We start from the raw sequence: 43,692 nt of genomic DNA on the forward strand, positions 1-43,692 counted from the left end.
CAACCCCAAGCGGCGCCACGGCACCGCAGGCGACACTTCGCCGGTCGAGTTCGAACGACGCCATTCCCAACGGCTCACGGGTGTCTAGGAAATCCGGGGCGATTCAGGTGGACATGAGCGTCGCGTCCTCACGGATCTCATATTCGCGCTGGGTTACGGGTTCATTGATACGCACAGATTGCTCCGGTTCAGGGTCTGATGGATCCGTCCGAGATTCAGGGCAGTATGAATCGCCCCGGGTTCTGCGGAGGCCAGTTGGTTTAAGTCAGACGGTCGCGGCCTGACCAGCGCGTTGACGATGGTAATTGGCTTCGAACTCCGCAGGCGGGACGTGCCCCAGCGGCCCCATCAGCCGGTGATGGTTGAACCAGGCGACCCCTCCAGCGTTGCCAGTTCCACCGCCTGCTTGGTCTTCCACGGCCCGCGCCGGTGAATGACCTCGGCCTTGTACAGCCCGTTGATGGTCTCGGCCAGGGCGTTGTCGTAGCTGTCGCCCTTCGAGCCCACTGAGGGCTCGATGCCGGCCTCGGCCAGCCGCTCGCTGTAGCGAATCGACAGGTATTGCGAGCCGCGGTCTGAGTGATGCACCAGCCCATCGTCTTCGCTCGGCTTGCGGTCGTAGAGCGCCTGCTCCAGCGCGTCGAGCACGAACTCGGTGTGCATCGAGCTGCTCTGGCGCCAGCCCACGATGCGCCGGCTGAACACGTCGATGACGAACGCCACATAGACCCAGCCTTGCCAGGTCGAAACATAGGTGAAATCCGAGACCCAGAGCTGGTTCGGCCGCTCGGCACGGAACTGCCGATTGACGCGGTCCAGCGGGCATGGCGCCTTGGGATCGGGAATGGTGGTCCGCACAGCCTTGCCGCGTCGCACGCCCTGCAGCCCGAGTTGACGCATCAGACGCTCGACGGTGCAGCGCGCAACGGCCACGCCTTCGCGGTTGAGCTGGCGCCAGACCTTCTCGGCGCCATAGACCTGGTGGTTGGCCTGCCAGACGCGATGCACCTGCGGCAGCAACTGCGCATCGCGCTGAGCCCGCAAAGAGCGTAAGACAGGGCTGCGCTGACACGCGGCGTGGCGCCAGTACGCCGATGGGGCAATCTGCAAGACGCGGCAGATCGACTCGACCCCAAGCTGCTGGCGGTGCTGGTCGATGAACGCCTTCAGGACTTGATGCGGCGGTCGAGCTCCGCCTGGGCGAAAAACGCGCTGGCCAGCTTCAGAATCTCGTTGGCCTTGCGCAGCTCGCGCACCTCTCGCTCCAGTTCCTTGACGCGCTGAGCCTCCACAGTCGAGACGCCGTCTCGCTGGCCGGAATCGACCTCGTGCTGCTTGACCCAGGTGTGCAAGGTCTGCGGCACGCAGCCGATCTTGTCGGCGATGGATTCGATGGCCGCCCACTGCGACGGATGCTCTGCCCGGTGCTCCAGCACCATGCGCACGGCACGCTCACGCACCTCAGGCGAAAACTTCGGGGACTTCTTCATGGCTCCATTCTCCAGAGTTGGAGCCTCCTCGAAACCCGGGGCGATTCAGCCCTGTCCGTGCGTTCAAGCTTCAGGTCAGACAGGAACTCTCGCAGATGGTGGTCTGGGATCGTCTCTGCGAAGATGACGTGTGCATTGAGGCGCTTGGTCGTCGGGGCGGAGAGTCGCAGCTCGATACCCGGAAATACGATCTTCTTCAGCGCGGGTGCGCCAGGTTCAGCCAGTCGGCGCTTGAGCGCGAACCATCCGTCAAACGTCCAGTAGTCCATGATCGCGAAGACGGCCGGCTCAGCGGCATTCATCGCTTCGATCATTTCGTCGATCAGCGTGCGGTTCTCAGGAGAGGATATGTCTCCGTCGAACTTCTTGCCTGTCCAGTGGAAGGACGCCGGTGTGTGCACGTGCAGATCCCACTGGCGCCAGACTGAACCTCTGGCGATCTCCCTTTTTGACATTAGATTAGCTCCCATTGAATGCAGAAAAGGGGCTGCTCTTTGACTTGTTGTTTGAGCTGGCCTTCTAACTGACTGATGATGTCGTTGCGCTGGGCCTCGATTTCATCTTGTTTGTTGAAGAGTTCGCGACGCAGCTTCGTGCGCGTACTCTCAAGCTCACGTTGTTTCTTTTGCCACGACAACTTCTCGTCCAGCGTCGGCGCACTGGCTGCCGTACGCCGGACTTCTTTGATCTGCCGGTCGATCTCCTTGATCTCTTGCTCGATGCCCAGCTTGAGGTCGTCGGCCCAGTCGTCCAACTTTTGGACCTCTTGCTCGAAGTAGCCCAGATTGCGCTGGTTGATCTCACGCAGGATGTCCATCCTGCGGCCCAAACTGTCCTCGGCTAGTTCGGACACCGGCTCATTGCCATCGCACGGCCCTTCCAGCTTCACGGGTAGGCGCAGGAGTTTCGACGGGTCGTCTTCGGCCAGCGGTGACCCGTCAACGGTGACGGCGGCCACGACAAGCCGCTCTTCCAAGTTGCCCAGCGCTTCCACGGCGACCAGGCTCACGGACAGCCAACCAGACTTGCCGCGATAGTTCTTCAAAGTGCTGATCTGCGTGCCGTAGGCGCCGTAGTCAAACAGCAGTTTGGCCATCGGCAGCTTTCGGGACTTCGCCTGGGCTGTTACCCACTCGGCGAGTGGATGCCCGATCCGATACAGATGCGATTCGCCTGATCGCCGGGGCAATTCGTACCGCCCCAGCTCGACGCCAGCAAGTGCGGAGCTTGGGAGTCGCTGTAGGACGAATCCTTCTTCATCGAATGTTGCGTGCCCCGCGAGCTCTGCTCGCGTCAAGTCCAGCAGCATGCGCTCGTACTTGCTTCGTGCGGCGCTACTGGCCTCAGCTCGTACACGCAGCTTGTCCTGAACCTCTTCATCGAAGTTCTCAAGCAGGATCTGCCGCGTTTTCACCATGGCTTCGTTGATCTCGCCGGACAGGTCGCGCTGCAATTGCTCGAAGCTAGCCTTGATGGCATCTGGGTCACGGCAGTTCTGATAGATGTCCGCGATACGCCGCTCGAAGTCCACGCCGGAGCCGATGGCGCCCAGTACCTCGTCGCTGGCACCAAACACGCCTTCGAAGAGTTGGAATTTTTGGTCCAGCAACTCGTAGACGCGGGCGTCGGCTTCGTTGCTGCGGTCAACGAAGTTCACCACCACAACGTCAAACTTCTGTCCGTAACGATGGCAGCGACCGATGCGCTGCTCGATCCGTTGCGGGTTCCATGGCAGGTCAAAGTTGATCACCAGCGAGCAGAACTGGAGGTTGATGCCTTCAGCGCCTGCCTCGGTGGCAATCATCACGGTGCCGCGCTCTTTGAAGTGCTCCACCAGGGCCGCGCGCGTGTCTGCCGTGCGCGAGCCGGTGATCTTGTCGGTGCCCTGGTGGCGCTTGATCCAGTCCGCGTAGACAGCTTGGGCGCGGGCGTCGCTGTTCGTGCCGTTGAATAGCACGATGCCTTCACCGTACGGTGTCTTCTCTAGCAGCGAGAGCAGGTACTCCTGAGTGCGCTTGGACTCTGTGAAGATGATGGCCTTCTTGGCGGCTCCCAGCCGCTCAAGCTCGGCGAATGCCTTGTCTAGGGCGGTCAGCAGCGCGGTGCCTTTGGCGTTCTCGCGGATGTTGGTTGCCAGGGTCTTGAAGTGCCGCAGCTCGGCAATCTCCTGTGCAACAGCGTCGCGCTGGGCCGCTGGCGATGCGTCTGTGGTCTCAGCGCTGCCATCCCACTCGTCTGCGGTTTCGTCGAGTGACTCGTAGTCGTCGTCGAGTACCTCCGCCAGATCAGGGACATCTGGGGATGCTTCGAGTTCGCCTTCGAGGCGCTTGGCCATTGTCTCCAGCGCGCCTGCGATAGCGTGCGTGGACGAGGCCAGCAGTTTCCACAGCACGAGTGAGATCAGCTGCCTCTGGCCCTCGGGCAGGGCTTTGAGGTTTGGGCGGCGAAGGTAGTCGGCCACCAAGTTTGAGAGTTCGCGCTCTTCGGTCGAGGGGGTGAACTCCTCCACCATGGCACGCCGTGCCGTGTATGGCACGTACTGCTGGACTTGCCTGCGTAGCGTTCGCTTGCACACGGTCGCAAGCCTGGAGCGCAGCGCTGCAAAAGCCTGCTCACGGGGCTGCGCGGTGAACTGCGTGCGGAAGCTGTCGATGTCACCGAACACGCGGTCGTCGATCATGCTGACAAGGCCGTACAGCTCCAGCAGCGAGTTCTGCAGCGGCGTAGCTGTAAGCAGCACCTTCGAGTGGACATGCGCCAGTGCCTCTTTCAGCGTCTTGGCGATGACGTTGCTGGCCTTGTAGACATTGCGCAGGCGGTGGGCTTCGTCCAGAACCACCAGATCCCATTCGACAGCCTTGATGTCACCGGCCTTGGCCTTGGCGAACTGGTACGAGCAGATGACGGGGCCTGTTGCGCCTTGGAAGGGATTGCGGCGGTCTTGCTTGCGAAGGGTGTTGTAGCTCTTGGCTTCCAGCAGAACACTCTGCAGGTTGAACTTGTCTTGCAATTCCTGGTGCCATTGCTTGCGCAGGTTGGCGGGCACGATGATCAGGATGCGACGGCGGCGCTCAGCCCAGCGCTGGGAGATCACCAGCCCCGCCTCGATGGTTTTGCCGAGCCCTACTTCGTCGGCCAGGATGACGCCGCGCGATAGTGGATTCGCACAGGCGAACAGGGCTGCCTCGACTTGATGGGGGTTGAGGTCAACTTGCGAGTCCACCAAGGTGGAGGCGAGCGACTCAACAGAGTCGCCCGCCGCGCGTCGGGTCAACAGCCAGGCGTAGTACAGGCTTTGATATGGCGTCAGCGTCTGTTGCATCAGACTTTCCCCTCCGCCTTGACTTGCGACCATTTCGCGCCGCGTCCCTTTCCTGTTGGGGCAATCACCCCCTCGGCCTTCATAGCGCGCAGGATCACGCGCACCATGTCGCGGCTGATGCCGGGGCAGGCCTCTTCGATCTCCGAGATGGAGAAGGGCAGTTGGCGTTTGAGAATTTCAGAGCGAACGCGGTCGCCCTTAGCGCCACGGCCTCGCTCGATGGTGCCCACGCGCTCTTCAAATTCCTTGTAGGCCCGCAGCAGGGCGCCCCAGAAGTAATCGAGCCACGGGGCGATGTCGTGTGCGGCCTCGTGCCAGCCCTGGGAGCTGGCCTCCAGCGTTTCGTAGTAGCTCTCCTTCGACTCTTCGAAGATGCGCTCCAGGCTGATGAAGCGGCCCACCGCATAGTCGAAGTGATAGAGCAGCTGCAGGGTGAGCAGACGTGCCATGCGGCCGTTGCCATCCGGGAACGGGTGGATGCACAGGAAGTCGAGGATGGCCAGCGGCACCAGAACCAGGGGGTCTGCCAAGTGCTGATCCAAGGCCAAGCGGTAGCGCGCGATCAGGTCCGCCATCGCGATGGGTGTGAGGTGCGCGGCAACCGGACGAAAGCGGATGCGTGAGCTGCCATCGGGGTGGCGCTCGACGATGTCGTTGTTGGTGGCCTTCCATTGCCCGCCTGGTTGGGGCATGTAGCGGTACAGCATGCCGTGCAGCTGCAGGACCGTGCCTTCGGAAAACGGCATCTGCTCACCGCTCTCATGGATCAGACCGAGGGCATCGCGGTAGCCTGCCACCTCTTGCTCGGAACGGCTTTGCGGCGTGGCATTCTTGAGCACCAGGGACTTCAGCCGGTGCGCGGCGACGACCACGCCTTCCAGGCGGTTCGACGACTCGGTGGACTCGACCACTGCCACTTGCCGCAGATCGCTCAAGACCTCCGGCGACTGCGCCACGAAGAGCTGCTGCTTGCCCCTGTACTCACCCAGGGCGCGCAACGTCGCCAGCTGCTGCGCGTCGAAGCGCAGCTTGGCGAGGTAGTCTTGCGAGAGTGATTGCATGCGGCAGCATCCGGACGAGAAAGAATGGGGTAATACTACTGCAAATTGGGGTATGTTTGATCTTCATTGCCCCAATAACTCGTTGTTTACCCCAATTGGCCCTGTCGGATCAGCTAGCGGACTCCGGTTCGTCGGGATCGGTAGGCGCCACTTCAGGCGCCGTGCCCTTGACCGGCCTCTCTGCTTCGATACGCAGTGGCTTCAGACGATGTGCCGGTTTGCCTTGTGATGCGGTGCCGTAGACCCTCTGAGTCTTTCGGGATAGGTGGCCCAGCCCCCGGCTGACCGCGTCTGCGTCGCCGTTCCGCTTGGCATCTGCCCCCCATTGGTGCCTTAGGCAATACGCCGTCACGGTGTGCGGGTGCGAAGGCCACAAGCAGCCAGCTAAGCGCTGTACCTCTGCAGAGAAGTTCATGGCGCTCGCGACCTGAACGACGACTGGGGTCTCGGCCGTGCCGGGCAACAGCGCCTTGATCATCGACAACAACGGATGCGTGTCTCCCGCCGCGTACGTCAGGCGGCGATGCGGCTGCCCTTGTTCCCGTTTGACCTTCGCACCAGCGACCTCAAAGTGGATCTCGATCTCCTGCGTCGCTGCATCCTGCGTTTGCCAAACCTTGATGCCTCTCTCCAGTTCGCTGGGGCGGCATCCCGTCAGCGCTGCGACCAGCAAGGCAGCACCGTACCGTCCCGCACGGCCGCGATTGCAGAGTTGGACGCGCCAGTCAGGGGGAAGCCCACTGAGGGCTCGCCGTTTGCTGTTGCGTAGGGCTCGCAGACCGCCCAGGCCTCTTCGCCGAAGTTCGAGCAGGGCCTGCACGCGCGCGATTTGTTCGTCGAACGCAGCGATGTGTCTTTGTGCCTGCTCATCCGAAACGGGTTCGATGATGCTGCCCAGCAATTCCAACTGCCTTTGCTGCAGGGTGAACCGCAGGGCGGACATGCGCTTCTGGAACGTGGAGGGGCGTAGGGTGTCAGACACCACGCCGATCAAGCCGTCCTGCGCCACCTTGGCTCGTCTGAGCAACGATTGCCCGAGTCGCAGGTAGTCGTGCTCCGTGTCGGGCGAGCGACCGGCATTGCGCGAGCGGTCGGACGCAAGCTGCTGTAGAAGCTTGGTGCTTTGAAGCATCTTGGCTTTTAGACTTTGTATGAGCTTGCTCATGCACCGCTCCTCTCGCATCGCGGACGGCGGGGCGGACTCACCGCAAAGACTCGTGGTTGCACGGGCGGAGGCGAGGCGTGCAGCTCCAGCCCGCCTGGGTATCGGGTGACTTTCGCTTGCGGGTATTCCGCCAGCACTTTGGGTAGGGCAAGCAAGAAGCTCGTGCGGAAATCGTCCTCGGCACGAACGCCACAGTACTCTTGCCCGAATTGCAGGCGCAGCGCCGCCCACGGGACGGTCACGGGTGGCCCCTTGATGAGGTGAAGCCGGTAGGCCAGCCATGTGTAGATGTCGATGCACAGGGCGGACCCGGTCAAAGCGTGAAGCGCACGACGATCCAGTGGAACGCCGTGTGCGCGCAACTCTTTGTAGAAGTCGTCGGTGAGAACAAGAACATTGGGCCACTTGTTGAGTTCACCGGCAGAACGCGGCAGCCAAGCTTCGTACTGCTTCACGGCCATGCTGTTGAAGGTATGGTCGGCGAAGCCCATCTGAAGCCGACAGGCAGCCATGGCGTTGAGCTGGCAGCGCAGAGTCTTGTAGCGACCCCCTTGCGTGTCAGCGAGGCCAATCAAGCGCATGAAGTCAGCGGGCGTGCGACCAATTTCGATGGCCGGCGAACTGCTTCGCAGGGCCAACGTGGCGATACATGCCAAAGCAAGGCGCGGGGTAGCGCCGTACGGGATGGGCTGAGGAACCGGCACGCCGGCAATGCTGAGGATGCCTGCCTGCACGTGCAGCCATGCCGAACCGACACGACGCTGGAACTCCCGCTCCTTCACTTTCCGACGCGGCAGGCCGGTCTGACAAAGGATGGAGTGATGGAAGATCAACTCATTCCAATCTGGTGGGTCTTGCGCGATGGCGACCCCTGCTTCAAGCAGCTTGGCGTCACGAGCGCTGAGCGCCTTTGGCTGAGCGTCAGGTAGCGGAAGGGCGTCTGCTCGCAGCGAGGGCTTTGCCGCCTGGGTCGTGCGCGGCAAGTACTGCGTTCTCGCTGCAAGTGCATGGGCATCTTCTCCGGAAATGCCTCGTGCGATCAACGCGGCGGCATACTCGGCGCGGAGGGCTGCGTCGCCGTCGATGGGGAAGTCGTCAAGGGATCTCATTGCTCACCTCCCTTGGCCGACGCTTGTGCTGCGGTGTTTTGAGCCCATCGAGCCCGCGACAGCTGCTCGGCTTTCGTTGGGCGGCCACGGGGGCGGCGCGGCGGTGGTGGCTCGGCGGGGCGGGTGGACTCGATCCACTGAAGGACATCGCACTCGTACCAGCAAAGACGGCGGCTGTGCGGGAGCTTGAAGGGCCGAGGGATCAGGTGCGCATACTTGGTGTTGGTCGCGCACGTTCTGATCGTTGTTTCGGTCTTGCCAATGAGCTGGGCAAGTTGTTCGATGAACAGAATCCGAGGCAGATCGGCAGGCGGGGCCACAGGTGGCAACGTAGGAGCGAGGCAGACGGGGACGAAGCCCTCTGCCACAGCTTGCGCAACCGGCTTGGGTGCGCTTTTTGACCGTGCGGGGCGTGATGAGTCGCCAGTACGGGCGACCGGAGATGATCTCGGCATAGGAGTCTCACAAGCAAACGCGCTTGCGAGAGCCGATGCTGTTGGTTGCGGCGGGCAGAGCTACCGGTGGTCGAAGCTCGTGCGCTGGTCACCGCACCTCACGGTGCCGTAGTCACTTGGGGTTACGAAAGGACCGCGTGCGCTTACGGCCCAGACTGCGCCCCTGGCTGCTCAAAGCAGCCGAGCGTTGCGTGCTCTATTGATCAAGCTATCTCTCATTTCACTTGATCTCACCTGCCACTTGCGCCTTGGGCTACACAGCGTTCTTGTAGGGCGCTAGGCAGGAGCGCTGTTACGTCCACCCATGCATGACAGTATGGGGAAATTCACAGCACCGTCAAGCCGTAAGCCTGGTCTGTGCCGACCTAGGGCATGTGCCCTACGCCCCCCGAGTCAAAACCACATCGACTTGCTGGGCCATTCTTGGGCCATCGAGGGCCGAGATTTACTCCGAATCGTCATTCATGGCGATCAAAAGCAAAAAAGCCCAAGTGCTTGATTCACTTGGGCTTTTTGGTCTTTTTGTCTGGTCGGGGTGAGAGGATTCGAACCTCCGGCCTCTACGTCCCGAACGTAGCGCTCTACCAGGCTAAGCTACACCCCGTTTTGGTGTTCATTCGATCGAGAGTTTCAAGAACTTCTCTCCACCGACTGAGCCGCAAATTCTAGCAGACTTTCTTTCCACTTGGAAAGGGGCAGCTCGGACAGATATTGGTGGGCCTGTGCGACCTCCGCGCGCGCGGCTTCGCGCGTCGCCTCCAGGGCGCCGGTGCGCTGGACGATGGTGACGATGTCCTTCAGGCGCTCGACCTCGCCATGCTCGATCGCATGACGGATCAGCGCCCGTTCATCGTCGGTGCCGCGCTCCATCGCGATCAGCAGCGGCAGCGTGGGCTTGCCTTCGCGCAGGTCGTCGCCGACGTTCTTGCCGAGCGACTCGCTGGTGCCTTCGTAGTCGAGCGCGTCGTCGATCAACTGGAAGGCCGTGCCCAGCGCGCGACCGTAGCCGGCGCAGGCGTCTTCCAGTGCCGGCGGCGCGTCGGCCAGCACGGCGCCCAGGCGCGCGCTGGCTTCGAACAGCTTGGCGGTCTTGTAGCGGATGACGCGCAGGTAGCTGTCCACCGCGACATCGGGGTCGTGCATGTTCATCAACTGCAGGACCTCGCCCTCGGCGATGACATTGGTGGCGTCGGCCAGCACTTCCAGGACGCGCATCCGGTCCACCGAGACCATCATCTGGAAAGCGCGCGAATAGAGGAAGTCACCGACCAGCACGCTCGCGGCGTTGCCGAACAGCGCGTTGGCGGTCTGCTTGCCGCGGCGCAGCGCGGACTCGTCGACGACGTCGTCATGCAGCAGCGTGGCGGTGTGGATGAACTCGACCACCGCCGCGAGCTCGCGACTGGCGGGGGAGTCGGCACCCAGCGCATTCGCGAACATCAACACCAGCTTGGGACGCATCCGCTTGCCGCCAGCGTGAATGATGTACGCGGAGATCTGATTGATCAGGGCCACGTCGGAACGAAGGCGTTGCGCGATGACGGCATCGACTTCATCCATCTGCGCATTCAGCGCCGCGAGGACCTCGGCAACTTGGGTAGAGGCAATAGGCTGCACTCTCGACTCACAGTGAGGGGAAGCGCGGATTATAGGAAGGCCCGCGCGCATGCCGACCCGCGTCGGCCGCGGTCTCGCACAACGCCATGTCGAAGGGGTTCCGGCGATGCGTCCGCGAGCCGCTCCGAAGGAGGGGCGTCCCTGCGCCGGTGACCCGCGAGGCCGATGACCACGGGTCCTGAGAGGACTGGCCGTTTGCATCAGGGTTAGCACCTGTGCTACATTCGCGGGCTCCGCATCTTTGTGCGGTGTTTTTTCTTGGGCGGTCGAACCTGCTGATTCCCGGCTTGGGGCGGCTGTCCGTATGTGAAAGGGCTGATATGTACGCGGTCATAAAAACCGGTGGCAAGCAATACAAGGTTGCTGCTGGCGAAAAGATCAAGGTAGAACAGATTGCTGCGGAAGTTGGCCAAGAGATCGTGATCGACCAGGTTCTGGCAGTCGGAGACGGCGCTGAACTGAAGGTTGGCACTCCCTTGGTTGCTGGCGCCAGCGTCAAGGCCACTGTCGTGGCCCATGGCAAGCACGACAAGGTGCGCATCTTCAAGCTGCGCCGTCGCAAGCACTACAAGAAGAGCCAAGGCCATCGCCAGACCTTCACCGAGCTGGAAATCAGCGCGGTGAACGGCTGAGCAATCGGTCCACTCTTTAGCAATCTGATCAAGGAGTAATCCATGGCACAGAAAAAAGGCGGCGGCTCGACACGAAACGGCCGCGACTCCAAGCCCAAGATGCTGGGCGTGAAGGTGTATGGCGGCCAGACCATCTCGGCGGGCTCCATCATCGTGCGTCAGCGTGGCACCAAGTTCCACGCCGGTACCAACGTGGGCATGGGCAAGGACCACACGCTGTTCGCATTGGTCGACGGCACGGTGTCCTTCACCGTCAAGGGCGAAAACAGCCGCTCCACCGTCGTCGTCACGGCGGTTTGAGTCTGTTGATGTCCTGAAGCGCCGTGCCGGGCTCGTCCCGGCGCGGCGCGGACCCCCAAGCCCCGGCTTCGTCCGGGGCTTTGTTCTTTCAGGCCCTGAAGTCGCGCGGGCCTCCGTGTTTCGCGAGTCCCGACTCGCATCGATCCAAAGCATGACCCGGCGCGGGAGCGCGGGGCGTGAATTACGATAGCCCCGCTCCGGGACTGAAGGCCATCCATGAAGTTCGTTGACGAAGCCACCATCGATATCGCCGCCGGCAATGGCGGAGCGGGCTGCGCGAGTTTCCGCCGCGAGAAGTTCATCCCCTTCGGCGGTCCCGATGGCGGCGACGGCGGGCGCGGCGGCAGCATCTACGCAGTCGCGGATCGCAACCTGAACACGCTGATCGACTACCGCTACGCGCGCCGCCACGAGGCCCGCAACGGCGAGGCCGGCCGGGGCTCGGACCAGTTCGGCGCCGCGTCCGAGGACATCATCCTGCGCATGCCCGTCGGCACCATCGTCCGCGACCTGGAGACCGAGGAAGTCATCGCCGAGCTGATCGAGCCCGACATGCCGGTGCTGCTGGCCAAGGGGGGCGACGGTGGTTTCGGCAACCTGCATTTCAAGACCAGCACCAACCGCGCCCCGCGTCAGAAGACGCCCGGCTGGCCCGGCGAGGTCAAGAAGGTCAAGCTGGAGCTGCGGGTGCTGGCCGACGTCGGCCTGCTGGGGCAGCCCAACGCCGGCAAGTCGACGCTGATCGCGGCCGTGTCCAACGCGCGCCCGAAGATCGCCGACTACCCGTTCACGACGCTGTATCCGAACCTGGGCGTCGTGCGCGTCGCTCCGGAGAAGAGCTTCGTGATCGCCGACATTCCCGGCCTGATCGAAGGCGCCGCCGAGGGCGCGGGTCTGGGCCACCAGTTCCTGCGCCACCTGCAGCGCACGCGCGTGCTGCTGCACGTGGTGGACCTGGCGCCGTTCAATCCCGAGGTCGACCCGGTCGCCGAGGCCAAGGCCATCGTCAAGGAACTGAAGAAGTACGACGAGGCCCTGCATCAGAAGCCGCGCTGGCTGGTGCTGAACAAGCTCGACATGGTGCCCGCCGAAGAGCGCGAGGCGCGCGTCAAGGACTTCGTCAAGCGCTACAAATGGAAGGGTCCGGTGTTCCAGATCTCGGCGCTGACGCGCGAGGGCTGCGAGTCCCTGATCCGCGCCATCTACGAGCACGTCGCCGCGATCCAGGCGCCGCCGATCGAAGATCCGGACGTCCGTTTCGACGAGCCGGTGGTCGAAGCGCCCAAGGCCTTCCAGGAAACGCGCGCGACCCGCGCCACGAAGGCGAAGGCGATCAAGGCCGCGAAGGAAGAGAAGGCGGCTGCCCAGGCGGCCGAATTCTCGGATGACTCCGAGGCGGCCCCGCAGGACGCGCCGGTGGCGAAGCCGGCGGCCAGGTCCGCGACGAAGGCCGCCGCCGGGAAACCCGCCGCCAAGAAGGCCGGCAAGGCGGACAAGGCCGAGAAGCCGCCGGAGCGCGATCCCCGCTTCGATCCCCTGCCCTGAGTTTTCGATCGTCTCGCTGACGCACCCCGACCATGAGCAACGATGAATTGAAGAGTGTCCTGAAGGATGCGCGACGCATCGTCGTCAAGGTCGGCTCCAGTCTGGTGACGAACGAGGGCCGCGGCGTCGATGCCGAGGCCATCGGCAACTGGTGCCGTCAGCTCGCCGAGCTGGCGCGCGAGGGCCGCGAGCTGGTGATGGTCTCCAGCGGCGCGATCGCCGAAGGCATGAAGCGCCTGGGCTGGGTCAGCCGGCCGAAGGAGCTGCACGAGCTGCAGGCCGCCGCGGCCGTCGGCCAGATGGGGCTGGCGCAGATGTACGAGACCAAGCTGCGCGAGCAGGGCCTCACCAGCGCGCAGGTGCTGCTGACCCACGCGGACCTGGCCGATCGCGAGCGCTACCTCAACGCGCGCTCGACGCTGCTGGCGTTGCTGCAGCATCGCGTGCTGCCGGTCATCAACGAGAACGACACCGTCGTCAACGACGAGATCAAGTTCGGCGACAACGACACGCTCGGCGCGCTCGTCGCCAATCTGGTCGAGGCCGACGCGCTGGTGATCCTCACCGATCAGAAGGGCTTGTACTCGGCCGATCCGCGCAGGGACCCGACCGCGCGCTTCATCGACGAGGCCGTCGCCGGCCGGCCGGAGCTCGAGGAGATGGCGGGCGGCGCCGGCTCCAGCATCGGCCGCGGCGGCATGATCACCAAGATCCTGGCGGCCAAGCGCGCGGCGAGCAGTGGCGCCAACACCGTCATCGCCTGGGGACGCGAGCCCGATGTGCTGCTGCGCCTGGCGAGCGGCGAACGCATCGGCACCGCGCTGCTGGCGTCGACCGCGAAGCTCGCGGCGCGCAAGCAGTGGATGGTGGACCATCTGCAGCTGCGCGGATCGGTGCGCGTCGACGCGGGCGCGGCGATCAAGCTACGGGAAGAGGGCAAGAGCCTGCTGCCCATCGGCGTGCAGGACGTGACCGGTGAATTCCATCGCGGCGACGTGATCGCCATCCTCGACCTGGCCGGCAAGGAGCTGGCGCGGGGGCTGACCAACTACGGCAGCGCCGAAGCGCGACTGATCGCGCGCAAGCCGTCGTTCGACATCGAGCGGGTGCTGGGCTACTCGGCGGAGCCGGAACTCATACATCGCGACAACCTCGTGATGCGCTGAGCCGGCGCGGCGCCGAGTCGCGTCACTCAACGCATGACCCAGCGCGCCACGTAGCGCGCAGCGGAGCGCGAGAAAGAAAAAGGCGCTGGTGAAGACCAGCGCCTTTGTCGTTGCGCGGCGGGGGTCAGTCCTTCGACGGCTCCGTCGGCCCGCCGTGTCCGCCGCCTTGCGGCGCGGCGTCGTGCGGCGCATGCGCATCGTGCGTCGCCGTCGTGGCGGTCACTTCGTGCGCCTCATGGCCGTGTTCATGCGGGTGATCGTCGTGGTCGTGGCGATGATGGTCGCCGTCCCCATGGCCATGGCCGCCGTGGCGGTCGCCGCGAGGTGGCGGACGCATGCCGGCGCGCAGATAGCGGTTGTGGTGATTCAGGCGGGGCAGGAAGCGCGCAAGCTCCGTCAGCGCCATCTGGTAGACGCCGCGCTTGAACTCGATGACCGCCTCGAGCGGGACCCAGTACTCGTTCCAGCGCCAGGCGTCGAACTCGGGATGGTCGGTGGCGCGCAGGTTCATGTCGCTGTCGCGACCGGTCATCTGCAGCAGGAACCAGATCTGTTTCTGGCCGCGGTAGTGGCCGCGGGCATCGCGCCGGATGAAGTGATCCGGAACCTCGTAGCGGAGCCAATCGCGCGTGCGCGCGATGATGCGCACGTGGTCTGCAGTGAGGCCCACTTCCTCATGCAGCTCTCTGAACATCGCCTGCTCGGGCGTTTCGCCATGCTTGATGCCCCCTTGGGGGAACTGCCAAGAATGCGTGCGTATGCGCTTGCCCCAGAACACCTCGTTCTTGTGGTTGAGCAGGATGATGCCGACGTTGGGCCGGAAGCCTTCACGGTCGAGCATAATCAACCTCGAATCATTCGTTGGATCGATTATTGCACCCGGCTCACGGCCCGGAGCGATCATCGCTAACCCTCGGTAGCAATCGGCGATCCGGGCCCGTGGCGGGCCCTGGCGATGCCTCCCGGGCAGGCGCGCCGAAGGCGGGTCCCACGATGATGCCGGCCCGGATCCACGCACGTGCCGCGGCAGCTTCGCTGGCCGCGGACTTTTATTTTTGCGCCCATGAAAGCCTCCCAGTTCTTCATCTCCACGCTCAAGGAAGCCCCCGCCGATGCGGAGATCGTCAGCCACAAGTTGATGATGCGGGCAGGCATGATCAAGCGCCTGGGCGCCGGCATCTACAACTACATGCCGATGGGGCTGCGCGTGATCCGCAAGGTCGAGCACATCATCCGCAGCGAGATGAACCGCGCCGGCGCGGTCGAGCTGCTGATGCCGGTCGTGCAACCGGCCGAGCTGTGGCAGGAAACCGGCCGCTTCGACAAGATGGGCCCCGAACTGCTGCGGGTGAAGGATCGCCATGGCCGCGACTTCATCATCCAGCCGACGTCGGAAGAGGTCATCACCGACATCGCCCGCCAGGAGCTGCGCAGCTACAAGCAGCTGCCGAAAAATTTCTATCACATCCAGACCAAGTTCCGCGACGAGCGTCGTCCCCGCTTCGGCGTGATGCGTGGTCGCGAGTTCACGATGAAGGACGCCTACTCGTTCGACCGTGACGTCGCGAGCGCCGGCCGCAGCTACGAGAACATGTACTCGGCCTACTGCAAGGTGTTCCATCGACTGGGCCTGCAGTACCGCGCCGTGGCGGCCGACACCGGCGCGATCGGCGGCGACCGCTCGCACGAGTTCCAGGTCATCGCCGAGACCGGCGAGGACGCGATCGTCTATTGCCCCACCAGCGACTACGCCGCCAACATCGAGCTGGCCGAGGCGCTGGCCCTGCTGCCCGCGCGCGGCGCGGCGACGCAGGCGCTGACGAAGACCGCCACGCCGTCGAAGTCGACCTGCGCGGACGTCGCCGAACTGCTGAAGCTACCGCTGGCGCAGACCGTCAAGTCGCTGGTGCTGGCCACCGACGAGTTGAACGAGCAGGGCGAGGTCGCCAAGTCGCAGGTCTGGCTGCTGCTGGTGCGCGGCGACCACGACCTGAACGAAGTCAAGGCCGGCAAGATCGAGGGTCTGAAGGGCGGCTTCCGCTTCGCCACCGTCGGCGAGATCGAAACGCACTTCGGTTGCAAGCCTGGTTACCTCGGCCCCATCGGCCTGAAGCTGCCGGTGAAGATCGTCGCCGACCGCACGGTGGCCCACATGGCCGACTTCGTCTGCGGCGCCAACGAGGCGGACTTCCACTTCACCGGCGCCAACTGGGGCCGCGACCTGCCCGAGCCCGACCTGGTGGCCGACATCCGCAACGTCGTCGAAGGCGATCCATCGCCCGACGGCAAGGGCGTGCTGGCGATTCAGCGCGGCATCGAGGTCGGCCATGTGTTCTACCTCGGGACCAAGTACTCGGCCGCGATGAACGCGACCTACCTGGACGAGACCGGCAAGCCGCAACTGATGGAGATGGGCTGCTACGGCATCGGCGTGACGCGCATCCTGGGCGCGGCGATCGAGCAGAACCATGACGAACGCGGCATTGTCTGGCCCGACGCGATCGCGCCATTCACCGTGGTGGTCTGCCCGATCGGCATGGACCGCAGCGAGGACGTCAAGGCCGCCGCGACCCAGCTCCACCAGGACCTGCTGGACCTGGACATCGACGTGCTGCTGGACGACCGCGGCGAGCGCCCCGGCGCGATGTTCGCGGACTGGGAACTGGTCGGCGTGCCGCATCGCGTGGTGATCTCCGACCGCGGCCTGAAGGAAGGCCAGGTCGAGTACCAGGGCCGCCGCGACGCGGAAGCGACCAAGCTGGCGCTGGCCGACGTCGTCGCCCACCTGAAGCAACGCCTGGCGTGAGCCTCGCCCGTCCGCCGCAGCGCGTCGCGGCGGTGGACGCGCTTCGCGCGCTGGCGCTGCTGCCGGTGGTGCTGGTCAACTGGGTCGGTTATCCGGCGCTGCCCGACATGGGCCCGCTCACCGCGCCCACGCCCGCCGACAGCATGGCCGCGCAGGCCGTCTCATGGTTCCTGCATGCGCTGGTGGCCGGCAAGGGCATCGCCTTGCTGGCCTTCCTGTTCGGCTACAGCCAGGGCTTGTCGCAGGACCGCGGCGAGGCTGGCCTCGCGCATCGGCGGCGGCGGCTCGGCAAGCTGCTGCTGCTGGGCATCCTGCACGGCACGCTGCTCTACATGGGCGACATCCTGACGCTCTACGCGGTCGCCGGCTCGGTGCTGGCCATGTGGAGCGCCCATTCGCTGGCCCAGTTGAAGGTGCGGGCGTATGTCCTGGTCCTGCTTCAACTGGCGGTCGTCGCGCTCACCGTGGTGCTGTCGCATCTGCCGCTGACCGGCGAGCCGTCCGTGCCGCTGTCGGCGCCCACGACCTGGGCGGCCTGGACGCTGAGCAATGCCGGTCACTTCCTCTCGACGACGATCGCCTTCGTGTTGCTCGGTCTGCCGACCCCGTTGCTGCTGATGACCGCGGGACTGATGGCGGCGCGGCTGCGGCTGTTCTCGCACCCCCGCTGGGAGCCGGCGCTGCGGCGCTGGTCGCGGCGCTGGTTCTGGCCCGCCGTTGCGGTGAACGTCGCTTTCACATCCCTGCTCTGGCCGGGCCTGCGCGACGGGGACAGCTTCATCGGTGGTTGCTACGCCATCTACTACCTCTATCCAACGGTGCTGCTGCTGAGCGCCGCCGTGCCGATGCTGGTCAACCGGATGCGCCACGACACGCGGCTGCTGAACGCGCTGGCGCCGCTCGGTCGGCATACGTTGACGCTGTACCTGATGAGCTCGGTCGCGAGCTTCGCGCTCTTCAGCGGCGCTGGTCTGGCCTGGCAGCCCAGCACCGTCGTCGTGACCGGGTTGGCGTTGGCCTACTGGGGCACGGGCGTGATACTCGCGCACGCGCTCGGGCCGAAACGCCTGCCGCTGGAACGCTGGTTGTCCCGCTGACCATCGCCCGTCGCGGCGCTGCGTGTCGCCGCCTCGCGCCGCCAAGCTTCCTTCGTTCCTCTTACTTCGTGATCCCGTCGACCGCCGCCGTGTCCGCTCCAGTTCTCAAGCCCTCATCTTCCTCGACCACGCGCCGCGCGTTGCTGCTGGCCGGGGCGGCGGCCTGCCTGCCGCGTCCGGCGCTGGCGGGCGCGCAGGTCGAGGAGCCGCTGGCCGACGCGGTGCGCTCGGCGCTGTCCGCGGCGATCGCCTCGGACGCGCCTCCCAAGCCGCGCTTCGACGCGATCGAGCCGCGCCTGGCCTACCTGCGCTGGCTGGGCGAGATGAGCGAGCGCCTCAAGCGCCAGAAGAGCGAGGCGCAAACGCGCATCGAGTTCCTGGAGACCGTCTGGTACGAGAGCACCCGCGCCGGGCTGGAGCCCGCGCTGGTGCTGGGGCTGGTGCAGGTGGAAAGCGGCTTCCGCAAGTACGCGATCAGCGTGGCCGGCGCGCGGGGCTACATGCAGGTGATGCCGTTCTGGTCGCGGCTGATCGGCGACGGGCAGGCCTCGCGGCTGTTCCACATGCAGACCAACCTGCGCTTCGGCTGCGTGATCCTGCGCCACTACCTCGACATCGAGAAGGGCGACCTGTACCTGGCGCTGGGCCGCTACAACGGCAGCCGCGGGCGGCCGGAGTATCCGAACATGGTCATGGGCGCGCGCAAGCGCTGGCTGGTGTCCGGTCAGGCCTAGGGCAGGTCCGCATGACGGTGTCGCGTCAGCCGCGGCAAGTCACCCTGACCTTCCCTGCAAACAACGACGCCGCCCGGAGGCGGCGTCGGCGAGGCGAGCCAGCGGGGATCGCGGCAAGCCGTGCTCAGGCCGACGGCCTCAGCCCCAGCCAGGGCTGCGGTTCGGCGCCCGGCAACTGCGCCAGCTCCAGCACCCGCTCGACGGTCTCGGCGACCATCTCGTCGATCGACTGGGGGCGCAGGTACAGCGCCGGCAGCGGCGGGAAGACGATGCCGCCCATCTCCGTCACGGCGGTCATGTTGCGCAGATGGGCCAGGTTGAGCGGCGTCTCGCGCACCATCAGGATCAGCCGGCGGCGCTCCTTCAGCGTGACGTCGGCGGCGCGAGACATCAGGTTGTCCGACAGCCCATGCGCGACCGCCGCGAGCGTGCGCATCGAGCAGGGCGCGATCACCATCGCGGCCGTGCGGAAGCTGCCGCTGGCCACGCAGGCGCCGACATCGCCGGGCGCATAAGCCGCGTCGGCCTCGCGCTCCAGCGCGTCGCGGTTCAGGCCCAGCTCGTGGTGAGCGTTCAATACGCCGGCGGGGCTCAGGATCAGGTGGGTCTCGGCGCCCAACTGGCGCGCGCGGCGCAGCAACTGCAGCCCGTAGGCCGCGCCGGTCGCGCCGGTGATGCCGACGACCAGGCGCGGCCGTGGTGCCGCAGGCGCGCTCATCAGGCCTTGGCCAGCAGCTGCTGCAGTTCGCCGCTTTCGTACATCTCCATCATGATGTCCGAGCCGCCGACGAACTCGCCGTCGATGTACAGCTGCGGGATGGTGGGCCAGTTGGCGTATTCCTTGATGCCCTGGCGGACGCCTTCGTCCTCCAGCACGTTGAAGGTCTTGATCTCGGGCGCGCCGCTGGCCTTCAGGATCTGGATCGCGCGGCCGGAGAAGCCGCACATCGGAAACTGGGCCGTGCCCTTCATGAAGAGCATGACGCGGCTGCTCTTGACCAGATCGTCGATGCGTTGCTGAACGTCGCTCATGGCGGAATCCTCGTAGGTGCGTGAAAGCTGAAAGTCGAAAGCGGGGCGGCGCGGACGGCATCCATCCGGCCATCCGGACGCCCGCTGGCGGGTGGCCGGAGCGCGGCAGGTTTCGTTCCAGGGGCAGGCGCCCACGGGGACCGGCCACGCGATCCAGAGATTATCGGCCAGTGGACAAGACCTCGCCGTGGCGGGTTCGATGTCCGCCGCGGGAGAGCCTGACGGGAAGGATCTGCCGCGCGGGGATCAGAAGCTGTAGCTGACGCCGAACTGCACGACCGGCTTGTAGCGCAGGTCGGACGCCAGGTCGTTCTGCGGCGCGCTGTTGCCCAGCCGCAGCCCGGGCGCGCCGTTGGCGACGAGGCCGAAATCGGCGCTGAAGCCCCAGCCGTTGCGCAGCGAGTAGCTGGTGTAGCCCAGGCCGACGTAGGACAGCGAGAGGTTGGGCTCGCGCTCGGGGCCGGTCAGCAGGCTGAGCGTGCGGCGGCCGGCCGAGAGGGCGGAGGTGATCGCGGACCCGCGGCCCAGCGCCTGGCCACTGCTGCTTTGCAGCAGCGACATCGGGCCCACCAGCAGGCCGCCGGTGGCGCGCAGGCCGCCCCGGGTGCCGCTGCCGAAGCCGGACCCGGTCAGGTAATAGTCCGCCAGCAGATTGGCGCTGAGCAGCCGGCTGCCGCGGCGCGCGTCGTAAGTGGTGCTGTCGTCGTCCTGGCTCTGGCTCAACTGCAGGCGCGCCTGCCAGCGGCTGAAGGCCTGCGCATCGGGCTTGAGCTGCAGGCCCTGTTGCGCCATCGCGCCGCCGGCCAGGCAGACGCCGGCCAGGACCATGGCAAGGCGCGAAAGCGGGGATGCGGCGCGCATGACAGGTCTCCCGGTTGACGTTGACGACAACGCCCGAAACGGATCCGGGCAGCTTGGTCGGACCATGCTACGCCCGGCCCGGTTACTTCGCCAGATCGAGATGAGGGGGAAAGTCGCGGTTGTTGCTGTTTTTCCGCGCCGTCCCGCAGTGCGGAACGACAACCCGACCGAAGGCGCCGAAGCGGGGATCGGCGGCCACCGGGCGGCCAGCCACGGGTGGGCGAGCAGCCGATGGCGCGCGGCCGGGTTCTGGCGGTCGCCCCGTTCAGTTGTCGCGGGTGGCAGTCAGCCCGGCCAGCGCCCGCCGCTGGCGCGTGGCTGGTCGCCCAGATCGCGGCGGTTGGCGACGTCGACGAAGCCGCGCTCCCGCAGCAGCGCCATCACCGCGTCGGCCTGGTCCCAGCCATGCTCCAGCAGCAACCAGCCCCCGGGGCGCAGCCGATCGGGCGCGTGGCGGACCAGATGACGCAGGTCGTCCAGGCCGTCGCCCTCGGGCGTCAGGGCCATCCGGGGCTCGTGTCGCAGCGCGGCGAGGTGGTGGTCGTCACCCGCGACATAGGGCGGATTGCTGACGATCAGGTCGAACGGCGCCTGGCCGGCCAGCGGCTCGAACCAACTGCCCAGGTGGCCCTCGACGCCGAGCGCCAGGCGCGTCGCGTTGTCCCGGGCGACGGACAGCGCATCGGGGCTGGCGTCGACCATGCGCACGTCGGCGTCCGGCCGGCGGGACTTGATCGCCAACGCGATCGCCCCGGAGCCGGTGCCCAGGTCCACGACGCGAGGCGCTGATGGATCCACACCCGCGGCTGCGGCCGTAGCGGCGCCTGCACCCGAGCCCAGCGCCGGCCCCAGGCATTCGAGCGCCCATACCACGAGCACCTCGGTGTCGGGGCGCGGGATCAGCGTGGCGGGCGTGACGCGCAGCGTCAGGCCGAAGAACTCCTTCTCGCCGGTCAGGTAGGCCAGCGGTACCTGATCCAGCCGCTGGGCGAGCCAGTGGTCGAAGCGCCGACGCGTCTCGCCGCCGAGCACGTCGGTGTCGTGGCTGATCAGCCAGGCGCGGGAGACCCCTAGCAGGGCCTGCAGCAAGTACTGCGCCTCCTGGCGCGGCAGGCCGGCGGCGATGGCGGCGCGCTGGGCGCCGGCGACGGTCGACGGCTCGTTCATGCGGCGCCGCCCTCCAGCGCCGCGAGCTGTTCCGCCGCCTGCGCCTGCTGCAGCCCCTGCAGCAGGTCGGCGAGATCGCCGTCCATGATCGCGCCGAGCTTGTACAGCGTCAGGTTGATGCGGTGGTCGGTCAGCCGGCCCTGCGGGAAGTTGTAGGTGCGGATGCGGTCGCTGCGGTCGCCGCTGCCGATCAGGCTCTTGCGCTGGGCGGCCTCCTTGGCGGCGCGCTCGACACGGTCTTTCTCGCGCAGGCGCGCGGCCAGCACCGCCATTGCCTTGGCCTTGTTGCGGTGCTGGCTGCGATCGTCCTGGCACTCGGCGACCAGGCCGGTGGGCAGGTGGGTGATGCGGATCGCGCTGTCGGTCTTGTTGACGTGCTGCCCGCCCGCGCCGCTGGCCCGGAAGGTGTCGATGCGCAGCTCGGCCGGGTTGAGCTGGATCTCCTCGGCCTCGTCGGGCTCGGCCATCACCGCGACGGTGCAGGCGCTGGTGTGGATGCGGCCCTGCGATTCGGTGGCGGGGACGCGCTGCACGCGGTGCCCGCCGGACTCGAACTTGAGCCGGCCGTAGACGCCGTCGCCGTCCAACCGCAGCACGATTTCCTTGTAGCCGCCCAGGTCCGATTCATTGGCCGACAGCACCTCGCAGCGCCAGCCTTGCGCCTCGGCGAAACGCGTGTACATGCGGGTCAGGTCGCCGGCGAACAGCGCCGACTCGTCGCCGCCCGCGCCGGCGCGGATCTCGAGGAAGGCGGGACGCTCGTCGTCCGGATCCTTGGGGATCAGCGCCAGTTGCAGCTCCTGGTCGAGACGATCGATGTCCGCCTGCGCCGCGGCCATCTCCTCGCGCGCCATGTCGGCCATGTCGGCGTCGCCCTCGTCGAGCAGCTCGCGGGCGGCGGCCAGGTCGCGCTCGCGCTGCAGGTAGCGCCGGTAGCGCTCGACCAGCGACGACACCTCCGACTGCTCGCGGGTCAGCGCGCGGTAGCGCTTCATGTCGGCGGCGACGCTGCCGTCGGCGAGCGTGGTGTCGAGTTCGGCCAGGCGGTAGCCGAGGCGGTCGAACTGCTGGCGCAGGGCGTCTTTCATTGGGGGGCGAAGGCGAAGAAGCAAGCGATGGAACGGGCGGAACGAGGCCGCGAAGGGAAGCGGCAGGTCCGGCGGGGCGCGGCGCGGAACGCCGGGGCGGCCTCGCGCCGCTAGGAGTCCGCGAGGTCGTCGGTGCCGGTCGGGCGCAGGCCCGGGGTCTTCGCGCTGTCGCGCAGGAACAGCCGCGACACCGTCTGCGCCACCGCCAGGCGGTGATCGCCGTCGCTGCCGTTGAGCTCGGCCATTGCGCCGTGCAGCATCTTCTGGGTCAGGCCGCGCGAGAGCGCGTCCAGCACGGTGTCGATGTCCTCGCCGCGCGCCAGCAGCTTGCGCGCGCGCAGGATCTCCGCCTGCCGCCAACTGTCGGCCTGCTGGTGCAGCGCCTGGATCAGCGGCACCGTGTGGCGCTGGCCGAGCCAGTGCACGAAGCTCTGCACGCCGTTCTCGATGATGGCCTCGGCCTGCTGGACCGCCGCCTGGCGTTTCTCGCCGGCGGTCTGGACCAGTTGCGACAGGTCGTCCACGGTGTAGAGGTAGACGTCGTCGAGCTGGGCGACTTCCTGCTCGATGTCGCGTGGCACCGCCAGGTCGACCATGAACATCGGCTTGTGGCGGCGCTTCTTCAGCGCGCGCTCGACCGCGCCCAGGCCGATCAGCGGCAGGCTGGAGGCGGTGCAGGAGATGACGGCGTCGAACTCGTGCAGGCGATCGGGCAGGTCCGCCAGGCGGAAGGCCTCGGCGTTGAGGTGGGAGGCGAGCTTCTCGCCGCGCTCCAGCGTGCGGTTCGCGACGGCGATGGCCTTGGGCCCCTTGGCGGCGAAGTGCGTGCCGACGAGCTCGATCATCTCGCCCGCGCCGACCAGCAGCACCCGCAGGTCGGCGAGGTTCTCGAACAGCTGCGAGGCCAGCCGGACCGACGCGGCGGCCATGCTGATCGAGTGGCTGCCGATCTCCGTCGAGCTGCGGACTTCCTTGGCGACCGAGAAACTGCGCTGGAACAGCTGGTGCAGCGTGGTGCCGAGCGTGCCGGCCTGATCGGCCTCGCGCACGGCCTGCTTGAGCTGGCCGAGGATCTGCGGCTCGCCCAGCACCATCGAATCGAGCCCGCTGGCGACGCGGAACGCATGCCGCGCGGCGGCGCCGCCCTCGGCGACGTAGGCGTGGTCCATCAGCGTGGCGCTGCCGACGCCGCCGATCTCGGCCAGCCAGTCGACAGCGGGGCGCACCATGTCGCTGTCGCCGGCGACGTAGAGCTCGGTGCGGTTGCAGGTGGAGAGGATGGCCGCCTCGGCGGCGGGCGCGGTGCGGCGCCGGGTGCCGATCTGGTCCTGGAAGCGGAGCAGCGTGGGCGCCAGTTGCTCGAGCGTGAACGCGAACCGGCCGCGCAGGTCCAGCGGCGCGGAGGTGTGGTTCAGGCCCAAGGCAAACACCGTCATGATCCGCCGATTATAAAATTCCGACCCGTCCCGTGCATCGGGCGGGACACCCGGTTCGGCCGGTGGCCGGAGAAGCGTCAAGGAAATGGCGTCGAAAACGCCCGGTTTGTCGCTTCCTCGCCCACTTCCGGCCCGTCGCATTGGCCGATCCTTCTTTCCCGTCCCCTCGCGAGCCCCCCTTGAACCCACTCGACGCCGTCTGGCATCTCGGCAACCTGTTCCTGCCCGCCTGGGGTGTGGCCGCGCTGATGGCGCTGGCGATGAAGCTGCTGTGGAAGCAGAGCGCCGCCGGCATGAAGTGGCGCACGTTGTTCGCCTGGGGCGGTCTGGGCGGGAGCCTGGGCATCGTCGCCGCCCTGACGCTGCTGGGGCGGGACGGGACGATGGCCGGCTACGGGCTGATGCTGATCGGCATCTCGGTGACGCTGTGGGGCGTTACCTTCAAGCGCTGAGCACGTCCTCGGTCACCGGCACCTCGCCTCGCAGCGAGTGCGGGAAGGCCTCGGTGATGCGCAGCGGCACGATCTGGTTCATCAGCCGCTCGTGACCCTTGAAGTTGACGATGCGGTTGCACTCGGTGCGGCCCATCAGCTCGGTGGCGTCCTTGCGGGCGTGGCCGGAGACCAGCACCGGCACCGTCTGGCCGACCATCTCCTGGTTGTAGCGCATCGCGGTGGCCTCGATCTCGGCCTGCAGTTCCTGCAGGCGGCGCACCTTGACCTCGTGCGGCGTGTCGTCGGCCAGGTTGGCCGCGGGCGTGCCGGGACGCGGGCTGAAGATGAAGCTGAAGGAGGCGTCGAAACCGATGTCCCGCACCAGTTGCATCGTCTTGGCGTGGTCGTCCTCGGTCTCGCCCGGGAAGCCGACGATGAAGTCGCTGGCGATGCGGATGTCCGGACGCACGGCGCGCAGCTTGCGCACGGTGCTCTTGAACTGCAGCGTGGTGTAGCCGCGCTTCATCGCCATCAAGATGCGGTCGCTGCCATGCTGCACCGGCAGGTGGACGTGGTTCACCAGCTGCGGGATCTTGCCGTAGGCGTCGATCAGGCGCTGGCTGAACTCGTTCGGATGGCTGGTGGTGTAGCGGATGCGCTCGATGCCGGGGATCTCGGCGACGTACTCCAGCAACAGCGCGAAGTCGGCGATCTCGTCGCTGCCTTCGGCGCCCGCGCCCATCTTGCCGCGATAGGCGTTGACGTTCTGGCCCAGCAGCGTCACTTCCTTGACGCCCTGGTCGGCCAGCCCGGCCACCTCGACCAGCACGTCCTCGAAGGGCCGGCTGACCTCCTCGCCGCGCGTGTACGGCACCACGCAGTAGGAACAGTACTTCGAGCAGCCTTCCATGATGGACACGAAGGCCGAGGCACCCTCGACCTTGGCCGGCGGCAGGTTGTCGAACTTCTCGATCTCCGGGAAGCTGATGTCCACCTGCGGGCGCAGTTGCTCCTGGCGCTGCGCCAGCATTTGCGGCAGGCGGTGCAGCGTCTGCGGGCCGAAGACGACGTCCACGTAGGGCGCGCGCTCGATGATGGCGGCGCCTTCCTGGCTGGCGACGCAGCCGCCCACGCCGATCAGCGTGCCCTTGGCCTTCAGGTGCTTGATGCGGCCCAGGTCGGAGAACACCTTCTCCTGCGCCTTCTCCCGCACCGAGCAGGTGTTGAACAGGATCAGGTCGGCCTGTTCGACGTCGGTGGTCGGCTCGTAGCCGTCGGCGGCGCGCAGCACGTCGGCCATCTTGTCCGAGTCGTACTCGTTCATCTGGCAGCCGAAGGTCTTGATGAAGACTTTCTTGCTCATGGGGAACTCCGGGAGAAAACAGGAGAAAAAGGAGAAAGCGGGAAGGGGCGGGAGCAATCGCGAGACATCGACCGCGCGGCGCGTGACCGGCGACAGCCGCGGCCGCCCCCGGCGGCGCGCGGCCAGGTCAATCGCTCAGGGCTTGCGCCAGATCTGGCTGGCCTGGTCGAACTGCAGCGCGGCGGCCTGCTCGGCGGTGGTCGGCCAGGTCTTGTTCGCGAGTTCGACCTCGTTCAGCACCCAAACGTCCAGGATCAGCCCGCTGATGTCGCGGGTGTAGAGGACGGTGAGCTTCTGGTCGTAGAGCGAGCCCGGCGTGGCGACGAGGTCCACCGCGTTGCGGATGCGGGCGCCGGGTGCCAGGCGCGCCGGCTTGCCGTTGAGCTTGACGTCCGGCGCGACGCCGATGATCAGCTCGCCGCGCAGCGCGCGTTGCGGGAAGTAGCGGTGGCCGGGGACGATCTGCGCCTGCGCGGTGGGCGCCGCGGCGAGCAGGAAGGTCGCGACGGCGGTCGGCGCGAGGCTGGCGAGAAGACTGCCGGCGACGAGACTGCCGGAGAGGGCGGTGCTGGCGACCAGCGCCGTCAGGGTCCGACGGCGGGGCGAGGCGGGCGAGGCACAGCGGGACATGGTGTAGATCCAGTGGCTGCGGAAAAGCCGCGAGTGTAGCGGCTGGGCCCCGCCAGGCTCAGAGCCGGGAGCCCGCCGACCCTTGCGCCACGGCGGCCGGGCGCGGCTCCGGCAGCACGTAGACGACCCCGGCGCCATGGCCCAGCACCGGCGTCACGATGCGGTCGAAGAAGTCCCCCGCGACGACGACGCATCCCAGCGAGATGCGGTTGTCGTCCGGCGAGGCCGAGGCGAGCCGTTCGGCGCGGCGCTCGGCGGCCGGGCTGGGACGCAGGCGGTGGATGGCGAACGCGGCGTCGTAGTCGACCCAGATGACGGTCTCGCCCTTGAGGTTGGGGCCGGGCTGGCTGTCGTAGCGGCCGGCCGGCGTGGTGCGCAGCGCCGCCGGGATGCCCGTGGCGACCATCTGCCCGACTCCCGGGGCGGCCGTGTCGCCGCGGGCCAGGCCCAGCAGCGCCGGCGCGGCGCCGATCAGGTGGCCGTCGGAGCTGAAGACGAAGAGCTTGGCGTCCTTCTTGTCGACGATGGCGAAGGGCAGGCCCTTGGCGTCGCCGCGCTCGAACGCGGTGCGGGCCATGTCGCGGGCTTCGGGGGAGGCCGGTTCGCCCCGGAAGTCGATCGCGGCGGCCGGGAGGGGTGTGGCGAGGGTAGGCGCCGGGGCCGGCGCGGCGTGGACGGCCTGGACCGGTGGCGCGGCCGGTGCCGTGACGGAGGGCGACTGCGTAGCGGTGGCGGTCGCGGGCTCCGCGCGGGCGATGCCGATGCCCGATCCAAGCGCGATCGCCGCGCCAGCGAGGAGCAACGGCAGCGTCGCCCTGACGGCCCATGCCCTTGGAGAAGGTCCCGACTGACCCCACGACCCGATCGACTTCATACGGCCCGATGTCTTTCTGGCGGACGGGTTTCCAGGTGATCCGGCCGGGGCCGGGCTGTCCGCTGGGGCCGGATATTAAGGAGCAACCGCATGTTTCAAGCGGCGATCTGACGGCGGAAACGCCCGGACTTTCCCGGGAATTTGTAAGCCGGGCGATTAGCGGGAAGAGTTGGCGGCCAGTGCGTACGCCATCGGAACTTTCATCCCGCGCCGACCGCGACGGGACGCGGGGCGGCGACGGTCGGGACAGCACGGCCGACGGCGCGTCCGGGCTGCCGGGTGTCAACCGTCGCTTGCCAATCCTTCAATGGAGATGGGGCTGGCGCCTTGTGAATCCCTTGCCTACAGTCCAGCGGTCACGGCGGCCCCGCGCCGCCGTCACGCGCTCCCGACGCGTCCCGCCGCGCCCCCCGCGGCGATCCGGCGACGGGGCCGCCCCGATCGTCCCTTCTCCTTGCGAGGCATCATGGTCATGAACGTCCGCGGCTATGCCGCTCATTCCGTCGATTCGCCGCTGGGCCTGTTCAGCTTCTTGCGTCGCGATCCGCGTCCCACCGACGTCGTGATCGAGATCCTCTACGGCGGCGTCTGCCATTCCGACATCCACAACGTCCGCAACGATTGGGGCAACGCCAGGCATCCGATGGTGCCGGGCCACGAGATCGTCGGCCGCGTCACGCACGTCGGCGACGCGGTCGGGCGCTTCAAGGTCGGGGACCACGTCGGCGTCGGTTGCATGGTCGACTCCTGCCAGCACTGCGCGCCCTGCGGCGCGGGCCTGGAGCAGTACTGCGAGAACGGCAACACGCTGACCTACAACGACGTCGATCCGCACGACGGCATGACCACGTACGGCGGCTATTCCGAGACCATCGTCGTGTCCGAGAAGTTCGTCGTGAAGGTGCCCGACGGGCTGGACCTGGCCGGCGCGGCGCCGCTGCTGTGCGCCGGCATCACGACCTGGTCGCCGCTGCGGCATTGGCAGGTCGGCCCGGGCAGCAAGGTCGCGGTGGTGGGGCTGGGCGGCCTGGGGCACATGGCGCTGAAGCTGGCCAAGGCGATGGGCGCCGAGGTCACGCTGTTCAGCCGCTCGCCGGGCAAGGAGGACGACGCCCGGCGCCTGGGCGCCGACCGCGTCGTGATCTCCACCGACAAGGCGCAGATGAAGGCGGTGCGCAATACCTTCGACCTGATCGTCGACACCGTGCCCTACGTCCACGACCTGAATCCCTACGTCGCGACGCTGGGGCTGTCCGGCACGCTGGTGACGGTGGGCTACCTGGGCGGGCTGGAGGATCAGCTCAACACCGCGCCGCTGGTGCTGGGCCGCAAGGCGGTGGCCGGATCGGTGATCGGCGGCATCGCCGAGGCGCAGGAGATGCTGGACTTCTGCGGCCAGCACGGCATCACCGCCGACATCGAGAAGATCGACATCCAGGAGATCAACGACGCCTGGGAGCGGATGCTCAAGAGCGACGTGAAGTACCGCTTCGTGATCGACCTGGCCTCGCTCAAGCGCGAGGCCGAGCACGCCGAAGGCTGAGGCGCGTCGTCGAGCGGCGGCTGAGCGGCCGCGGCTCACGAACACCCGGCTCGACGAGGCTGGTGCGCGTGCTGACCGTGCCGACGGTGGCGGTGCCCGGCTGGTGACCGCGCGAGCCCGCGCGCGTCGCTCCCCGTCGCGGTGCCGACGCGCGTCAATCGCCCGGTGCGTGCAGGCATCGCGCGGGTCGCCGCCCGAGCGTGGGGAGTCGCCACCGTACGCGTACGGGCATTACCGCGCAGCAACATCGCGGCGCATGTCGACACAGAGAATTCGCTCTCGACGGCCCCCGCGCGCGGTCGTCGAGGACCGGTCGCGGGACGCCACGCGAGCCCCGCGCCACGCAAGACGGAAGCGACGATGAGAACAACGATCGTGGGACCCTGGCCATGCTGATGGACGTCGTGCGCGTCGCGCTGCGACGCCCCTACACCTTCCTGGTGCTGGCGCTGCTGCTGATGATCCTGGGGCCGCTGGCGGCGATGCGCACGCCGACGGACATCTTCCCGGAGATCCGCGTGCCCGTCATCGCGGTGGCATGGCAGTACACCGGCCTGCCGCCGGACCAGATGGCGGGACGGATCTCGACGCTGTTCCAGCGCTCGCTGACGACCACCGTCAACGACATCGAGCACATCGAGGCCAACACCTACCCCGGCGTCAGCGTCGTGAAGATCTTCTTCCAGCCGGGCGTCAACATCTCGGTGGCCAACGCGCAGGTCACCGCGATCGCGCAGGTGGCGGTGCGGCAGATGCCGGCCGGCACGACGCCGCCGCTGATCCTGAACTACAACGCGGCCACGGTGCCCATCCTTCAGCTGGCGCTGTCGGGCAAGGGCCTGTCGGAGCAGCAGCTCTTCGACCTGGGTTTCAACACCATCCGCACGCCGCTGGTGACGGTGCCCGGCGCGGCCATTCCGCTGCCCTACGGCGGCAAGCAGCGGCAGGTGCAGATCGACGTCAACCCCGCCGCGCTCCAGGCGCGGGGCCTGTCGTCGCAGGACGTGGCCGCCGCGCTGGCGACGCAGAACGTGCTGACCCCGATCGGCACGCAGAAGATCGGCGAGCTGGAATACACGCTGCAGCTCAACAGCGCGCCCTCCGCGATCGAGGAACTGGGCCGGCTGCCGGTGAAGGTCGTCAACGGCTCGACGATCTACCTGCGCGACGTCGCCGACGTGCACGACGGCAACGCGCCGCAGACCAACATCGTCCACGTGGACGGCGGGCGCTCGGTGCTGATGTCGGTGCTGAAGAATGGCGCGGCGTCGACGCTGGCGATCGTGGACGGCGTGCGCGCCAAGCTCGCGGACCTGAAGCCGTCGCTGCCGGACGAGCTCGAGGTCAAGCCGATCAACGACCAGTCGGTCTTCGTCCGCGCGGCCATCAAGGGCGTGGCGATCGAGGGCGCGATCGCGGCGGCGCTGACCAGCGCGATGATCCTGCTGTTCCTCGGAAGCTGGCGCTCGACGGTGATCATCGCGGTGTCGATCCCGCTGTCCATCATGGGCTCGATCCTGGGGCTGGCGGCGATCGGCGAGACGCTCAACCTGATGACGCTGGGCGGCCTGGCGCTGGCGGTGGGCATCCTGGTCGACGACGCGACGGTGACCATCGAGAACATCAACTGGCACCTGGAGCACGGCAAGGGCGTCGAGGACGCGATCATGGACGGCGCGCGCCAGATCGTGACGCCGGCCTTCGTCTCGCTGCTGTGCATCTGCATCGTGTTCATCCCGATGTTCTTCCTGGAGGGCGTGTCGCGGTTCCTGTTCGTGCCCATGGCCGAGGCGGTGATCTTCGCGATGGTGTGCTCGTTCATCCTGTCGCGCACGCTGGTGCCGACGATGGCCAAGTACCTGCTCCAGCCGCACGCGCCGCTCACCGATGGCCACGGTCATCTGGCCGTGCCGCCGTCGCGCAATCCGCTGGTGCGCTTCCAGCGGAACTTCGAGGTCCGCTTCGAGCGCTTCCGCGAGGGCTACCGCGGCGTCCTGAGCGCCGCGCTGGGCCGCCGCCGGCCGTTCCTGATCGGCTTCGCGGCGGTGGTACTGCTGTCCTTCGGGCTGGTGCCCTTCATCGGCAGCAACTTTTTCCCGCAGGTGGACTCGGGCCAGATCCTGATGCACGCGCGGGTGCCGGTGGGCACGCGGGTCGAGGAGACCGCGGCACGCTTCGCCAGGATCGAGCAGGCGATCCGTCGCGTGATCCCGTCGTCGCAGATCGAGACGATGGTCGACAACATCGGCCTGCCGCCGTCGTCCATCAACCTGACCTACAACAACACCGGCGTGCTGGGCACCTCCGACGGCGACTTCCAGATCGCGCTGAAGGAGGGGCATCCGCCGACGGCCGACTACGTGCGCCAGTTGCGCCTGACGCTGCCGCGCGAGTTCCCGGACACGACCTTCTCCTTCCCGCCGGCCGACATCGTCAGCCAGATCCTGAACTTCGGCGCGCCCGCGCCGATCGACGTGCAGGTACGCGGCCGCGACATCGACGCCAACTTCGTCTACGCGCAGCAACTGCTCAAGCGCATCAAGGCGATCCCGGGCGTGGCGGACGCGCGCATCCAGCAGTCCAACAAGGCGCCGGTCTTCAATGTCGACGTCGACCGCACGCAGGCGCAACTGGTGGGCCTGACGACGCGCGACGTCGCCAACAGCCTGGTGGTGAACCTGGCCGGCAGCAGCCAGGTCGCGCCGACCTTCTGGCTGAGCCCGGTGAACGGCGTCAGCTACTCGATCGTGATGCAGACGCCGCAGTACCAACTGGATTCGCTGGCGTCGCTGGGCAACCTGCCGATCGGCAACGGCAGCGCGTCGGGCACGACCACGCTGGGCGGGCTGGCGAGCTTCCAGCGCACCACCGGCCCCGCGCTGATCAGCCAGTACGACGTGCAGACCATGGTGCAGATCCATGCGACGACGCAGGACCGCGACCTCGGCGCCGTCGCCCGCGACATCCGCCGGGCGCTGGCCGACACCGCGGCCGACGTGCCCAAGGGGTCCAACGTGCAACTGCTGGGCCAGGTGCGGACGATGGACCGCGCGTTCTCCGGCCTGCTCTTCGGGCTGCTGGGCGCGGTGGTGCTGATCTACCTGCTGATCGTCGTGAACTTCCAGTCCTGGCTGGACCCGGCGGTGATCGTGTCGGCGCTGCCGGCGGCGCTGGCGGGCATCGTGTGGATGCTCTTCGCGAGCAACACCACGCTGTCGGTGCCGGCGCTGACCGGCGCGATCATGTGCATGGGCGTGGCGACGGCCAACAGCGTGCTGGTGATCAGCTTCGCGCGGGAGCGGCTGGAGGAACTGGGCGACGCCACCGCGGCGGCGCTGGAGGCGGGCTTCGTGCGCTTCCGCCCGGTGCTGATGACGGCGCTGGCGATGATCATCGGCATGCTGCCGATGGCGCTGGGCCTGGGCGAGGGCGGCGAGCAGAACGCGCCGCTGGGCCGCGCGGTGATCGGCGGCCTGATCTTCGCGACCTTCGCGACGCTGGTCTTCGTGCCGGTGGTGTTCAGCCTCGTGCACCGGCACCACCGCAAGACCGCTGCTTCCCCCGACTCCCTCGAATCGAATGCCGACGCCGTGCCGCCGCTGGCCGCGTCAGGAGATCCTTCCCATGCGAACTGATGCCGTCGTCTCCCGTCCCCCGCGCTTCAAGCTGATCGCCACCGTCGCGGTGGTGGTGGCGCTCGCGGTGGTCGTCGTGGGCCTGCTGGCCCGTCGGTCCCGCGCCGAGCAACTGCAGGACATCGCCGCCGACCGCGGCCAGCCGACCGTGGCGCTGATCGCGCCTCGTCCGCTGACCGGCGCCGGGCTCGAACTGCCGGCGCGCATCGAGGCCTGGTCGCGCGCGCCGATCTACGCGCGTGTCAGCGGCTACCTGAAGCGCTGGAACGTCGACATCGGCGGCAAGGTCAAGGCCGGGCAATTGCTCGCCGAGATCGAGACCCCCGACCTCGACCAACAGCTGATGCAGGCCAAGGCCGAGCTCGCGACCGCGCGCAGCAACGCGGTGCTGGCGGCCACCACGGCCAGGCGCTGGCAGGGGCTGCTGGAGTCGGACTCGGTGTCCCGGCAGGAGGTCGACGAGCGCACCGGCGACATGGCCGCCAAGCAGTCGATGGTCAACGCGCTGCAGGCCAACGTCGACCGCATCGAGGCGCTCAAGCGCTTCACGCTGCTGACGGCGCCGTTCGACGGGGTCGTCACCACGCGCAACACCGACGTGGGGGCGCTGATCAACATCGGCGGCGCGCCGGGCAGCGAGCTGTTCGTCGTCTCCGACACACGCAAGTTGCGCGTCTACGTCAACGTGCCGCAGCGGCAGGTCGCGCAGGTGCGCCCGGGCGCCAAGGCGGAGTTGACCGTGCCGGAGCGGCCGGGCCAGCGCTTCGCGGCGACGGTGCAGTCGCTGTCGCAGGCGATCAATACCGGCACCGGCGCGATGCTGGTGCAGCTGATGGTGGACAACGACCACGACGAGCTGCTGCCCGGCGGCTTCGCGACGGTGCGCTTCGAAGGCGCGGGCGCGACGGCCGCGTCGACCGCCTCGTCGTCCACGCAGGCGGCGGGCGTGTCGCTGCCGCCGGGCGCGGTGATCATCGGCAAGGACGGCGTGCAGGTCGCCACGGTCGACGCGCAGAGCCGCGTCCGGCTGCGCAAGGTCACCATCGCGCGCGACATGGGCACGCGCATCGAGCTCGGCGCCGGCCTGACCGCCAACGACCGCGTCATCGAGAACCCGCCCGACGGGCTGGCCGAAGGCGACACGGTGCGCGTCGCTCAGCCGTCGGCATCGGCCTCGTCGGCGGCGCCGGCGAAGGGGCGCTCGTGAGCGCGCCGCTGGCCTTGCTGCGCGCCGGGCTGATCGCCGCGGCCACCGCGGCGCTGCTGGCCGGTTGTGCCCAGCCGCCGAAGACGCAGTTGCCCGACGTGCCCGCGGCCCCGGCCTTCAAGGAGGCGCGCGGTCCCTGGGTGGAGGCCGCGACCTCGGCGACGCCGATCGCGCAGGACGGCTGGTGGAAGGCCTACGGCGACCCGACGCTGGACACGCTGCAGCAGCGCCTGATCGACAACAGCCCGGACCTGGCCTCGGCCCTGGCCCGGTACCAGCAGGCGCGCGCCGCGACCGACAGCCTGCGCGCCGCGCAGTCCCCGACGCTGAACAGCTCGGTCAATGTGCAGCGCGACCGGCAGTCGGAGTTGCGCCCCTTGCGGGTACTGGGGCCGACGTCCCCCGACTGGTACACCAGCGCGACGGCGGGCCTGGACCTGAGTTACGAGATCGACCTGTGGGGCCGCATCGGCCGTCAGGTGGCGGCGGGCGTGGCGTCGGAGCGCGCGGCGGCGGCGGACCTGGTGGCGGCGCGGCTGGCGCTGCAGGCGCAACTGGCCGACTCGATGCTGGCGCTGCGCGGGCTGGACCGCGATGCCGAGCTGCTCGCCGATGCCGAGGAGGCCTACAAGCACGCCTTCGACCTGATCAGCCGTCGCCATCAGGCCGGCATCGCGTCGGGCCTGGACCAGGCGCGCGCGGAGGGCCAGTTGGAATCGGCGCGCTCGCAGCGTCGCCAGTCGCAGGCGCAGCGCGCAGTGCTGGAGCACGCGATCGCCGCGCTGGTCGGCGCCAACGCGTCGACCTTCAGCATCGCGCCGATGCCGGTCGAGCTGGCGATGCCGATCGTGCCGACGGGGCTGCCGTCGACGCTGCTGGAGCGCCGTCCCGACATCGCCGCGGCGCGTCAGCGCGTGGTCTCCGCGACGGCCACGCTGGGCGTGGCGAAGACGGCGTTCTTTCCGTCGGTGGTGCTGGGCGGGCAGGGCGGTTTCCAGAGCAGCGACCTGGGCCGTTTCATCGAGGCACCCAACCTGTTCTGGGCGCTCGGTCCGACGCTGGCCTTCAACCTGTTCGACGGCGGCCGCCGCAAGGCGGAAGAGGCGCGCGCGCAAGCGGCACTGGACGAGGTCGCGCAGCGCTACCGAGGCACGGTGCTGTCGGCGTTCCAGCAGGTCGAGGACCAGCTCGTGCTGCTCGACCGCTACGGCGAGGCGCTGGTGGCCGAGAACCGCTCGGTCGACGCGGCCGATCGCTCGCTCGCGCTGGCCACGAACCGCTACCGCGCCGGCGCGGCGGCCTACCTGGAGGTCGTCACCTCGCAGACCGCCGGCCTGCAGGCACGGCGCAGCGCCATCGATCTGGCGACGCGGCAGCGGCGCGCCACGGTGGCACTGGTGAAGGCCCTGGGCGGGGGATGGGAGGCGCCGGGGGAGATGAGGGCGGACGCCCCATCGAGCCCCGACGCCAAAAGACCGTAACGCTGGGTCGTTAAATGTAAAACGCCTTTCCGAAATTCCTCAATCTCGGTAGGCTGCACTCCGATGTCAACCCGGCGGCGCCTGCGCGCGAGCTGGCGGCACATGGCCGCTGCCCACGGCCACCGTCCCCGCTTCGGATCCTGCTGGTCCAGGCGCGCGGCACGGATGGACAGGCAGTTGGCTTCCCCTTGAACACGTCCCGCGCCCGGTGGCAGCCGCGGCTCTGGCTGTGCCGTCGGCGGTCGCGGCGGTCAGCCCGTGTTCCGATTCCTGCAGTGGTCGATTCACCGTTCATCCGGTGGCGGGCGGAGCCTTGTCCGCGCCGGATCAATCCAACGAACTGGGAGACATCCAATGAGCAACGAGCATTCGCAGTCCTTCCCCCTTTCGTCCCCGGACCTGATCGCGCCCCGGCCCCGGGCCCTGCGCGCGCCCAGGCCGCCGAGGCAAGGCCTGGCCCTGGTCGCCGTGGCGTGCGGCGTCCTCGCGCCGGTCGGCACCGCGTCGGCGGTCGACTGGCCGTCCGGCTTTTCCAAGTGCGCCGACGAGGGTGGCAGCTGCAAGGTCGGCACGACGGCGCGGCCGGTGTCCTTCGGCGTCAAGGACAAATGGGTCGTCAAGACCTTGACCGGCACGGTGGCGTGCACGTCGGCCACCTTCGACGGCGCCGATCCGAATCCGGGCCTGGCCGAGAAATGCGCCGTCGGACCGGCCGGCTCGCCAGCGCCGGCGCCATCACCCGCACCAGCGCCTTCACCCGCTCCCGCACCGTCCCCCGCGCCCTCACCGGCACCGGCCGGGCACAGCGGCGGCTACGCGGGGCAGGTGACGGGCGGCGGATCGGCGACGCCGGTCACCGTCAACACGGCCGCCGAAATGCAGGCGGCGATCAATGCCTACAGCGGCACCGGCGGTCTGGTGATCCGCTACGCGGGCACCTTCGACTTCGGCACGATTCCCGACCCCTGCGCGCAATGGAAGAAGGCCGCCGGCGCGATCGTCGAGGTCAAGAACAAGAGCGACGTGACCATCGAGGGCGTCAACGGCTCGGCCGCCAACTTCGGGCTCGCGGTCAAGGGCGGCGCCTCGAACGTGATCATCCGCAACATGACGATCGGCCTGCTGCCTGGATCGATCGATGCGATCGGCATCGAGGGGCAGGGCGGCAAGTACCCCGGCAACATCTGGATCGACCACAACACGCTGTTCAGCTCGCTCGCGGAATGCGCCGGCGCGGGCGACCTGGAGTTCGACGGCCTGATCGACAACAAGGCGGGCGCGCATCACATCACCTACTCGTACAACTACATCCACGACCACCACAAGGTCGGGCTGATCGGGTCGAGCGACAGCGACGCCAGCGATCGCTACATCACCTTCCACCACAACTACTACCGCAACGTCGGCTCGCGTCTGCCGCTGCAGCGCGCGGGGTACACGCACCTCTACAACAACCTCTTCTCGCAGGTCATCACCTCGGGCGCCAACATCCGCATGGGCGGCTACTCGCTGATCGAAGCCAACTACTTCGAGAACGCGCAGAACCCGGTGACCTCGCGGGACAGCTCGTCGATCGGCTACTGGGATCTGCGCAACAACAACGTGAGAAGCCCGGCCGACTTCGCCACCTACGGCATCACGTGGGTCGCGAGCGGCTCGTCACCCTCGCGCGATGCGACGGACTGGGTGACGACGGCCAACTTCCCGGTCGGCATCCCGTATGGCTATACGGCGCACGACCCGGCCTGCGTGAAGCAGAAGCTGGCGAACGTGGCGGGGGCGGGCAAGAACCTCGCGACCTTGAGCTGCAATTGATCGGCAACTGACCGGCAGCCGGGGGGGCGGGCGACGAGGTGCCGCCCCCGGTTGATTGGGGCCGTGCGACAGGCCAGGCTGAACATGCGTGGCCTTCGGCAGGTCCCAAAACGCGAAACCCCGCAGAACTTGCGTTCTGCGGGGTGTCTTGTTTGGTGGCGCTTCAGGGATTCGAACCCCTGACCTGCGGATTATGATTCCGCGACTAATTTCATTCCCTTGTGTTGATTGACGTTGATGATTTCATTAAAAATCAAGCACTTGTGGTGAATTCTTCTCACCTGGTGTTGATCGGAGTTGATCCGTTTTGACCAAATCGTCTTACATCCTCCCTTACATTACTGCCCACGTAAGACAAGAGGGAGCGAGATGACAAAGGTGGCATTCACGGCCGGCAGGGTCAACGGGTTCAAGTGCCCGCCGGAAAAGAAACAGGCGTTCTTGTGGGACGCCATAGCGCCCGGACTCGGCCTGCGCGGCACGCCTGCTGGGCGGCCTGCATACGTGTTCCAAGGCGTCTACCAAGGCAAGGACGTGCGCATCACCATAGGTGGTCTCGATGCCTGGTCCATCGACGAGGCGAGAGCGAAGACACGCGCGCTACAGCGTCTGATTGATGAGGGCAAGGACCCTCGCGATCTGAAGCGTGACGCGATAGCAGCGACCGAGGCTAAGAAGGCCGCCGCCGCTGCTCATGCAGAAGCGGAACGAGTGGCCGCCGTCACGGTGGGCGAAATTTGGGCGATCTACCTGGAGGAGCGTCGCAGCGTCTGGGGCGAGCGTCACTACGCGGATCACGTCAAGATGGCTAAGGCGGGTGGAGAGGTCAGCAAGCGTGGTGTGAAGATCGCGGCCGACGGGACGAAGCCCAAGACCGTTCCGGGTCCGCTGTTCCATCTGCTCACCCTCCCATTGCGGGACTTGACCCCGGCTGTCATCGAAGAGTGGGCGGCCGAACAGGCGAAGACCCGGCCTACCTATGCGCGCTTGTGCTGGCGCTGCTTGAAGGTATTCCTGAACTGGTGTGCCGAGCACTCGATCTACGCGGCGCTGTTGACCAGTGCCAACCCAGCGAAAACGAAGAAGGCGCGCGAGGCGCTGGGGCGGCCAGCGGCGCACGACGACGCAGTGGAGAAGGGCCAACTGGCTACCTGGTTCTCAGCTGTGCGAGGTATCGACAACCCAGTCATCAGCGCGTACCTGCAGGCCATGCTTCTTACGGGCGCTCGGCCTGGAGAGATGCTGACCCTTCGGTGGGAAGACATGGACACTCGCTGGATGTCGATGACGATCAGAGACAAGGACGAAGGGGATCGAGTCATTCCTCTCACGCCATACGTGGCGGCGCTGCTTGACGCGCTTCCTCGGCGCAACGAGTGGGTCTTTTCTAGCACTCGTGCCCTGAGCCTTGATCCGGCCAGCATCAAGCGGCGGGAAGCTAAGCATGCCCGCAAGGGTTCGCAGGCGCCGACGGGCGAACGTGTGCGGGCTAGCGCGTCCGGACACTTGACGGACCCGGGCAGCGCACACCGCTGCGCCTGTTCGGCCGTCGGGCTTGAAGGGTTGACGCTGCATGGCCTGCGACGCAGCTTCTCTACGCTAACCGAATGGCTCGGAATCCCCACTGGCGTGGTGGCCCAGATTCAGGGGCACAAGCCCAGCGCGACTGCGGAGAAGCACTACAAGCGACGCCCGCTGGACCTACTTCGTGTCCACCACGAACGCATCGAGCAGTGGATTCTGGAGCAAGCCGGCATTAAGCGCGGCTCACCAGCCCAAGAGTTGCCACTGGTGGCCGCCGCCTAAGCCGGGGGAGATTCGCGAACTGCGGCCGTTGGATTGGTGGCACCTGAGCCAGTAGCCGCTATCGCCGTGGCGAATCGCTGCACCGCCGCAGCAGAGGCTTCTGGAGCCGTTTGAAGCAGGAAATGAGGAGCTTCGACGTCAACGACCGTCACATCCTGCCTGAGCTGCTGAATGACTTGCGAAGCGTCCCTGGGCACCAAGCGGTCGTGCAGCGCGCGCAAGTAGAGGATTGGCACCGAGACGTCCCGGAGGCTTTCAGAGGCATCGACGGCGAGAACTTCGCCCAGCCTAGCGCGAAGCGTTGAGGGCGGAACACTGGCGATAGCGGAACGCAGGTGGGGCAATTGCGAGCCGGCAGCTTCGTTGCAAAGCAGCCAGCTCAACGGTTTGATGGGGGGCGCTATTGCGGGCAGCAGTCCGACCAGCGACCGCAGGCTGTTGAACCTTGGGCGCGGGCTCTTCACGAAGGTAGCGCACAGCACCAGCCCGACCAGGCCAGCGGGCCGTCCGGCCGCTAGGGCCGTGGCTATCGGGCCAGAGAACGACTCTCCCAGGATGATGTAGCGGCCGTCGGTGGGCAGCTCATTTGCAGCGAACGCCACCAACTCCTGGTAGCTGGCCATGGATGGCGGGTAGCGCACGACGCGAGCGTCAACGGTAACGCCCAACGCCGCCAAGAAGGGGCCGAACAACTGTCCCGTCCCATCCATCCCAGGCAGCAGTACGAGACGAATCATTCGAGGGTCTCGATGCGTTCAGCGGGTGTTGCTGGGAAGGCCTGCGCGAACGTCAGCTTGAGCAGGCCGCGCAACTCCTCGATGGACAGCGTGGTCTTCTGCCGGTGCAGCATTGCATGACAGTTGGGGCAAACAGGTCGAAGGTCATTCTCCGGGTCCAGGATGTACGCCTGGCCGATAGTGTGAATTGGCTTCAGGTGATGGACATGAATGAACCCGTCCCCAAGGCTGCCGTACATGGCGCTGAAGTTGAAGCCGCACACGACACAGGTGGTGCCCCAGCGCTTGACGCACCGAGGCTTTGCAGTCGGGTCACGTTCATAAGCATTCACCGTGATCTGCCGTTTCGCACCCTCGACCACACCGCTGGCCTCGTCCAACTCTTCGGCGATCTGGATGGGTAGGGACAGTTCGGTGACTAGATCATTGAGGAAATGTGCAAGGCGCGCCTCTCGATTCGCGCCAGTGTTGGCCTGGGGCTTCAGGCCACGCAACCATGGGAGCCCTCTGGCTTCCAGCATGGCCGATATATTCTGCATACGCCGCTCAAAGGCCCCTTCGGGGCGCCCAAACCGCTCGGCCAGCCGCCGGTAGTAGTGAGCCTTGACTAACGAAGCACCGCGTGCGTCAAGCTGCTGCATCTCGCGATACGCCTCCACTGAGGCGCGCAACTCGTCATCGGTCCAGTCTTGCCCGCGTTGGCTGCCGCCATCCTTTGCGCCGCCGGCCCAGTGGGCGAAGACACGAAGACGTTCCTCATCCTCGTCCACGCCGAACTCACGTTCCATCCCCGTGGAGCAGCGTCCGGTTTCTTTGAGTACGACGAGCGCAGTAAGTATGGGCTCCTCGTTTTCCAGGCACACATGCCCAACCGCAGATAGGACATGGGCAATGGTCAGGCGATTCAGATCGAATGCATCGAACAGTTCGCCATATGTCACCGTCGACCGGCGGGTTGCTGCGTCGATCAGGTACGTGCGGACAGCTGCGGCCTTGTAGGCCGTCTTCTCTTGTGCGTCGACGGGCTCCGGCGGATTTGAGTCAAGAAGGCTTGCAGGAAGTGGCTGGCCGGTGCCTGTCACTCGGCGATTGCGCATGTCTTGCGCCAATTGCTCTACCGGGACCGGCGCGCCGAGCACGGCATATGTCACGGTGCCCTCTTGCTCAAGGTGCTCTATAGGGAAGACAGCATCAGGGCGAAAGCCGCCGATCTGACGAACGCCGTCAGTCTTGTCGTCCACAGGCGTGACGATCACTGCATACCCAGGCTGTCCGCCAGCCCACAACGCTCTGATGTGCGCCTTCCGTTCATTGAGTCCCGCCGACGTTGTGCCTCCGGGCCGACGCTCGTTGCCGAGCACAAGTACCCGGCGCGAGCGGGCTTGATACTCGTCGGACCAGGTACGCAGCAATATCGCATCGCCGCTCGTCGCCCCCCAGGATGTCCGGGTGTTCCTCAGTGCGAAGCCGAGCTTCATGAAGAATCGACTGATGCTCTCTTCCGCCATACTTCCCCCGCTTTTTGAGGGGATAGTAGCGCCGCGACAGAGGCCGCCCTCGATCCCTCCGCGGCAGTCTGGTCGGTGTGTCTGGCTTCGGCGTGACAAAGTGCCAGCCCTCAGGTGCCGAGGAACTGCGGATCAATAGGGCCAACGACCTATCCTTGCGGCCCATGAAATACGCATACAGCGCCGTCGAAGCGGCAGCCTTGTGGGTGGGCGCGGACCCGGCGGCGATTCGTGGCCGAATGGAGGCTACCGATCTGGCACGACTGGAATCGGATCATGCCGAAGCTGTCGCTTGTGCGGCTAGGCGAGATGCCGACGAGAGCGCAGCGCACCTCTCTCGATGGAACTATTGCGACTTCCAGTGTCACAAGGAGCCGATGTGTCCGGATTGGCAGCAGGTCCAAACTGAAGACGACATACGGCTGGTGCTGAACTGCCCGCAAGGCTTCCGCGTCAAGCCGGCCGATGAAGCAGTACGGCCCACAGTTGTCGTAAAGCCGAAGCTCAGCGCTCGCGCGCTTCCAGTGCCTGGCGAGTTCGCCGACTTGCCACGATTTGAGGAACGTATTGCATGGCTGAATCAGGCCATATCGACAGGTGATTTGCCAGGGACCGCGGAGGCGGTACTTGCGCGAGACCTACGCGAATGGATGCAGTCGAACTTTCCTGGCGACGCGCCCGGCTTCTTGTGGCGCGCAACCGAAGATCGGCCCGCAACATCATCACCCTACGACGATGAAGAGCTGAGTTCGATAACTGCGCTGGATATTGCAAGACCGAAGAGAGGCCCAAAGCGCACGAAGCAGTTCGCGATCATCCTTGAGGTCGTCAAGGAGCTTCAATACAAGCCGCTGCGCATTCCGCTTTCGGGTAAAGGCGAAATTCATCGTCGATGCGTTGCAAAAGACGCCCATCTATTTACCCCGGTTCAGGAGACGTTCAACGGCATTTGGCAAGAAGCTGTTGACGATGGCCATGTTCGGGTCGAAGGTCATGAAAGGTATGGGGCGGGCAGTGGGGAGAAAAAATCCCCACCTCCCTAGTCTTGCCTCCCCACTGGGACCCCACTCGACCATATCAACGCCGAGATAGATAGGCGACCGCAGCGGAATGCTTGCAGGCGTTGAGACGGAAATCGGCACGTACTCAACGTCGCAAGCGTCCGCTGGCAGGCGCCTGCAATTGGACGTTGATCGTGAACATCACCCAAATCGCCCCTGACCATCTTGCCGCACGCGGCATGGAGCCTGTTCTTTCCACCAGAGACGCGGCCGCCATACTCAATCGCAAACCACAGACCCTGCGCAAATGGGCCTGTTTGGAGAATGGCCCTATCCGCCCAGTCCGCGTCAACGCGCACTTGACCTGGCGTGTCGCTGACATCATGACCCTGCTGCGTGGGCACGTCTATGTGACGGCACAGACCTGCATCGGAGGCATCCATGCGGAATGACGCCGCCAGCCAGCAGCTGGCGGCCCTGGCTGCCGCCAACGTGAGCTCTTTGCCTCCGGCCAGCACTGCTGATACGGCGAAGGTCAAAGCTATGCCAGCGCCTAAGGCGGAGAAGCTACCGCTGCAAATCACCTTCGCCGACCAACTCCCTTCAACTTTCACGCCGCCCGACGAGCTGGTGCAGGGAGTCGTCGCGGCCGGCGGTGGCAGCATCGTCTACGGCGATTCGAACAGCGGCAAGACGTTCTTCTGCATCGACATGGCTGCGGCCGTGGCGCGTGGTTCCGAATGGATGGGACGGCATACCGAGCAGGGCCTTGTCGTTTATCTGGCCGCTGAGTCTCCGTCGTCTGTCGCCAGCCGGCTTCAGGCCTACCAGACCCACCACGGAGTGCGCGTCCCCAACTTCGCCATCGTTCAGAACGCGGTCAACCTGTTTAAGGACGATGCCGACACGAAGGCCATCATCAAGGCCGTTCGGATGATCGAAGAACAGCGCAAGCAGAAGGTGCGGCTCATCGTAGGTGACACGCTCGCCCGTCTGAGTGCTGGAGCGAACGAGAACGCCGGTCAGGACATGGGCCTGGTTATCGAGCGCTTCGACCGCATTCGTAGCGAATGCAATGCGCACTTCATGCTCATCCATCACAGCGGCAAGAACGTTGCTGCTGGTGCGCGCGGGTGGTCGGGCGTTCGGGCCGCCGTGGATACGGAAATCGAGGTGACCGACCAGGCTTCGGGCCGGTGTGCGGAAATCACCAAGGATCGCGACCTCGGCGTGAAGGGGGAACGCATCGGCTTCAGATTGGACGTAGTTCAGATGGGCGTCACGAAGTGGGGCAGTGCAGCGACTACCTGCGTTGTCTCACCGGCCGAAGCACCCAGCAAGGGCGGCGGCAAGGGAAAGCAGCTGGGCAAGGTCGAAAGCGCTGTCGTCAAGTTGCTCTCGACCAATGCAGCCGGCATCAAGAAGGGTGACGTTGTGAAGCATCTTGAAGGCAGCCATGCCGGCGGGCCGTGAATCGACCCGGGTCCAGTAGACACCTTCGAGCCTCAAACTGAGGCCCAATCGGAGGTGCCATGCAAAGCAAGCAACCCTACCCAGAAGAATTCAAGATCGAGG

The 43,692-nt window shown here is 66.6% G+C and carries 33 protein-coding genes, 1 tRNA gene, 3 pseudogenes and 1 other annotated feature; of the genes and pseudogenes, 17 read left to right on the plus strand and 20 right to left on the minus strand.

Features of this window, described 5'->3' with window-relative positions:
* Nucleotides 1-265: 265 nt before the first annotated feature.
* The 8 genes and pseudogenes from CDN99_RS27090 to CDN99_RS27130 form a co-directional block, all read right to left on the minus strand.
* Nucleotides 266-1,490, minus strand: a pseudogene (locus CDN99_RS27090) (IS3 family transposase).
* Nucleotides 1,096-1,212 (minus strand) — a sequence feature (AL1L pseudoknot). (Overlaps the previous pseudogene by 117 nt.)
* 50 nt (nucleotides 1,491-1,540) lie before the next feature.
* A pseudogene (locus CDN99_RS27095) lies at nucleotides 1,541-1,945 on the minus strand (TrlF family AAA-like ATPase); the annotation flags it as partial.
* Entirely contained in the window at nucleotides 1,945-4,812 is a 2,868-nt protein-coding gene (locus tag CDN99_RS27100) for an SNF2-related protein (protein WP_088388666.1), read from the minus strand. The pseudogene CDN99_RS27095 and the gene CDN99_RS27100, both read right to left, overlap by 1 nt.
* On the minus strand, nucleotides 4,812-5,873 hold the full coding sequence (locus tag CDN99_RS27105) for a Fic family protein (protein ID WP_088388668.1): 1,062 nt from the start codon (nucleotides 5,871-5,873) through the stop codon (nucleotides 4,812-4,814). The genes CDN99_RS27100 and CDN99_RS27105 overlap by 1 nt, the downstream gene beginning before the upstream one ends.
* A 109-nt stretch (nucleotides 5,874-5,982) precedes the next feature.
* A complete protein-coding gene (locus tag CDN99_RS27110) occupies nucleotides 5,983-7,038 on the minus strand; it encodes a site-specific integrase (protein WP_088388710.1) in 1,056 nt (351 codons plus the stop codon).
* A complete protein-coding gene (locus CDN99_RS27115) occupies nucleotides 7,035-8,147 on the minus strand; it encodes a replication protein RepA (protein ID WP_088388670.1) in 1,113 nt (370 codons plus the stop codon). Before CDN99_RS27115 ends, CDN99_RS27110 begins: the two co-directional genes overlap by 4 nt.
* 982 nt (nucleotides 8,148-9,129) lie before the next feature.
* Nucleotides 9,130-9,206 (minus strand) — tRNA-Pro (locus CDN99_RS27125).
* 26 nt (nucleotides 9,207-9,232) lie between these two features.
* Complete coding sequence (locus CDN99_RS27130; protein ID WP_088388672.1) at nucleotides 9,233-10,162, minus strand: polyprenyl synthetase family protein; 930 nt, start codon at nucleotides 10,160-10,162, stop codon at nucleotides 9,233-9,235.
* Nucleotides 10,163-10,539: 377 nt separating this feature from the next.
* Here CDN99_RS27130 and rplU point away from each other — a divergent pair, with 377 nt between their 5' ends.
* The 4 genes and pseudogenes from rplU (at nucleotide 10,540) to proB (ending at nucleotide 13,862) form a co-directional block, all read left to right on the plus strand.
* Complete coding sequence (gene rplU / locus CDN99_RS27135; RefSeq protein ID WP_088388674.1) at nucleotides 10,540-10,851, plus strand: 50S ribosomal protein L21; 312 nt, start codon at nucleotides 10,540-10,542, stop codon at nucleotides 10,849-10,851.
* A gap of 42 nt (nucleotides 10,852-10,893) precedes the next feature.
* Nucleotides 10,894-11,151, plus strand: coding sequence for a 50S ribosomal protein L27 (rpmA, locus tag CDN99_RS27140; protein WP_088388676.1), 258 nt, complete (start codon nucleotides 10,894-10,896; stop codon nucleotides 11,149-11,151).
* Nucleotides 11,152-11,367: 216 nt separating this feature from the next.
* Nucleotides 11,368-12,519, plus strand: a pseudogene (gene cgtA, locus CDN99_RS27145) (Obg family GTPase CgtA); the annotation flags it as partial.
* Nucleotides 12,520-12,728: 209 nt separating this feature from the next.
* The gene (proB, locus tag CDN99_RS27150) at nucleotides 12,729-13,862 is read left to right on the plus strand and encodes a glutamate 5-kinase (RefSeq protein WP_088388678.1); all 1,134 of its coding nucleotides are present in this window, start codon (nucleotides 12,729-12,731) and stop codon (nucleotides 13,860-13,862) included.
* Nucleotides 13,863-13,986: 124 nt separating this feature from the next.
* Here proB and CDN99_RS27155 read toward each other — a convergent pair whose 3' ends face one another.
* A complete protein-coding gene (locus CDN99_RS27155; RefSeq protein WP_088388680.1) occupies nucleotides 13,987-14,703 on the minus strand; it encodes an RNA pyrophosphohydrolase in 717 nt (238 codons plus the stop codon).
* Nucleotides 14,704-14,925: 222 nt separating this feature from the next.
* On the opposite strand from CDN99_RS27155, the gene CDN99_RS27160 reads away from it, so the two are divergent.
* From CDN99_RS27160 to CDN99_RS27170, 3 genes are all read left to right on the plus strand, one after another.
* A complete protein-coding gene (locus CDN99_RS27160; RefSeq protein ID WP_088388682.1) occupies nucleotides 14,926-16,668 on the plus strand; it encodes a proline--tRNA ligase in 1,743 nt (580 codons plus the stop codon).
* Complete coding sequence (locus CDN99_RS27165) at nucleotides 16,665-17,765, plus strand: DUF418 domain-containing protein (protein ID WP_088388684.1); 1,101 nt, start codon at nucleotides 16,665-16,667, stop codon at nucleotides 17,763-17,765. The genes CDN99_RS27160 and CDN99_RS27165 overlap by 4 nt, the downstream gene beginning before the upstream one ends.
* 89 nt (nucleotides 17,766-17,854) lie before the next feature.
* Nucleotides 17,855-18,499, plus strand: a complete 645-nt coding sequence (locus CDN99_RS27170; protein ID WP_088388713.1) for a lytic transglycosylase domain-containing protein — start codon at nucleotides 17,855-17,857, stop codon at nucleotides 18,497-18,499.
* Nucleotides 18,500-18,623: 124 nt separating this feature from the next.
* On the opposite strand, the gene CDN99_RS27175 is transcribed toward CDN99_RS27170, so the two are convergent.
* From CDN99_RS27175 to hemA, 6 genes are all read right to left on the minus strand, one after another.
* Nucleotides 18,624-19,217 carry a UbiX family flavin prenyltransferase gene (locus CDN99_RS27175; protein ID WP_088388686.1) on the minus strand — a complete coding sequence of 198 codons (594 nt, stop codon included), beginning with the start codon at nucleotides 19,215-19,217 and terminating at the stop codon, nucleotides 18,624-18,626.
* Entirely contained in the window at nucleotides 19,217-19,531 is a 315-nt protein-coding gene (gene grxD / locus CDN99_RS27180; RefSeq protein WP_088388688.1) for a Grx4 family monothiol glutaredoxin, read from the minus strand. The genes CDN99_RS27175 and grxD overlap by 1 nt, the downstream gene beginning before the upstream one ends.
* 246 nt (nucleotides 19,532-19,777) lie before the next feature.
* A complete protein-coding gene (locus tag CDN99_RS27185; RefSeq protein ID WP_141101017.1) occupies nucleotides 19,778-20,392 on the minus strand; it encodes a hypothetical protein in 615 nt (204 codons plus the stop codon).
* Nucleotides 20,393-20,677: 285 nt separating this feature from the next.
* On the minus strand, nucleotides 20,678-21,559 hold the full coding sequence (gene prmC / locus CDN99_RS27190) for a peptide chain release factor N(5)-glutamine methyltransferase (RefSeq protein WP_088388692.1): 882 nt from the start codon (nucleotides 21,557-21,559) through the stop codon (nucleotides 20,678-20,680).
* Entirely contained in the window at nucleotides 21,556-22,647 is a 1,092-nt protein-coding gene (prfA, locus tag CDN99_RS27195; protein ID WP_088388694.1) for a peptide chain release factor 1, read from the minus strand. Before prfA ends, prmC begins: the two co-directional genes overlap by 4 nt.
* 110 nt (nucleotides 22,648-22,757) lie before the next feature.
* The gene (gene hemA, locus CDN99_RS27200) at nucleotides 22,758-24,083 is read right to left on the minus strand and encodes a glutamyl-tRNA reductase (RefSeq protein WP_088388696.1); all 1,326 of its coding nucleotides are present in this window, start codon (nucleotides 24,081-24,083) and stop codon (nucleotides 22,758-22,760) included.
* 179 nt (nucleotides 24,084-24,262) lie between these two features.
* Here hemA and CDN99_RS27205 point away from each other — a divergent pair, with 179 nt between their 5' ends.
* Nucleotides 24,263-24,535: a hypothetical protein gene (locus CDN99_RS27205; RefSeq protein WP_088388698.1), complete on the plus strand. Its 273-nt coding sequence runs from the start codon at nucleotides 24,263-24,265 to the stop codon at nucleotides 24,533-24,535.
* Here CDN99_RS27205 and miaB read toward each other — a convergent pair.
* The 3 genes from miaB to CDN99_RS27220 all read right to left on the minus strand — a co-directional run bounded on the left by miaB (nucleotide 24,525) and on the right by CDN99_RS27220 (nucleotide 27,087).
* Nucleotides 24,525-25,880, minus strand: coding sequence for a tRNA (N6-isopentenyl adenosine(37)-C2)-methylthiotransferase MiaB (miaB, locus tag CDN99_RS27210; RefSeq protein WP_088388700.1), 1,356 nt, complete (start codon nucleotides 25,878-25,880; stop codon nucleotides 24,525-24,527). The genes CDN99_RS27205 and miaB overlap by 11 nt on opposite strands.
* 135 nt (nucleotides 25,881-26,015) lie before the next feature.
* The gene (locus CDN99_RS27215) at nucleotides 26,016-26,510 is read right to left on the minus strand and encodes a hypothetical protein (protein WP_238139733.1); all 495 of its coding nucleotides are present in this window, start codon (nucleotides 26,508-26,510) and stop codon (nucleotides 26,016-26,018) included.
* 58 nt (nucleotides 26,511-26,568) lie between these two features.
* Nucleotides 26,569-27,087: a L,D-transpeptidase gene (locus tag CDN99_RS27220; RefSeq protein WP_238139734.1), complete on the minus strand. Its 519-nt coding sequence runs from the start codon at nucleotides 27,085-27,087 to the stop codon at nucleotides 26,569-26,571.
* A 763-nt stretch (nucleotides 27,088-27,850) separates the two neighbouring features.
* On the opposite strand from CDN99_RS27220, the gene CDN99_RS27225 reads away from it, so the two are divergent.
* The 6 genes from CDN99_RS27225 (at nucleotide 27,851) to CDN99_RS27250 (ending at nucleotide 38,871) form a co-directional block, all read left to right on the plus strand.
* Nucleotides 27,851-28,927: an NAD(P)-dependent alcohol dehydrogenase gene (locus CDN99_RS27225; protein WP_088388702.1), complete on the plus strand. Its 1,077-nt coding sequence runs from the start codon at nucleotides 27,851-27,853 to the stop codon at nucleotides 28,925-28,927.
* A gap of 389 nt (nucleotides 28,928-29,316) precedes the next feature.
* The gene (locus tag CDN99_RS27230; RefSeq protein WP_375134536.1) at nucleotides 29,317-32,562 is read left to right on the plus strand and encodes an efflux RND transporter permease subunit; all 3,246 of its coding nucleotides are present in this window, start codon (nucleotides 29,317-29,319) and stop codon (nucleotides 32,560-32,562) included.
* Nucleotides 32,552-33,769: an efflux RND transporter periplasmic adaptor subunit gene (locus CDN99_RS27235; RefSeq protein WP_088388721.1), complete on the plus strand. Its 1,218-nt coding sequence runs from the start codon at nucleotides 32,552-32,554 to the stop codon at nucleotides 33,767-33,769. The genes CDN99_RS27230 and CDN99_RS27235 overlap by 11 nt, the downstream gene beginning before the upstream one ends.
* A complete protein-coding gene (locus CDN99_RS27240) occupies nucleotides 33,766-35,250 on the plus strand; it encodes an efflux transporter outer membrane subunit (RefSeq protein ID WP_238139735.1) in 1,485 nt (494 codons plus the stop codon). The genes CDN99_RS27235 and CDN99_RS27240 overlap by 4 nt, the downstream gene beginning before the upstream one ends.
* A 354-nt stretch (nucleotides 35,251-35,604) precedes the next feature.
* Nucleotides 35,605-37,065, plus strand: a complete 1,461-nt coding sequence (locus tag CDN99_RS29000; RefSeq protein WP_088388704.1) for a pectate lyase family protein — start codon at nucleotides 35,605-35,607, stop codon at nucleotides 37,063-37,065.
* 369 nt (nucleotides 37,066-37,434) lie between these two features.
* A complete protein-coding gene (locus CDN99_RS27250) occupies nucleotides 37,435-38,871 on the plus strand; it encodes a tyrosine-type recombinase/integrase (protein ID WP_088388706.1) in 1,437 nt (478 codons plus the stop codon).
* Here the strand turns inward: CDN99_RS27250 and CDN99_RS27255 are convergent.
* Together CDN99_RS27255 and CDN99_RS29050 are read right to left on the minus strand one after the other, a co-directional pair.
* Nucleotides 38,868-39,608, minus strand: coding sequence for an alpha/beta fold hydrolase (locus CDN99_RS27255; RefSeq protein WP_193531753.1), 741 nt, complete (start codon nucleotides 39,606-39,608; stop codon nucleotides 38,868-38,870). The two genes, CDN99_RS27250 and CDN99_RS27255, sit on opposite strands and share 4 nt — an antisense overlap.
* A complete protein-coding gene (locus CDN99_RS29050; RefSeq protein WP_202820329.1) occupies nucleotides 39,605-41,086 on the minus strand; it encodes an HNH endonuclease in 1,482 nt (493 codons plus the stop codon). The genes CDN99_RS27255 and CDN99_RS29050 overlap by 4 nt, the downstream gene beginning before the upstream one ends.
* 194 nt (nucleotides 41,087-41,280) lie before the next feature.
* Here CDN99_RS29050 and CDN99_RS28535 point away from each other — a divergent pair, with 194 nt between their 5' ends.
* The 3 genes from CDN99_RS28535 (at nucleotide 41,281) to CDN99_RS27270 (ending at nucleotide 43,590) form a co-directional block, all read left to right on the plus strand.
* The gene (locus CDN99_RS28535) at nucleotides 41,281-42,159 is read left to right on the plus strand and encodes a hypothetical protein (protein WP_141101018.1); all 879 of its coding nucleotides are present in this window, start codon (nucleotides 41,281-41,283) and stop codon (nucleotides 42,157-42,159) included.
* 152 nt (nucleotides 42,160-42,311) lie between these two features.
* Complete coding sequence (locus CDN99_RS27265) at nucleotides 42,312-42,569, plus strand: helix-turn-helix domain-containing protein (RefSeq protein ID WP_310732497.1); 258 nt, start codon at nucleotides 42,312-42,314, stop codon at nucleotides 42,567-42,569.
* Complete coding sequence (locus tag CDN99_RS27270; RefSeq protein ID WP_088388708.1) at nucleotides 42,559-43,590, plus strand: helicase RepA family protein; 1,032 nt, start codon at nucleotides 42,559-42,561, stop codon at nucleotides 43,588-43,590. The genes CDN99_RS27265 and CDN99_RS27270 overlap by 11 nt, the downstream gene beginning before the upstream one ends.
* Nucleotides 43,591-43,692 lie beyond the last annotated feature (102 nt).

The sequence above is a fragment of the Roseateles aquatilis genome, assembly GCF_002205645.1.
GTDB lineage: Bacteria > Pseudomonadota > Gammaproteobacteria > Burkholderiales > Burkholderiaceae_C > Roseateles > Roseateles aquatilis.

What these genes read in the sequence shown, in the direction of transcription:
- CDN99_RS27100 (WP_088388666.1), bottom strand. Translation starts at nt 4,812, where the DNA reads ATGCAACAGACGCTGACGCCATATCAAAGCCTGTACTACGCCTGGCTG.
- CDN99_RS27105 (WP_088388668.1), bottom strand. Translation starts at nt 5,873, where the DNA reads ATGCAATCACTCTCGCAAGACTACCTCGCCAAGCTGCGCTTCGACGCG.
- CDN99_RS27110 (WP_088388710.1), bottom strand. Translation starts at nt 7,038, where the DNA reads ATGAGCAAGCTCATACAAAGTCTAAAAGCCAAGATGCTTCAAAGCACC.
- CDN99_RS27115 (WP_088388670.1), bottom strand. Translation starts at nt 8,147, where the DNA reads ATGAGATCCCTTGACGACTTCCCCATCGACGGCGACGCAGCCCTCCGC.
- CDN99_RS27130 (WP_088388672.1), bottom strand. Translation starts at nt 10,162, where the DNA reads ATGGATGAAGTCGATGCCGTCATCGCGCAACGCCTTCGTTCCGACGTG.
- rplU (WP_088388674.1), top strand. Translation starts at nt 10,540, where the DNA reads ATGTACGCGGTCATAAAAACCGGTGGCAAGCAATACAAGGTTGCTGCT.
- rpmA (WP_088388676.1), top strand. Translation starts at nt 10,894, where the DNA reads ATGGCACAGAAAAAAGGCGGCGGCTCGACACGAAACGGCCGCGACTCC.
- proB (WP_088388678.1), top strand. Translation starts at nt 12,729, where the DNA reads ATGAGCAACGATGAATTGAAGAGTGTCCTGAAGGATGCGCGACGCATC.
- CDN99_RS27155 (WP_088388680.1), bottom strand. Translation starts at nt 14,703, where the DNA reads ATGCTCGACCGTGAAGGCTTCCGGCCCAACGTCGGCATCATCCTGCTC.
- CDN99_RS27160 (WP_088388682.1), top strand. Translation starts at nt 14,926, where the DNA reads ATGAAAGCCTCCCAGTTCTTCATCTCCACGCTCAAGGAAGCCCCCGCC.
- CDN99_RS27175 (WP_088388686.1), bottom strand. Translation starts at nt 19,217, where the DNA reads ATGAGCGCGCCTGCGGCACCACGGCCGCGCCTGGTCGTCGGCATCACC.
- grxD (WP_088388688.1), bottom strand. Translation starts at nt 19,531, where the DNA reads ATGAGCGACGTTCAGCAACGCATCGACGATCTGGTCAAGAGCAGCCGC.
- CDN99_RS27185 (WP_141101017.1), bottom strand. Translation starts at nt 20,392, where the DNA reads ATGCGCGCCGCATCCCCGCTTTCGCGCCTTGCCATGGTCCTGGCCGGC.
- prmC (WP_088388692.1), bottom strand. Translation starts at nt 21,559, where the DNA reads ATGAACGAGCCGTCGACCGTCGCCGGCGCCCAGCGCGCCGCCATCGCC.
- prfA (WP_088388694.1), bottom strand. Translation starts at nt 22,647, where the DNA reads ATGAAAGACGCCCTGCGCCAGCAGTTCGACCGCCTCGGCTACCGCCTG.
- hemA (WP_088388696.1), bottom strand. Translation starts at nt 24,083, where the DNA reads ATGACGGTGTTTGCCTTGGGCCTGAACCACACCTCCGCGCCGCTGGAC.
- miaB (WP_088388700.1), bottom strand. Translation starts at nt 25,880, where the DNA reads ATGAGCAAGAAAGTCTTCATCAAGACCTTCGGCTGCCAGATGAACGAG.
- CDN99_RS27215 (WP_238139733.1), bottom strand. Translation starts at nt 26,510, where the DNA reads ATGTCCCGCTGTGCCTCGCCCGCCTCGCCCCGCCGTCGGACCCTGACG.
- CDN99_RS27220 (WP_238139734.1), bottom strand. Translation starts at nt 27,087, where the DNA reads ATGGCCCGCACCGCGTTCGAGCGCGGCGACGCCAAGGGCCTGCCCTTC.
- CDN99_RS27225 (WP_088388702.1), top strand. Translation starts at nt 27,851, where the DNA reads ATGGTCATGAACGTCCGCGGCTATGCCGCTCATTCCGTCGATTCGCCG.
- CDN99_RS27230 (WP_375134536.1), top strand. Translation starts at nt 29,317, where the DNA reads ATGCTGATGGACGTCGTGCGCGTCGCGCTGCGACGCCCCTACACCTTC.
- CDN99_RS27235 (WP_088388721.1), top strand. Translation starts at nt 32,552, where the DNA reads ATGCGAACTGATGCCGTCGTCTCCCGTCCCCCGCGCTTCAAGCTGATC.
- CDN99_RS29000 (WP_088388704.1), top strand. Translation starts at nt 35,605, where the DNA reads ATGAGCAACGAGCATTCGCAGTCCTTCCCCCTTTCGTCCCCGGACCTG.
- CDN99_RS27250 (WP_088388706.1), top strand. Translation starts at nt 37,435, where the DNA reads ATGACAAAGGTGGCATTCACGGCCGGCAGGGTCAACGGGTTCAAGTGC.
- CDN99_RS27255 (WP_193531753.1), bottom strand. Translation starts at nt 39,608, where the DNA reads ATGATTCGTCTCGTACTGCTGCCTGGGATGGATGGGACGGGACAGTTG.
- CDN99_RS29050 (WP_202820329.1), bottom strand. Translation starts at nt 41,086, where the DNA reads ATGAAGCTCGGCTTCGCACTGAGGAACACCCGGACATCCTGGGGGGCG.
- CDN99_RS28535 (WP_141101018.1), top strand. Translation starts at nt 41,281, where the DNA reads ATGAAATACGCATACAGCGCCGTCGAAGCGGCAGCCTTGTGGGTGGGC.
- CDN99_RS27270 (WP_088388708.1), top strand. Translation starts at nt 42,559, where the DNA reads ATGCGGAATGACGCCGCCAGCCAGCAGCTGGCGGCCCTGGCTGCCGCC.